This is a genomic window from Aeromonas sp. 96A (assembly GCF_051919165.1).
Taxonomy (GTDB): domain Bacteria; phylum Pseudomonadota; class Gammaproteobacteria; order Enterobacterales; family Aeromonadaceae; genus Aeromonas; species Aeromonas veronii.
This window is the reverse complement of record NZ_JBQBFE010000001.1, coordinates 3,715,001-3,772,671: the sequence shown is the minus strand read 5'-3', so window position 1 is coordinate 3,772,671 and position 57,671 is coordinate 3,715,001. Positions and strand designations below refer to the sequence as shown.

Here is a 57,671-nt window from a genome sequence, read left to right as displayed (position 1 = left end):
CCTTGCCGCCATCCGCCAGATCGGCGGCGTTGACCTGCACGGTCACCTGGATGTTGTCGTTGCCAATCTCATCTTTGGTCAGCACACCATCATCCGGATTGCGGTCATCCACAATGGTCACCACCGGTGCACCGGCCGCCGTGGTGTCACCCACAGTCGCCTGGTCGCTGCCCTTGTCCGAAGTGTTGTTGGCCTTGTCGGTCTGGGCCGCGTCTACCTTCAACTGGGCACCGTCCGCCGGACGGGTTTCGGTCCAGCTGATGATGCCGTTGCTGTAGCCGTACTGCTTGCCGCTCCCGTCGACCAGCTTGCCATCGACCAGCGTCAGTTCGATATCGCTGGTCGTGCTGCCGTTGGTGATGGTCAGGTTCACCTTGCCGCCATCCGCCAGATCGGCGGCATTGACCTGCACGGTCACCTGGATGTTGTCGTTGCCAATCTCATCTTTGGTCAGCACACCATCATCCGGATTGCGGTCATCCACAATGGTCACCACCGGTGCACCGGCCGCCGTGGTGTCACCCACAGTCGCCTGGTCGCTGCCCTTGTCCGAAGTGTTGTTGGCCTTGTCGGTCTGGGTCGCGTCTACCTTCAACTGGGCACCGTCCGCCGGACGGGTTTCGGTCCAGCTGATGATGCCGTTGCTGTAGCCGTACTGCTTGCCGCTTCCGTCGACCAGCTTGCCATCGACCAGCGTCAGTTCGATATCGCTGGTCGTGCTGCCGTTGGTGATGGTCAGGTTCACCTTGCCGCCATCCGCCAGATCGGCGGCATTGACCTGCACGGTCACCTGGATGTTGTCGTTGCCAATCTCATCCTTGGTCAGCACACCATCATCCGGATTGCGGTCATCCACAATGGTCACCACCGGTGCACCGGCCGCCGTGGTGTCACCCACAGTCGCCTGGTCGCTGCCCTTGTCCGAAGTGTTGTTGGCCTTGTCGGTCTGGGTCGCGCCTACCTTCAACTGGGCACCGTCCGCCGGACGGGTTTCGGTCCAGCTGATGATGCCGTTGCTGTAGCCGTACTGCTTGCCGCTCCCGTCGACCAGCTTGCCATCGACCAGCGTCAGTTCGATATCGCTGGTCGTGCTGCCGTTGGTGATGGTCAGGTTCACCTTGCCGCCATCCGCCAGATCGGCGGCGTTGACCTGCACGGTCACCTGGATGTTGTCGTTGCCAATCTCATCCTTGGTCAGCACACCATCATCCGGATTGCGGTCATCCACAATGGTCACCACCGGCGCGCCAGTCGCAGTCACATCAACGCTGCCGTCGTCCGTCGCCTTGCCGGTGTTGCCCGCCTTGTCAGTCACGCTGGCATCCGCTTTATAGCCACCTTCCGCCAGCGGGGTAGTGACATCTACGCGATAGTTGCCATCCTTGTCGACGGTCGTCGTCAGCGTCTGTTCGCCCCCCTTGGCATCGGTCACCAAGATGGTGACGGTGCTGCCTTCTGCCGCATCCGTCTTGCCGCTGATGGTCGGGGTAGTGTCATTGGTATTGTCCGGTGCATCCACCGTGATCTCCGGCGCCATGGTGTCAACGCTGCCGTCATCGGTCGCAGAGCCTGTATTGCCAGCCGGATCGGTGACTCTGGCCGTCACCTGATAGCTGCCTTCCGCCAGCGGGGTTGTGACATCCACGCTGTAGTTACCACCCGGTTGCACCGTGGCGGTCAAGGTTTGCTGGTTGCCATTGGCATCGGTCACCACCAGAGTGACCGTGCTGCCTGGAACCGCATTGGTAGTACCAGTGATTGTCGGGGTCGTGTCTCGGGTGTTATCAGGCGCATCGACGGTGATCACTGGAGCGGTTACATCCACACTCCCTGAATCAGTCGCACTGCCGGTATTACCCGCAGGATCGGTCACTGTGGCTGTAACGGTATAAGAGCCTTCGGCCAAGGGGGTAACCACATCCACGGTGAAGGTGCCAGCGGGTGTGACGATAGCAGTCAGGGTTTGTTGATTACCGTTTGCATCGGTGACCAGCAGGGTCACGGTGCTGCCAACGGGAGCATCTGTGGTTCCGGTCAGGGTTGGGGTGCTGTCTTTTGTGTTATCTGGCGCAACCACGGAAATGGTGGGCGGAGTCAGGTCGAATACTTCATCTTCGCCAGCAACACCCAGCGGTGGCTCGCCATTGGCGTTGTAGGTGGTATCGAAAGTGGCTTCGGCAATGGTTGCATCACCGGTACGATCGATGGTGACAAAACCGCCGTTACCACTGGAACCGGCGACACCACCGATACCGCCACCACCGGCGGCAGGCGCGCCGCCTGCTGCTGAGGCTTCAAAGGCCTGGGTCGGGTCAGCTCCACCCAAGATCGCCTGTTGCAAGGCATTGATATCATCAGGAGTACCTGCAGCGCCGTTTTGCGCCAGCTGGGGAGCATCCCCCTCTTCAGCGGGCTCACTCTGCTCGCTGGCTGGTTGCACATTGAACGACTGTCCGCCGCCCATGAAACTGGCGCCATCCGGCGACATGATCACCGCCCCTTTCGGCAGTACATCCCCTTCAGCCAACAGCTTCCGGCTGCCATCAGCGGCAACCAGATAAATTTGTCCTTTGAGTTGGGTTACGGTTACGCCCTGTTCCAAGGTAACGGCATTGGTAATCATGTTCTCTCCTGAATCCTGATTTGAATGCAATAAGCCACAGCCTACTTTGCAGACTGAGGGGAAAAATAACCAGCTCGAAAATTCGAAAGGATAGACCGATTTGAGGCTGAACTGTTCAACCAGACAGAAGTGTGTAAAACGAGGTTGTTAGAATGGCAAAAACCAAAATTATCAATAAATTACAGAATGATGACAGGAGCATGGCAAGGCATGCTCCCGTCAGGATGAACCCTAGGCTCCCGCCCAGAGGATGATAGCCAGCAGCTGTGGCGAGATGATCCGCAGGAACATCACCAGCGGGTAGACAGTGGCGTATGAGAGCGCACTGGCGCCACTGGTCGGGTGCATGGCGTTGGCAAAGGCCAGCGCGGGAGGGTCTGTCATGGAGCCGGCCAGCAAGCCGCACAGGGTCAGATAGTTCATCTTGCCGTAGAGGCGCGCCAGCACACCGACCACCAGCAGAGGGATCAGGGTGATCGCCATGCCGTAGAGCATCCAGGCCGGGCCATCACCGTTGATCAGGGTATCGACGAAACCGGCACCGGACTTGAATCCGACCACCGCCAGAAACAGTACGATACCGATCTCCCGCAGCGCCAGGTTGGCACTGGGGGGCATGAACCAGTAGAGCTTCCCGATGCTGCCAATCCGCGACAGGATCAGCGCCACCACCAGCGGCCCGCCCGCCAGACCCAGCTTGAGGGCGGCCGGGAAACCGGGCAGATAGAAGGGGATGGAGCCGAGCAATACGCCGAGGCCAATCCCGATAAATACCGGCAACATCTGCACCTGCTGCAGCTTTTGCTGCACGTTGCCGACCACATTGGTCACGGCCTCGATGGCGTCGAGACGGCCAACCAGGTTGAGGATGTCACCAAACTGCAGGCTGGTCTGACTGGTCGGCACCAGTTCGATGCCAGCCCGGTTGAGACGGGAGATCACCACGTCATAGCGCTGTTTGATGTCCAGATCGCGGATCTTCTTGCCAAGAACCTGCTCGTTGGTCACCACTACTCGCTCGACGCGCAGATCGGTGCCCCGGGTCGAGAGCGAGGTCTCCACCTCCTCCCCCAACACCAACAACACCTTGTGCAGCGCGTGACGCTCACCCACCAGATGCAGCAAGTCACCCAGTTCGATACGGGATTCCGGCCGTGGCACCATCAGCTCGTCGCCCCGTTTGAGCCGTGAACAGATGACATCAGACTCGTCGAGACTCGGGATCTCGCTCAGCATCAGGCCGTGCATATTGGGGTTGCGCACCGCGATGTTGATGGTCTGCAAGCTCTCCTTGGTTTTACCGGTTTGCAGCTCGAACTGGGCGGCTTCATCGTCGATCTTGATGCGAAAGAAGACCCTAACCAGCCACATGGTGAGCAAAATGCCACAGATACCAAACGGATAGGCAACCGCATATCCCATCCCCATCAGGCCGGTAGAACCGGGCGCGGCGCCCAGCTCGGCCAGGATCTGCTGGCCCGCACCGAGGGATGGCGTATTGGTGACGGCACCGGAGAAGACCCCCAGAATGACCGGCAACGGCACATCGAAAAATTGATGCAAGCCAGCAGCCACCACGCAGCCAAGGATGACCAGCAAGGCGGCAAAGGCGTTGAGTTTGAGACCCGAACTGCGCAATGACGAGAAGAAACCCGGCCCAACCTGGATGCCGATGGTATAGACAAACAGGATCAGGCCAAATTCTTGAATAAAGTGAAGCGTTTGTGCATCCAGCGCGAGATCGGAGGCGCCTGCAAAGTGACCCACTATGATGCCGCCGAACAGCACCCCCCCTATTCCCAAGCCAACGCCATAGACTCGCCAGTTTCCCAGCCAGAGTCCTAGCACTGCCACCAGCGACAACATGCTGATGGAAAGCGCGATTTCACTCATTTCGTGCATCCTTTGCGAATTGAACTGGCCCTAGCTTGTCAGCAAACGCTGATGCCAACTGTGTGATACCGCACGAATTTATCCTTTTACGCGCCAAAAATACCAATTAAGGGCTAGTTGCAAGACGTTAGGCGACGTAGCCGTAAATGGCCATAAAGTGACAAACGCTGCCACCCAGCACAAAGAGATGCCAGATGGCATGGTTATAGGGGATCTGCTTGGCCACATAGAAGATGACCCCGAGGCTGTAGATAAGGCCACCAAGCCCGAGCAGCAACAGCCCCTCACCGGCCAGATGGATGTAGAGCTGGTAGATGACCACCAGCGACAGCCAGCCCAACATCAGGTAGGTAAAGAGCGACAACTTCTTGAAGCGGTTGATAAACACCAGCTTGAACACCACACCAGCCAGCGCCAGGGCCCAGATCACCACCATCAAGCCCTTCGCCAGCGGCATGTCGAGCGCCACCAGCAGGAAGGGGGTATAGGTGCCGGCAATCAGCAGATAGATGGCGCAGTGATCAAACACCTTGCACCAACGTCTGGCCCGCCCTTCCGCCATGCTGTGATAGAGGGTCGAGGCGAGATAGAGCAGCACCAGACTGCCGCCATAAAGGCTGTAACTCACCAGCGCCTGCGTACCCTGTCCCCATCCCTTGATGAGCAACAGCACCAGCCCGACAATCCCCAGCAACAATCCCGCACCGTGACTCAGCCGGTTTGCCAGCTCCTCCCGGGGGGAGTAATCCATCACACCACTCATAACATCAACTCCACAATAACTGTGGCTCACTCTACCCAGCACCATTTCGAAGTACAAGTGTTCGCTTAAAAAATGGGGTGGCTGTCACCCGCCCCCCTTTGGTGTATGCTCTGCCGCCGATGCCCGAGACAAGCGGCATAGACACCAACACCGGTGACCTGGTCTGGAGAACCTGATGAAGTTGACTGAGCTGTTTGCACAAGCGGATCCCGCCTTTGGCGAGGCGATGAACACCTTGCTGGAGAGCTTCCACCACTCCGACGACAGTCAGGCTCCCTACCAACGCGACCTGTTCACCCATCAGCTCGACCAGTCCCGCATGCCCGCCAGGGGCTGCACGACCGAGGCCTATCTCGCCCGGCTGGCTACCCTGGTACCCGGCGCCTCTCACCTCACCTCGCCACGCTACATGGGTCATATGACGGCACCATTGCCGGCCTTCACTGCCGAGCTCTCCCGTCTGGTGGTGATGCTCAACCAGAATCCGATGAAGATGGAGTCCTCCCGCCTGCTCAGCTTTCTGGAGCGGGAGGTGCTGGCCAAGCTGCACCGCCTCATCTATGGCAAGGACGATGCCTTCTACGGCGAGCAGATGCATGCCAAGGATGCCGCCCTCGGCGTCATGACCAGCGGCGGCACCATCGCCAACGTCACGGCACTGTGGCTGGCCCGCAACCGCGCCTGTGGCGACAACCTGTTCGCCCTCTATGAGCAGGGCTATCGCGGCGCCGTTATTCTGGGCTCCCGGCTGATGCACTACTCCTTCGACAAGGGGATGGATCTGCTGGGGCTGGGCGCCCGCAGCGTCTGGCGCCTCGAGACCGACGAGCAGAACCGGCTCAGTCTGGCTGCGTTGGAGCAGGCGCTGATCCAGTGCAGAGAGCAGAAATTGAAAGTACTGGCGCTGGTCGGCGTGGCAGGCAGTACCGACTTTGGCTCCATCGACCCCCTGCCTGAGCTGGCCGCCATCGCCGAGCGCGAGCAGATCCACTTCCACGTGGATGCCGCCTGGGGCGGCCCGACCCTCTTCTCCCCCCGCTATCAAGGCCTGCTGACCGGCATTGAGCAGGCCGACACCGTCACACTGGATGGCCACAAACAGCTGCTGGTGCCACTCGGTACCGGCATGCTGCTCTGCCGCCAGCCCGACCTGATGATGGCGGTCAAGCGAGAGGCGCCCTACGCCATTCGTGCCACCTCGTTCGATCAGGGCCGCTTTACGCTGGAGGGCACCCGCCCGGCCAATGCCCTCTATCTGGATGCCGCTTTCCAACTCTTCGGCCAGCAAGGCTACGCCGAGCTTATCGAAGCCAACTACGACCGCGCCCGGCTGATGGCAGATCTCATCGAAAGTGACCCCGCCTTCGAGCTGATGTCGGCACCGGTGATGAACCTGCTCTCCTACCGCTGCATTCCACCCCACCTGCAGGGCAAGGTGCTGGATGAAGCGGCCAATGCACAGATCAACGACTTCAACGTGGCACTGCAAAAAGCCCAGCGGGCCGAGGGGCACAGCTTTGTCTCCCGCACCCAGCGGGCGGTGGTACGCTACGGTGCCCAACCGCTCACCCTGCTGCGCGCCGTGCTGCTCAACCCGCTTATCGAAGAGCGCCATATCCGCGACCTGCTGGCCGATCAGCAGCGACTGGGGATCTCGATTGCACGCCAACTGTTTGGCGACAGCGCGGAACCGGCGTAAAAATGAGCGGTCTTATTCATTTGCCGTTGTCCACCGTGCAGGTAGACTGGGCGAAATTTGCAGGCCATTCTTGAGGACTAGGCGCCAACAATGAAGCAATTTATTGAATTTATTCCACTTATCGTTTTCTTTGCGGTCTACAAGTTCTACGACATCTACATGGCCACTGGCGCCCTGGTGGTGGTCACCGGTCTGCAGCTCGCCTATAGCTGGATCCGCTATCGCAAAGTCGAGAAGATGCAGCTGTTCACCTTCCTGCTGGTCGGCTTCTTTGGCGGTCTCACGGTTTTCTTCCACGATGACACCTTCATCAAGTGGAAAGTGACTGTCATCAACGTGCTGTTTGCACTGGGCCTGCTCATCAGCCGTTACGGCTTTGGCAAGAACCTTATCAAACAGATGCTGGCCAAAGAGCTGCAAGCACCCGATAAGGTCTGGGACACAGTCAATCTCGGCTGGGTCGGCTTCTTTACCGTCTGTGGCCTGCTCAACCTCTACGTAGCGTTTAACCTGCCGCAGGAGATGTGGGTCAACTTCAAGGTGTTCGGCCTGCTGGGGATGACGCTGGTCTTTACCCTGCTGAGCGGCGTCTATCTCTATCGCCACATCCCTGCCGAGCAGTTGTCCCAGCAAAAAGACGAACCCAAAAAGTAACCCTCATCAGAAAAGGATTGTCTCATGTGGTATCTCATCTACTCCGAAGATGTCCCCGATAGCCTGCCACTGCGCAAGCAAGTTCGCCCTGCCCATCTGGCTCGCCTGCAAGCCCTGCAGGATGAAGGTCGGCTGCTGACCGCAGGTCCCAACCCGGCTATCGATGCCGAGGATCCGGCTGATGCTGGCTTTACCGGCAGCACCGTCATCGCCGAGTTTGCCTCGCTGGCTGACGCCAAAGCCTGGGCTGATGCCGACCCTTATGTGACCGCCGGTGTTTACGCCAAGGTCACCATCAAGCCGTTCAAAAAGGTCTTCTGACCGCAAAGCGAATAGCGAAATAAAAAAGGCCGGACTGGAAGTTCATTCCAGTCCGGCCTTTTTGCATCCCGATATCTCGCTTATGCCTTGGCGACAAACCAAGGGTTAAGTATGTCGGGCTTGTTGTAGACAAGGGACGAGCCATCGAGTTGGGTGACGCTGCCACCCGCCCCCTCCAGCACAGCCTGCGCCGCACCAGTGTCCCACTCGCAGGTCGGTGCGAGGCGCGGATAGAGCTCGGCGCCCCCTTCGGCGATGATGCAGAACTTCAGCGAACTGCCCATGGAGACCAGCTCGAGCTCGCCAAAAGGAGCCAAGAAATCGAGGGTCTCCTGCGACAGGTGGTTGCGACTGCCCACCACTCGCCACGCCTCGCCTTCACGATGAGGCCGGGTCTGGATAGGCTCGCGCTTGCCATCGGCGATGCGCCAGGCACCGAGCCCCTTTCCGCCATACCAGAGCTTGTCCAGCACTGGGGCATAGACCAGCCCCCAGCGCGGCGCCCCCTCTTCAATCAGCGCGATATTGACGGTGAACTCGCCGTTGCGGGAGACAAACTCCTTGGTGCCGTCGAGGGGATCCACCAGCCAGTAGCGGGACCAGCCGTGGCGCGCCGCCATCACCTCGGGCCCCGACTCCTCCGACAATACGGAAATATCCGGAGTCAGCCGTGCCAACCCCTGAACGATCACCTCATGCGCCCCCTTGTCGGCTGCGGTCAGCGGACTCTCGTCGCTCTTGTACTCCACCGCGAAAGGCTGGCTGTAGATGGCCATGATGGCCGCACCCGCCGCGCGGGCGACAGGTTCAAGTTCGGTGATATCGGGGTGGTACAAGGGATGATCCATAACATTCTCGTCCAGCTCACAGGGTCAACCAGTGTAACCCTTTTGACATCAACTGCTTATAGCCGATTGTACTGAGTTATTACAGCTCGGTGGCCGCCAACCCATTGCCCTCACTTGAACAACGCCTGAAATAACAAGGGACGCCGTGGCGTCCCTTGTTATTTCTAGCGGCCGGTCTCAGGCCGCGGGCCTATTTTGCAACTCAGATCCCCTGACGGGCTTCCTGCATCAGCAGGCGCATATCGCTCACGGCCTTGGCCAGACCATCGAAGGCGGCACGGCCAATGATGGCGTGGCCGATGTTGAGCTCATAGAGCTCGGGGATGGCGGCGATGGCCTTGACGTTGTGGTAGTGCAGGCCGTGGCCGGCATTGACCTTCAAGCCCTTGCCTGCGGCATAGGAGGCACCGGCGGCGATACGCTTGAACTCGGCGTTGCGCTCGGCATCTGTGGTGGCATCGGCGTAACGACCGGTATGGATCTCGATAAAGGGGGCGCCACTCTCGGCAGCCGCATCAATCTGGATGGGATCAGCATCGATAAAGAGCGAAACCTGCGCCCCCACCGCGGAGAGGCGGGCAACGGCGTCAGTCACCTTGTCCAGCTGACCGGCCACATACAGACCGCCCTCAGTGGTCACTTCGGTGCGCTTCTCCGGCACCAGACAGACGAAGTGGGGCTTGATGCGGCAGGCGATGCCGATCATCTCTTCGGTCACCGCCATTTCCAGATTCATTCTGGTCTGGATAGTCTGACGCAGGATCTCCACATCGCGGTCGGTGATGTGGCGGCGATCTTCTCGCAGATGCACGGTAATGCCATCGGCCCCGGCCTGTTCGGCCACAAAGGCGGCCTGTACCGGATCCGGATACTGGGTGCCACGGGCGTTGCGCAGAGTCGCGATATGGTCGATGTTCACACCCAGATAGATTTCACTCATTGAGAACTCCTTGAAAGGCTTCATCTGTTGACTGCGCGGTCAGCGAATCACCCCGCGCCAATATCCGTATGTCTGTAATCTGTGTCAGCCTTGGATGCTGGCTTTGCGTTTTAAAAACAGCTCCCGGCTCTTTAACTGGCGTTTGCCCAGATAGGGTTGCAGTGCCAATCGGCTGAAACGTTTGGCCGCCTGCAGCAAGGGAGGGGTATCGAAACGTCCCTCGGCAAAGGCGAGCAGGTGGGCACCGAGAAACAGGGTACGGGGATCCGGCGCCCGCTCGCAAGCAACAAAGCCCAATTCACGCTCGAAGCCATAGAGCAGGGTCGGCTCGATAGGCGACTCGTCGTCCGCCGTGTATTCGAAATCCACCGCATAGCCGAGCGCCTGCAACAGCAGGAACTCGAAGCGGCGCAGCGGCAGCTCCGGCGTCTCGCCATCGGCCAGCGCCATGATGGCACGAGCATAGGCGTCGAATACTTCGGGGAACGGGGTGTGCGCTTCCAGCAGGTAGTAGACCAACTCGTTGAGATAGAGGCCGTAGAAGAGGCGATCGCCGCCGAGACGCAGGGAGTGATCCGGGCATTCGACCTGGGTGAAGTTCTTGAGATCGCCCTTGCCGCGCCAGGCGATGGTGAGCAGGGTAAAGGGTTGCAGCAGCCCCTTGAGAGGGGAGCGTGGCCCGCGAGAACCGCGAGCCACCAGAGTAAATCGGCCACTATCCTGGGTGAAGACCTCGACCAGCTGGCTGGTCTCCCGATAGGGCCGACTATGGATGACGAAAGCCGGGGTCAGCAATCAGTCGTCGCCATACCCGAGGCTGCGCAGGGCGCGCTCATCATCAGCCCAGCCCGACTTGACCTTGACCCACAGCTCGAGGTGCACCTTGTTCTGGAACAGACGTTCCATGTCGAGGCGCGCTTCGGTGCCGATGGTTTTGATCTTCTCGCCCTTGTTGCCGATGACCATCTTCTTCTGACCATCACGCTCGACCAGGATCAGGCCGTGGATGTGGTAGAGACCGTTCTCTTCCACCTTGAAGCGCTCGATCTCCACCGTCACCGAGTAGGGCAGCTCCTCACCGGTGAAGCGCATCAGCTTCTCGCGGATGATCTCGGAGGCCATAAAGCGGGAAGAGCGATCAGTCACGTAATCTTCCGGGAAGAAGTGGACGTTTTCCGGCAGCAGATCCTTGGCCCACTCGCGGATCTTCTCCACGTTGGTGCCCTTTTCGGCACTGATGGGCAGAATATGGGCGAAGTTCATCTGTTGGCCCAGCCACTCGAGGTGGGGCAGCAGATCTTCTTTCTCTTTGACGTTGTCAATCTTGTTGACCGCCAGCACCACCGGGCACTTGAGATTGCGCAGCTTGCCCAGCACCATCTCGTCGTCTTTGGTCCAGTGGGTACCGTCGACCATGAACACCACCATGGCCACATCACCCAGCGAACTGGTGGCGGCACGGTTCATCAGGCGGTTGATGGCCCGTTTCTCTTCAATGTGCAGACCCGGGGTGTCGACATAGATGGTCTGGTAGTTCTCCTCGGTATCGATCCCCAAAATCCGGTGACGGGTGGTCTGGGGCTTCTTCGAGGTGATGCTGACCTTCTGGCCAAGCAGCTTGTTGAGCAGGGTGGACTTGCCCACATTCGGGCGGCCCACGATGGCGACAAAGCCGCAGTAGGTGGTATCTGTCATGACAGTTTTTCCAATGCTTGCTGCGCCGCGGCCTGTTCGGCCTTGCGACGGCTGGTGCCGACCCCGACGAGGGGACCATCCAGACCTTCCACGTCACACTGGACAGTGAACTCCTGGTTGTGGGCCTCGCCCTTGACGTTGGTCACAGTGTAGGTCGGCAGGGATTTGCGGCTTCCCTGCAAAATTTCTTGCAGACGGGTCTTGGGATCCTTCTGCTCGATGCCCGGCTTGATCTCTTCCAGGCGGCTGGCGTACCAGCTTAGCAGCAGTGTCCGCACCGTCTCAAGATTGGTATCCAGATAGACGGCACCGATCACCGCCTCGACCGTGTCGGCCAGAATGGATTCGCGGCGAAAACCGCCGCTCTTGAGTTCGCCGGGGCCCAGGATCAGGTGATCCCCAAGGTCAAACTCCCGGCCCAGTTCGGCCAGGGTCTTCTCGCGCACCAGGGTGGCGCGCATCCGGCTGAGATCCCCTTCCGCCGCTTGCGGGAAGCGGTGGAACAGATCGTCGGCAATCACCAGACTCAAAATCGAGTCACCCAGAAATTCCAGTCGCTCATTGTGACGGGAACCGGCGCTGCGGTGAGTCAGCGCGCGGGTCAGCAGTTCCAGATCCGCAAAGACATGCCCGAGACGGGACTGCAGTCTGTTCATCTTGATATTCATTTACTTGATTCCGCCAATGCGGTTGAAGCGCACACCTGTCGGTACCCAACTTGGCAGCAGGGAGCCTTCTTCGCGCTCGAATTCAAAACTTATCCAGATAGCGACCGCCTTGCCGACCAGATTCTGTTCGGGCACAAAGCCCCAGAAGCGGCTGTCGGTGCTGTTGTCGCGGTTGTCGCCCATCACGAAATACTGGCCTTCCGGTACGACCCACTCGTCGGGGTAGGTGCCGGGCTGGCGATAGTAACGGCCAACCATGTCGGGCATCAGCGGATTGCGCAGGGTCTCGTGGGAGACATCACCCAACTGCTCGGTATAGCGGTCAAGGGGGATCCCCATCTGGGTAAATTCGCCTCTTTGTTCAAACTTGACGTCGAGCTTCTTGAAGCCCGGGCACGTTTTCCCTTCCTGCTCTTCGCACTTGGGCCGGATCATCAGCTCCTTGTTGCGATAGATGACCCGATCACCCGGCATGCCGACCACCCGCTTGATGTAGTCAACGCGCGGTTCAAGGGGATACTTGAACACCACCACGTCGCCACGCTTGGGCTCGCCAGTCTCGAGGAACTTGGTGTTGGTCACCGGATCCCGCAGACCATAGGCAAATTTTTCCACCAGGATGAAGTCGCCCACCAGCAGGGTGGGCATCATGGAACCTGACGGGATCTGGAACGGTTCAAAAATGAACGAACGCAGGATCAGCACAAAGGTGATGACCGGGAAGACCCCGGCGGTCTGTTCAATCCAGACCGGCACAGGGGCCACCTTGGCCAGGGTCTTCTCATCCAGGTGGGCACCGCCATGGGCACGAGCCACGGCAATCTTGGCGGCGCGCTGCTTGGACCAAATCATCTTGTCCAGACACCAGATAACACCGGTGATCGCGCAGACCACCACCAGGATCAGGGAAAACGTGCTTGCCATCTATTAATCCTTTCCGACGTGGAGAATCGCGAGGAAGGCTTCCTGCGGCACGTCGACACGGCCGAGAGACTTCATCCGCTTCTTACCTTCTTTCTGCTTGTTCAGCAGCTTCTTCTTACGACTCACGTCACCACCGTAACACTTGGCAGTTACGTCTTTACGCAACGCCTTGACGGTGCTGCGAGCGATGATCTGGTTGCCGATGGCCGCCTGAATGGCGATATCGAACATCTGGCGCGGGATCAGCTCACGCATCTTCTCCACCACCTGACGACCGCGATACTGGGCGTTGTCCTTGTGGGTGATTATGGCCAGGGCATCGACGCGCTCACCGTTGATCATGATATCCAGACGGACCATGTCGGAAGTTTCGAAACGCTTGAAACCGTAGTCCAGCGAGGCGTAACCGCGACTGGTGGATTTCAGGCGGTCGAAGAAGTCGAGCACCACTTCCGCCATCGGGATTTCATAGGTCAGTGCCACCTGCTTGCCGTGGTAGACCATGTTGGTCTGCACGCCACGCTTCTCGATACAGAGGGTGATCACGTTGCCCATGTACTCCTGCGGCAGCAGGATATGACACTCGGCGATCGGCTCGCGCATCTCCTTGATGCTGGTGATGGCGGGCATCTGGGCCGGGCTGTCGATATGGATGGTGGAGCCGTCGGTCAGCTCGATCTCGTACACTACGGTCGGCGCCGTGGTGATCAGATCCAGATCGTATTCACGCTCCAGACGCTCCTGAATGATCTCCATGTGCAGCATGCCGAGGAAGCCGCAACGGAAGCCGAAGCCCAGTGCAGTGGAGCTCTCCGGTTCGAAGAACAGGGAGGCATCATTCAGGGAGAGCTTGTCGAGGGCGTCACGGAACGACTCGTAGTCATCGCTGGAGATGGGGAACAGACCTGCATAAACCTGCGGCTTCACCTTCTTGAAGCCAGCCAGCGCCTTGTCGGCACCATTCTTGGCCTGAGTCAGGGTATCGCCCACCGGCGCGCCGTGGATGTCCTTGATACCGCAGACAACCCAACCTACCTCGCCGCAACCCAGACCCTGGGTATCCACCTGCTTTGGCGTGAAGATACCGATACGATCGACACCCCACACCTGACCGGTGCTCATCACCTTGATCTTGTCGTTCTTCTTCAGGGAACCGTTCTTGATCCGCACCAGAGAGACAACGCCCAGATAGGAGTCGAACCAGGAGTCGATGATCAGCGCCTGCAGCGGGGCATCCGGGTCACCTTCCGGTGCCGGGATCTTGGCGACGATCTCTTCCAGCACCAGATCAACACCCAGGCCGGTCTTGGCGGAGCAGCGCACCGCATCGACCGCATCGATACCGACGATGTCTTCGATCTCCTCGGCAACCCGCTCGGGCTCTGCGGCTGGCAGGTCAATCTTGTTCAGCACCGGCACCACTTCCAAATCCATTTCCATGGCGGTATAGCAGTTGGCCAGAGTCTGTGCCTCAACCCCCTGGCCGGCATCCACCACCAGCAGCGCCCCTTCACAGGCCGCCAAAGAGCGGGAGACCTCGTAGGAGAAATCCACGTGGCCCGGGGTGTCGATAAAGTTCAGCTGGTAGGTGTTACCGTCTTGTGCCTGGTAGTTCAGGGTCACACTCTGTGCTTTGATGGTAATGCCGCGCTCGCGCTCCAGATCCATGGAGTCAAGCACCTGAGCCTGCATCTCGCGGTCGGACAAGCCACCGCAAGTCTGGATCAGACGGTCCGACAGGGTCGATTTACCGTGGTCGATGTGCGCAATAATCGAAAAGTTACGAATGTGTTTCATCGAGCAAGAGTCACTCAAAATTAGTTAAGGTCAGTTATGGAGGCGCGATTTTACTGGATAACCCGGCTGACGGCCATTCTTTAGTCGCCGGCGCCAGTGAAATAGCGCCTGTTCAGTCAGGGGAGGATGCGGACAGGGACGACCACGCCGAGCATCTGCGGGCCGTAGCGCCCCTGATCCAGGCGGTTGGAAAAGTAACGAACCAGTAAAAAGCCCAGCACGCCCCCCAGCAGGCAGCAGAGAATGGTAATCCCCTCCCCGCCCGAGAGCAGCGGCGCCAGCCAGAGCTGCCCCAGCAAGGCGCCGGCCAACAGACAGAAAAGCGGCAGCACATAGACCAGCGCCGCCCCGCGCAGCAGACTCTCTTGCGGGATACCGAGCCTCACTTGCTGGCCAACCCGCACCTCGGCGGTCAGCCTGACTCGCAAGCGGGGAGCTTTCAGGGGAAACGCCTTGGCCACGGTGCCGGTACCGCAGTTGGATTGCTGCTGACAACCACTGCAGGCGGAACGACGCTCACACTCCACCCAGGCATGGTCACCCTCAATGGCCACCACGGTCGCCAGCTCTTCACTCATCTCATTCACGGCAACACCTCGGGTTGACACAATCAGGGGATCTGACCACGACTCGCCACGCTCGGCAAGCGGGGAAGAACCCCGCATCCCCCGTTACTGCACCGCTTCGTTGCGGGCCAGCGGCTGGACCGACTCGGCGATGCGCTTGGCGGTTTCGGCAGGCACCTCACCGACCACGGTGATCTCGACCCCCACCTCGTTGACATAGCTCACCAGCGAGGTCGCCCCCTGGCGGATCAGCTGCTGGCGCACCGCCTGCTTGGGATCCACCCGGGAGACGTAGACCGAGAGATCCACCAGCCCGTCGGAGAGCATCATGTAGTCCACCGGCATACTGGTGGTCACCAGCTGGTGCCGGTCTTGCGACAGCACCTTGAAGCCATCGGGCAGCCAGGTGATCTGCCAGTTCAACTGCTGTTGTGGTGCCGGATAGGCATCCTCCAGCGCCAGCGCCGGAGGCTGCTTGCTGTTGGCCAGCTTCACCAGCCAGGGGGCCGGTTTGCTCTGCAGATCCAGCTCGACACCGAGCACCTGCTCCACCAGATTGCCTTCCCGCTCGACCATGTCGATCCGCAGCAGCAAGTGGCTCTGCTCATCAATCCAGAGCACGAAACCATATTTATCAGCCTCTTTAGGCACCAGCCTTACCACCTGTGCCACCACACCGGCGACCCGGCTGCGGCCGGCCAGCACAGGATCATAGCTCTCCAGCACCTGTGCCAGCGGCATCTTCACCAACGTCGACCAGATGCCGGGGAAGCGGGCATCCTTCAGGGTGTAGGGATCGTGGCTGTTTTCAAAGAAGGTGTATTCGTTCTGGCGCTGGAGATACTCGATCGCCTTGCCGTCGAGGTAACTGAGGTGGGCCACTTCCTTGCCGTTGATCACGGCATGGCTGATCCGGATCGGTTCAAGACGCCCCTGACGGGCCTTGACCATGGACAACTCGAAATTCTGTTGCTGCACGGCACTCTGCATCTGCTGCAACAAGGCCTCGGCCGACTTATCGTCGGCCGAGGCCTTGGCACTAATCAGCAGGAGAGAGGCCAGCAAAATACGGCTGGACTGGCGCACGTTTGTATCCCTGACAATTCGTTATTGTTGGATCTGTCTGTCTTGCAACAGGCGCTGCTGCAACTGGTGGTCACGCAGGAAGGCGTTGATCCGCTCCCGCTGCTCCTGCATCTGCTGTTCGGTCAGCCCCTGCTGACGGGCACGGGCGCCATCCTGTTGCGGATAGTGAACACTCACCGGCGCCGCACTGCCACCGATTGGAATGGTATTGAGCACCGGATTGGCCGGAACGCCATCCTGCCCCTGATACTGCTGCACCCCGAAGATAACGGCAGCGGCCACGGATGCCGCAATGGCATATTGACCCAGTTGCTGACCGACACGGCGGAACAACGGAACCACATTGGAATCAGTCTTAACCGGCGCAACGGCAGGTTGCTGCACGGGAGCCGTCTCGACCGGCTTGGGTGCCAGTATGGTGGGCTCATCTTCCAGCGCGGCCATGATGCTGTCACTGAGATCCAGTTGCAGATTGACCGGCAGGTCACCCCGCATGGCATCGCCGATCAGGTGGTAACGACCCCAGGTATCTTGCAAGTCGGAGTCCATCTCCAGCTCGTTCAGTACCTCTGCGTCACTCAGGTCACCATCCATCAGGGCAGAGATTTGCTCTTTATTTGCCATAAGTTAACCCGTCTTTCCCCAGTTAATTCTCGATCAGAGGTTGCAGCTTTTTATCGATTGCTTCCCTCGCCCGGAAGATACGGGATCTGACCGTACCCACTGGGCAATCCATGATTTCGGCAATCTCTTCGTAGCTCAGCCCTTCCAGTTCGCGAAGGGTGATAGCTGTCCTCAGGTCTTCCGGCAATGCCTCAATGGCTGAAAACACGGTGCGTTTGATCTCGTCAGTCAGCGCCAGGTTTTCGGGGGTTGAGACCTCTTGCAAGGCTTCACCACCACCATAAGACTCCGCTTCGTCAGCCTCCACATCACTGCTGGGCGGCCTGCGCCCCTGGGAGGTGAGATAATTCTTCGCCGTGTTCACGGCAATTCGGTACAACCAGGTGTAAAAAGCACTTTCGCCACGGAATGTCGGCAATGCACGGTAGGCTTTTATAAAGGCCTCTTGCGCCACATCGGGCACATCACCGGGATTGTTGACATACCTGGCAACCAGGTTGACCACCTTATGCTGGTATTTTTTTACCAACAGGTTGAAAGCTGCTTTATCGCCGCGCTGGACCCGTTCAACCAGCTGTTCGTCCAGTAGATTCTGGTCGCTCATCAGAGCCGTAAAACCCCCATCAGGTTATCGTTTTTCTTTTCCGGCCCTTCCTAAGCGCACAAGTTCAGACAGGGAGAATCAGAGAAAGTTCGCTTCAATTGAAAAAAATGTGATGCAGGCTGCATCCTCGCCCTCGCTTGGGCTACCATGGTGCCAGTTCTTAATCCAGGCCAATGATACTTATGAAAGCAAGTGTTGAATACCTTTGCGATGTACTGATCATTGGCAGCGGTGCCGCTGGTTTGTCCCTCGCGTTGCGATTGGCAGACCACGCCAAAGTCCTGGTTCTGAGCAAGGGGCCCATCAGTGAAGGGGCCACTTTCTATGCGCAAGGAGGCATCGCTGCCGTTTTCGACGAAACCGACAGCATCGAATCCCACGTGAGCGACACGCTCAACGCGGGCGCCGGGTTGTGTGACCCGGCAGTGGTCGAGTTCACCGCTCGCCACGCCCGCGAGTCCATCCAGTGGCTCATTCAGCAAGGGGTCCCCTTCGATCAGGAGGAGAACGCCGACGGTGAATCCCAGTACCACCTCACCCGCGAAGGGGGCCACAGCCATCGCCGCATCTTCCACGCGGCGGATGCCACCGGCAAGGCGGTGCAACTAACCCTGATCGATCAGGTGCGCGCCCACCCCAATATCCAGCTGATGGAGCGCTTCAACGCGGTCGACCTCATCACCACCCGCAAGCTCAACCTGCCGGGCAACAAGGTACTGGGGGCCTACGTCTGGAACCGCAACGCCGAGCAGGTCGAGGTGATCCGCGCCCGTTTCGTGGCACTGGCCACCGGCGGCGCCTCCAAGGTCTACCAGTACACCTCCAACCCGGATGTGAGCTCTGGCGATGGCATCGCGATGGCATGGCGGGCCGGCTGCCGGGTGGCGAACCTGGAGTTCAACCAGTTCCACCCCACCAGCCTGTTCCACCCGGACGATCCCAACTTCCTGCTGACCGAAGCACTGCGTGGCGAGGGGGCCTATCTGCGCCGCCCGGACGGCAGCCGCTTTATGCCGGAGTTTGACGAGCGGGCCGAGCTGGCGCCACGGGATATCGTCGCCCGCGCCATCGACCACGAGATGAAGCGGCTCGGGGCAGATTGCATGTATCTGGACATCAGCCACAAACCGGCCGACTTCATCATCAAGCACTTTCCGACCATTTATGAGCGCTGCCTCGCGGTCGGCATCGACATCACCAAGGAGCCGATGCCCATAGTGCCGGCCGCCCACTACACCTGTGGCGGCGTGATGATCGACAACAACGGCCAGACCGATATCCCCGGCCTCTACGCCATCGGCGAAGTGACCTACACCGGTCTGCACGGTGCCAACCGCATGGCCTCCAACTCCCTGCTGGAATGCGTAGTCTATGCCCATCAGGCGGGGGCCGATATTCTGGCCAAGCTGCCGATGAGCGTGGAGCCGCCGCGCCTGCCGGTGTGGGACGAGAGCAAGGTGGAAGACTCCGACGAACTGGTGGTGATCCAGCACAACTGGCACGAGCTGCGGTTGATGATGTGGGACTACGTGGGGATAGTGCGTACCAACAAACGCTTGGCCCGCGCCAAGCGCCGCATCGACCTGCTCAAGCAGGAGGTGCAGGAGTACTACGCCAACTTCCGCGTCTCCAATAACCTGCTGGAGCTGCGCAACCTGCTGCAGGTGGCCGAGCTTATCGTCAACTGCGCCCTGCAGCGCAAGGAGTCCCGCGGCCTGCACTACAACCTGGATCATCCGGATATGCTGCCGGACTCCAAGCCGACCGTACTGACCCCGGAGCGGGATTAATCCCCTTCCCGTAAAGCGTTGCAGCAACAAGTGACCCCGCCCCGGCGGGGTCACTTGTTTTCAACCGCTTTTCAACCACAAAAAGAGTGCCGCCAGCCACATGGCAGCAGCTTATCGCGATAAATCAGTGCATGGTCATCACGGAAAGCAGGTGTCAGCGTCGAGACGGCAGAAAGTGGATGGCTCGCGCCAGCAGGCGATAATGTTCGGGGGGAAGGGCGTCGGAGAAGATCCACAGTTGTCGTGGTGACACGGCGCCACTCTCTTGCTGCTCGGGACAAAGCACCAGCCTGAGCACGCCGGGCAGAATGCGGCTTTTCTTGTCAAGCTGATAGCGACGACCTTGCCACTGCAACCACTGACCATCCCAGACAAGCTCGAACGGGGGCTCGGCAAGCGCACGCCAGCTCAGCCAGAGCGCCGCCAGCCAGACGGGCAGCAACAGCGCCCACTGCCAACCGGCAATCAGGCCAGCCACCGGCCAAAGCAGCAACAGAAAGAGGGCCACCAGCAAATATTGCTGATGGCGGGAGGGGTGAACCTTCATGATCACCCGCTCCACGGTATTACCCCTGGCGGTCGTGGCGCGCCTGATTGCGCTCCAGGATCATCGGGATCATGGCGGCAAATGCGGGATCGGCAGGGACACCATGACCCATGCACCATTTGAACAGATCCGGATCGTCGCTCGCCAGCAGGCGGATAAAGGTCTGCTGATCGGCTTCGCTCAGGGAGTCGAACTCGTGTTCGAAAAAGGGCATAAAGATCACATCCAGCTCGAGCATACCGCGACGGCAGGCCCACTTCAGGCGGGATTTTTCAACTGGGCTCAACATGGCACTCTCCTTACAAAGACCGGGGGATGGTACCAGCTGGATTTTCCGGCTGACAAACATTAGTTACGTCTTTACCATGCAGCTCACATACTTTCTCTCTGGAATACCATCGTGAGCCTGCAACCACCTGTTTTTCCTGCCGAGCCGACCCGCTTCCCCCTGACCAAGCTGGCCATCACCCGTATCAGCGGCCAGGATCGCGCCAAATATCTGCAAGGTCAGGTCACCTGTGATGTCAACGCCCTGCAACCGGGGCAACAGACCCCGGGCGGCCACTGCGATCCCAAGGGCAAGCTGTGGAGCAATTTCCGCCTGCTCTGCCTCGACGACAGCGTGCTGCTGCTGACCAGCCCTTCAGTGCTGGAACGTCAGTTGCCGGAGCTGAAGAAATTTGCCGTCTTCTCCAAGGTCGAGATCGCCGCAGACGAACGCCACGCCACCGGGATCGCCGGTACGGGCAGCGATGGCTGGATCGCCGCGCAGTTCGGCCTTCTGCAGAGCGGTCTGATCGACGGCGGCATGGCGGTGAAGATTGAACAGGATCGCTGGCTGCTGGTGAGCAATCAGCAAGCCGACGCCCTGCCGCAAGGTGACGAGTCACTCTGGTGGGGGCTCGAGATCAAGGCGGGCCTGCCACACATGGAAGCTGTGCATCAGGGGGAGTTCATCCCGCAGATGCTCAACCTGCAGGCACTGGACGGCATCAGCTTCAACAAGGGCTGCTACATGGGGCAGGAGACGGTGGCCCGCGCCAAGTATCGCGGCGCCAACAACCGCGCCCTGTTCCTGCTGGCGGGCACTACCGGCGAGCCGGTTGCCAGCGGCGATACTCTGGAGCTGCAACTGGGTGACAACTGGCGCCGCAGCGGCATGGTGCTCAACGCCTGGCAACAGGCCGGGCAGGTGTGGCTCACTGCCGTACTGCCGAAAGATACCGAGGCTGACGCCCAATTCCGCCTCAAGCAGGACGAAGGCTCCCGCCTCACCCTGCAACCCCTGCCTTACGCCCTGACCGAGTAAGGTCGGCTAGCGAGGCACCCGCGCCAGCAGGGCCTCCTTCAGCCAGCGCCCCGCCTGCCCCAGCGGGCGGGCGCGATGCCACTGCAACTCCAGCGCCAGCGCGTGGCTAGCGATAAAGTCGGGCTCCAGCACCACCACTTCGCCCCGCTTCAGCGGCTGATGCAGCAGAAATTCCGGGATGGCGGACCAGCCAAGGCCCCGCTTGACCAGCTCCAGTACCCCGAGATCCCCCTCGACCCACCACACCTGAGCCGAGATGCGAAAACGCTGACGCTCGCTCCCTTCCCGTCTACCAGTCACCATCAGCTGGCGCGCCCCCTGCAGATCGACCTCCCGTAGCGGCTGCTTGCGGGCCAGCGGATGATCCGGTGACACCACCAGCGGCATGGTCACCTCCCCCAGCGAACGGGCGACAATCTCCCGCTGGGGATGCACCTTCTGGTAGCTGATGCCAAGCTGGGCCCGCCCAGTCACCAGCATCTCGGTCACATCCTCCATCAACGGGAAGAGCAGCTCCAGCTCCACGGTCGGGTAACGAGTGGCGAACTCCTCCAGCAGGGTGCCGAGCCAGGGGAGGTGGGAGTCATCGTCGATGGCCAGAGTGAGCCGCGTCTCCACCCCGGCCGCCAGCTCCCCGGCAATGGACTGCAACCGTTCACTCTGCGCCAGCAGGATCCCCGCCTCCTGCACCATGCGGGCCCCCGCCTCCGTCAGCTGCGGATAGCGGCCGCTGCGGTCAAACAGGGTGAGCGCCAGATCGATCTCCAGATTGGCGATGGCGCTGCTCACCACCGACTGCGCCTTGCCCAGCTTGCGGGCGGCAGCGGAAAACGAGCCGGTTTCGGCGGCCGCCAGTAAGATCCTCAGTTGTTCCAGTGATGGCGTCATCTTATGGCCCTCCGGCAAGCTCCCTCATCCATCTATTTTAGCGATGGATACCAACATGAATCTATCGCTAAAGTTCTATAGATTAACCAGCAATCCGTGAATAAATCTGATTGAGAGAGTGACTTATGCGTACCCGTAACGATCGCCTGCGCCATGCCATTGGCTTTGAATTTATTGGCCTGCTGATTGCCGCCCCGCTGGCCAGCTGGGTTACTGGGGTCGGGCTTAACCATATGGGCCCGCTGGCACTGTTCTTCTCGGTGCTGGCCACCGTCTGGAACTACATCTACAACATCGGGGTCGACAAGCTGCTGCTCAAATATCAGGGCCATACCCACAAAACCCTGTGGCAACGGGTGCTGCATACCTTCGGCTTTGAGGGCGGTCTGCTGATCGTCGCGCTGCCGGTCATGTCCTGGTGGCTGAGCGTCAGCCTGCTGGAGGCGCTGGTGCTGGATCTGGGCTTCGTCGTCTTCTACCTGATCTATGCCTTCGTCTACAACTGGGGCTATGACAAGGTGTTCCCCATCCCCCGCGAAGTGCCGCACGGCATGCCACAAGAGGCGCGCTAAGGCACGAATCCGTTGGATTGAAACCGAGAAATGAAGGGCAACAAGGAAAGACTACAGAAGAAACGACACGGCCCCATCATGGCAGACATGATGAGGCCGCAACAGGGATCAGCATGCTGGAGGCGCTGGTGCTGGATCTGGGCTTCGTCGTCTTCTATCTGATCTATGCCTTCGTCTACAACTGGGGCTATGACAAGGTGTTCCCCATCCCCCGCGAAGTGCCGCACGGCATGCCCCAAGAGGCGCGCTAAGGCACGAATCAGTTGGATTGAAACCGAGACGTGAAGGTCAACAAGGGAAGGCAACAGAAGAAACGAAACGACACGGCCCCACCATGGCAGACATGATGGGGCCGCAACAGGGATCAGCGCTGGCAGGCCGGCTGATTCAGAAGTAAGGATTCAGGCCTGCCCGTCGCTCAAGCCTGGGCCTTGAGCTCTTCGCCGCTCTCGTCGGCAGCGGCAGCCTCTTCAGGCTGGGCCTGAGCGGCCTGCAGCGCTTCCAGCTCGCTCTGATAATCGCTCAGGATCTGCTGGGCAACCGCCATATCTCCCTTGTGTTTGCGCTCGAACAGATGGTGCTGCACCACGCCGTTGAGATACTCCACCGTGATGGGCTGCTCCAGGGTGGCCATCAGCTCCTCTTTCTCCAGCTCGGCATTGATTTCATCGGCGGTCGTGCGCAGCAGCCCGGCCAATTGAACCAACATGCGGCGCTCACCTTCGCGCAGCAGGCTCAACATGCGGTTTCTCTGCTGCTCATTCTGTTGGGTCATACATTTCCTTACGTCAATTGGGAACAAGCTCGCTCATTCTGCCCTGTCCCCATGACAGCGTCTATCTCATGCCCCCCACAAATTTTTGGCGCTGGCTCACAAATGGCTACAGATGCTATTTGAAGCGGCTCTGGGGTATAGTAGCCGCTGATTTTCAGGCGCTTTTTTCACCTTCATCCGCAGAAAAGGATGACACGGCAAGGGCGCCTGCCCGGTTTACCCCAACGAGGTGAAGATCCGCTTTATGACCGACGCCATTGTGGTGCTCTGCACCTGCCCAGATCAAACCAGTGCCGACCTTCTCTGCGAACAGCTGCTGAACCAGCGGCTGGCCGCCTGCATTAATCAACTGCCGGGCATTACCTCCGTCTATCGTTGGCAAGGCAAAGTAGAGCGCGCCACCGAGATCCAGCTCATCATCAAATCCCGCCAGTCGCGCTTTGCCGAGCTGCAGGCATGTATTCAAGCCAATCACCCTTATGAGGTGCCCGAGCTGCTGGCCCTGCCGGTAAGTGCCGGACTACCCGCCTATCTCGACTGGCTCAATGGGGAGACCTCATGACATTCACTCGCTTGCTCTCTCCCCTGTTGCTGCTCTGTGCTCTGTTGACGACAGCGGCGGGCAGCGCCCCTGCCCACGCCAGCGGCGCCGATCTGCTCAGCTCGCTGGGCATTGAGGCCAATGCCAAACCCAAATTTTTGCAGGTCGATGAGGCCTTTCAGATCGAGAGCGAACAGCGCGGCGATCAGCTGCTGCTGACCCTCCACATCGCCGACGATTACTACCTCTATCGCCACAGCCTGCGCTTCAAGGGGAACAGTCTCACCTTCAGCGAGCCGACCCTGCCAGAAGGCACCGAGCACGAGGATGACTTCTTCGGCAAGACCCGGGTCTACTACCAGCAGGTGAGCATCGCGGTGCCGCTAAAGGAGGTAGGCGACGGCGCCACCCTGCGGGTGCGCTATCAGGGCTGTACCGACGGCCTCTGCTACCCGCCGACCGACAAGCTGATCGATGTGGCCCCGCTGGTCACGGCAACCACAGCGTCCACTGCTGATACGGCACAAAGCGTCGCACCGGTTAGCCAGCAAGATCAGCTGGCCGCAGCCCTCGGCAATCAGGGTTTCTGGCTCAGCATCGTCGCCTTCTTCGCGCTGGGGCTGGGGCTCGCCTTCACTCCCTGCGTCTTCCCCATGTACCCAATCCTGACCGGCATCATCGCCGGTGCTGGCCATCGCCTCTCTACCGGTCGCGCCTTCCTGCTCTCCTTTGTCTATGTGCAGGGGATGGCGGTCACCTACACCCTGCTGGGGCTGGTAGTGGCCTCGGCGGGCCTGAAATTCCAGGCGGCGCTGCAACACCCCTATGTGCTGATCGGCCTCTCGGTGATGTTCGTGCTGCTGGCCCTCTCCATGTTCGGGCTCTATACACTGCAACTGCCGAGCAGTTTGCAAACCCGTCTCTCCGGTCTCTCCAACCGCCAGCAGGGCGGCTCGGTAGTCGGGGTCGCCATCATGGGGATGATCTCCGGGCTGGTCTGCTCCCCCTGCACCACGGCACCGCTCTCGGGGGCGCTGATCTATGTGGCCCAGAGCGGCGATCTCTGGCTCGGCGGGGCGGCGCTCTATGCCCTCTCGCTCGGGATGGGGCTACCGCTGCTGCTGCTTGGCACCTCGGGTGGCAAGCTGCTGCCCAAAGCAGGCGCCTGGATGGATGTGATCAAGCAGCTGTTTGGTTTTGCCCTGCTGGCGGTGCCCATCCTGCTGCTGTCACGGCTCTGGAGCGATCAGATTGCCACTCTCGCCTGGCTTGGCTGGGGGCTGCTGCTGTGCGGCTATCTCTATCACCACAACCAGCACCAGCCCCACTCGGTGGCCAAAAGCGTGCGCGGCTTCGTGCTGTTGTTGGCGATGATTAGCGCCGTGGTGGTGGGCAAGGATCTGCTGCAACCGGCCAACCCTGCTGCCATCACGGCGGATGCCAATCAAACGGCGCCGCGGTTTATCCGCGTCAAGACGCTGGATGATCTCAAGGTGCAGCTTGCGCCGCCCGCGGCAAGCCGGTGCTGCTTGACCTCTACGCCGACTGGTGCGTCGCCTGCAAGGAGTTCGAGCACAAGACCTTCAGCGACCCGACGGTGAGGGCGCGCTTTGGCCAGATGGTGCTGCTGCAGGCGGATGTCACCGCCAACGACGATGCCGATATCGAGCTGCTCAACAGCCTCAACGTGCTGGGATTGCCGACCCTCATCTTCTTCGACCGCGAGGGCAAGGAGCTGACAGGGCAGCGGGTCACCGGTTTTATGGGGCCTATCCCCTTTGCCAAACATCTCGAGATGGTAAGTGATGCACACTGAGTTGCGTCGGCTGCAGACAAGCGATGCACCTGCCTTGCAGCGGCTGTTCGAGCAGGCCCCCTCCTATCAGGCGGCGGTGAGCAATAACCCTCTCTCTGCACAGGCAGGAGAAGAGGAACTGGTCGCCTGCCCACCCGGCCTGCCTCTCTCCGACAAACATCTCATCGGCCGCTGGGAGCAGGGAGTCACCGCTGTCATTGATCTGCTGCGCGGCTACCCCAATCCAGACACCGCCTATCTGGGTCTGTTACTGGTGGGGGAACCCTGGCAAGGGAGTGGCCGTGGTCAGTCGCTCTATCTTCACGCCTGCACGCTGGCAAGCTCATGGGGGGCTACCCGGCTTCGCCTGTCAGTGATTGCCAGCAATGAGAGTGCTCTATCCTTCTGGCTGCGCAGAGGCTTCACCGAGTGCTATCGCCGCGAGCTGGCTGGTTATCGGGCCGAGGCCATCGTGCTGGAACGTTCACTGGAACCGTGAGCCGAGGTTTGCCGCCGCGCATTCGCGTGGCACAATCGCCCCTCTCGTTTTGCACTTGTCCGGAGTTTTGATGAAAAAGTGGTTCATCCCCCTGCTAGCCCTCTGGCTTTATGGCTGCAGTGCAGGGCCCGGTGAAGAGGATATCCGCCAGCAGGTCACCGCCAAGCTGCTGGCCGAGACAGACGCCAACCTGTTCGATATCAGCGACTTCACCATCCTCGGCAAGGAGGAGCGGATGGAGGGGGTCTATCTGGTCAAGGTGAGTTACCAGCTCCACTTCAAGCAGGGGCTCGATCAGTTGCAGGTGTTGCACGACGAGGACCTGGTCTACGACCGGGTGGGCCCCTTCCAGCAGGAGATGGGGCTGATGGAGCTCGAGCGCAAATATGGCGAGTTCGAGGCGGGCCAGGTGCTGCCACAAGAGGCCGAGGTGTGGATGATGAAGGACGAACAGGGCTGGCGGCTGGCGGAACCGGCCCAATAAAGGGCTGCCCGCCCCTTACGCACTGCAACGACTGGACTGCTGTTGCCAACCAGCTCAAACCTGGGTATCGACCCGATACCCTTTTCGCTCGGCAGGTTCGCTCGGCAACTTGCTGGCCAACCCTGACAGCACCTCCTTGAGGGTGACCCCGCTCTCTACCGCACCACTGCTCTCCAGCAGCTTGGTCAGCTGGTTCTGCAAGGGGTTCACCGCTTCACTTTCGGCCCCTTGCTCGCTCTCTTTTCCCTGTCCGCCCTGCTGATCCAGCGTCTCCAGCAGGCGCTCCAGATCCCGCTTGAGCGGGTTTTCGCTGCTGTCGGCGATGGCGAGTTTGCGCTGTTCCTGCTCTTGCCGCTGTTGTTGCTGCAACGCCAGCTGTTGCTCCTGCTGCTGTTGCAAGGAGCCCATCATGGTGTTGATGAACGCTTCCAGCGAATCCCTGATTGAAGCACTGCTCCCGCCGCCATCCGCCCCTTTCGACGACAGCCCCAGCTCATCCAGCACGGCGCCAAGATCGCGCACCATCCGGCTGTCGCTGCCTGTCGATGACGAAGGCGTTGCCCTCTCCGGTGCCTGCACAGCGGAAGAACCCTGCCGTTGCGCCAGCGGGGTGAGCCCGCCTGACGCGACCACATTTATCTCCATCTTGGCCCTCCTCTCCCCGTCCTCGGCCCTTTCTCGGCAAATATTCCGGCAATCTGACAACCCCTTGCCCCTTGGCAGATAACCGCTCTCACACCTAAAAGATAGCGCCAATCGGACGAGATTGGCGCGAATGCATCTTTTGGTCTATCGGGCGGAACGATAGTGCTAACCCGCTATAAACAAGGGCTGGCAAGGGGGCTTAGTTCAGCCATCACTGCACAGGCTGACAATAGGGGTCAGAAGATATCCTTCATCCGGTGCCACAGCATACCCAGTGCCAACAGCGGGGAGCGCAGCGCCGGGCCGCCGGGGAAGGTGATATGGGGCACGCTGGCAAAGAGATCGAAACCCCGGCTTTTGCCGCGGATCGCCTCGGCCACCAGCTTGCCCGCCATATGGGTGGCGTTGAGGCCGTGGCCCGAGTAGGCCTGGGCGTAGAGCACGTTTGGGTATTCCTTCAAGCGGCCAATCTGCGGCAGCCGGTTGGCACCGATCCCGATCATGCCCCCCCACTGAAACTCGATGGCAGTGCCAGCCAGCTCGGGGAAGACTCGCAGCAGCTTGGGCAACATAAAGGCCTTGATATCGCGGGGATCCCGGCCGGAGTAGTTGCAGGCCCCGCCAAACAGCAGACGGCCATCGGCAGAGAGGCGGTAGTAGTCGAGGGCCACGTTCTGATCGCATACCGCCATGTTTTGCGGCAGCAGGCGCTGGCGCAAGCGGCGATCGAGCACCTCGGTGGCGAGAATGTAGGAACCGGCCGGCAGCACCCGCCCTCCCAGCTCCGGATTGAGGTCATTGAGATAGGCGTTGCAGCCGATCACCAGATAATCGGCGGTGACCCGGCCGTGGGCGGTGGTCACCTCCAGCTGCTTGCCATAGTCGATATGGGTCACTCGGGAGTGTTCAAACAGAGAGACCCCGAGGCTGGCGGCGGCGCGCGCCTCGCCTAGCGCCAGATTGAGGGGATGGAGATGGCCGGAGCCCATGTCGATAAGACCGCCGATATAGCGATCCGACCCCACCACTGTATGGATATCTTCCCGCGGTACCAGCTTCAACTCGTGCTCGTACCCCAGACTCGCCAGATGGTCGAGCTCCTCTTCGAAACCAGCCAGATGGCGCTGACGGGTGGCCAGATCGCAGTAGCCCCAGGTGAGGTCGCACTCGATATTGAAACGCTCGACCCGCTCGCGCACCAGCTGCACCGCCTCCAGCCCCATCAGATCCAGCTCGCGGACCCCATCCTCACCAATCCAGCGGGCGAACTGGCTGGTATCGTGGCCGATACCGCGAATAAGCTGACCGCCGTTGCGCCCAGAGGCGCCCCAGCCGATGCGGTTGGCCTCCAGCAAGGCCACCTTGTACCCGGCATCCGCCAGATTGATGGCGGTATTGAGACCGGTAAAACCGCCGCCGATGATGCAGACGTCAGCCTTGTGCTCCCCCTCCAGCTCGGGCCACTGTTGCGAGTCGTTGCGGGTGGCCGCGTAGTAGGAGGCGACGTGCTCCTGATATCCGTTGTGCTTTCCTGCCTGCATACTCAGCATCCTGCCTTGGTTGCAAATTGTTTAATAAAATAAGCAAAGTTATTTCGATAATACCCAGTTCCTCCTCCACTCACCAACCGGTGCGGATCACAGAAATGCAAAAGGCGCCCCGAAGGGCGCCTTTTCATGCAATCAAGGTGCTGTAACGAATTACAGTACGTCGATGGCGTTCAGGTCGGAGAATGCTTTCTCCAGACGAGCGATCATGGAAGTCTGACCTTCACGCAGCCATACGCGCGGATCGTAGTACTTCTTGTTCGGCTTGTCGGCGCCTTCCGGGTTGCCCAGCTGGCCTTGCAGGTAAGCTTCGTTCTTCTTGTAGAAGTTCAGCAGACCTTCCCAGGTTGCCCACTGGGTGTCGGTGTCGATGTTCATCTTCACTACGCCGTAGGAGATGGACTCGCGGATCTCTTCCAGAGTGGAACCTGAACCACCGTGGAATACGAAGTCCAGAGACTTGGCTGGAACGCCAAACTTCTCGGAAACGTACTTCTGGGAAGCGTCCAGGATGGACGGGGTCAGCTTGACGTTACCCGGCTTGTATACACCGTGTACGTTGCCGAAGGAGGCAGCGATGGTGAAACGCGGACTGATCTTGGACAGACGCTCGTAAGCGTAAGCAACATCTTCCGGCTGGGTGTACAGAGCGGACTGATCCATGTGGCTGTTGTCGACGCCGTCTTCTTCGCCACCGGTGCAACCCAGTTCCAGCTCCAGAGTCATGTTCATCTTGGCCATGCGGGTCAGGTACTCGCAGCAGATGTCGATGTTCTCTTCCAGAGACTCTTCGGACAGATCCAGCATGTGGGAGGAGAACAGCGGCTTGCCGGTTTCAGCAAAGTGCTTCTCGCCCGCTTCCAGCAGACCGTCGATCCACGGCAGCAGCTTCTTGGCAGCGTGGTCGGTGTGCAGGATTACCGGCACGCCGTAGGCTTCGGCAACAGCGTGAACGTGCTTGGCACCAGAGATGGCACCCAGGATGGCAGCTTTCTGACCTTCCAGCTTCAGACCCTTACCGGCGGTGAACACGGCACCACCGTTGGAGAACTGAACGATAACCGGCGCTTTAACCTTGGCGGCAGCTTCCAGTACGGCGTTCACGGAGTCGGTACCAACGCAGTTTACGGCCGGCAGAGCAAAGCCGTTCTCTTTAGCGATGGCGAACACTTTCTGAACGTCATCACCAGTGATCACGCCGGGTTTTACGAAGTCGAAAATTTTCTTAGACATGTTTAATCGTCCTGTCTCGTATGCCGTTAATAAAAAATGGGGGGTTCATCATGAACCGGCACAGCGGGCACATGATAAACGAAACGGGAGGCTTTTGCCCCCCGTTCCGGGTCAATTAGGCTTTGGCGCGCTGTTCCAGAATCGCAACAGCCGGCAGTACCTTGCCTTCTACGAACTCCAGGAAGGCGCCGCCGCCAGTGGAGATGTAGGAGACTTTGTCAGCGATGCCGAACTTGTCGATAGCAGCCAGGGTGTCGCCACCGCCAGCGATGGAGAAGGCCGGAGAAGCAGCGATGGCTTCAGCGATAACCTTGGTGCCTTCAGCAAACTGGTCGAACTCGAACACACCGACCGGACCGTTCCACAGGATGGTCTTGGCGTTCATGATGATGTCAGCCAGGGCCTTGGCAGAATCCGGGCCGATGTCGAAGATCATGTCGCCGTCGGTCACGTCAGAGACGGACTTGATGGTCGCCGGAGTGGACTCGGAGAACTCGGCACCTACAACCACGTCGGTGGTCACAGGAATGTTGGTCTCGGCAGCCAGTTTCTTGGCGGTGTCGATCAGGTCGTGCTCGCACAGGGACTTGCCGACGTTGTGACCGGCAGCAGCGATGAAGGTGTTGGCGATGCCACCACCGACAACCAGCTGGTCAGCGATCTTGGAGAGGGATTCCAGAACGGTCAGCTTGGTGGAGACCTTGGAGCCGCCAACGATGGCAACCATCGGGCGCTCGGGCTTCAGCATGGCTTTGCCCAGCGCTTCCAGTTCACCCGCCAGCAGCGGACCGGCACACGCGACCGGAGCGAACTGGGCAACACCGTAGGTGGAACCTTCGGCGCGGTGAGCAGTACCGAACGCATCCATTACAAAGACGTCACACAGGGCGGCGTATTTTTTGGCCAGCTCTTCGGTGTTCTTCTTCTCGCCTTTGTTGAAGCGGCAGTTTTCCAGCACAACCAGCTCACCGGCAGCGACTTCTACGCCATCCAGGTAATCCTTGGCCAGGCGAACCGGGCAGGACAGAGCGTCTTTCAGATAGTTGACAACCGGAGCCAGGGAGAATTCTTCGTTGTATTCACCCTCGGTCGGACGACCCAGGTGGGAGGTGATCATCAGCTTGGCGCCCTTTTCCAGAGCCAGCTTGATGGTCGGCAGAGTCGCAACGATACGTGCATCGGAGGTGACCTTGCCGTCTTTTACCGGTACGTTCAGGTCAGCACGGATCAGAACGCGTTTACCCGCCAGATCCAGGTCAGTCATCTTGATAACAGACATATTCAGTCCTCTATATTTTCCAGGTAATGTTAAAAACAGTAACCTTTCGCCCGGGGCAGGCTCAGCCTGCGGCCATCATGGCCCGGGTGGTATCCAGCATCCGGTTCGCGAAGCCCCATTCGTTATCGCACCACATCAACATCTTGACGAGGTTGGCATCGCTCACCCGGGTCTGGGTACCATCAATGATGCAGGAGTGTGCATCATGATTGAAGTCTACGGAGACCAGCGGTTCTTCCGTGTAATCCAGAATACCGTGTAATGTACCTCTGGATGCCCGTTGCAGGGCTTGATTTACGTCAGTAACTGTCACTTTTTTACGAACAGTAATACTGAGATCCATCGCTGTTACATTGATGGTCGGCACCCGCACCGCGATCGCCTCGAACTTGCCGGCGAAGTGGGGCAGGATACGCTCCAGCCCCTTTGCCAGCTTGGTGTCCACCGGAATGATGGACTGACTGGCAGCACGGGTTCGGCGCAAGTCACTGTGGTAGGCATCGATGACTTGCTGATCATGCATGGCCGAATGAATTGTCGTAATAGTACCACAATTTATCTCGAATTCTCGATGCAATGTTTCAATCACCGGCACCACGCAGTTGGTAGTACAGGAGGCGTTGGAGACGATCCGCTCCGCTCCGGTGAGGGTATGATGGTTGACCCCGTAGACCACGGTGGCATCCACATCCGCATCCGCCGGGTGGGAGAAGAGTACCTTGCCCGCCCCCGCCGCCAGATGCAGCTCGGCATCGGCCCGCGAGCCAAACACCCCGGTGCAATCGAGCACCACATCCACCCCCAGCGCCCGCCACGGCAGCTTTGACGGATCCCGCTCGGCAAACAGGGAGATGAGATCCTCCCCCACCAGCATGCTGTTGCCCGCCAGTTGCACCGGATGGTGGAAGCGACCGTGACTGGTATCGTAACGGGTCAGGTGCACCATGGCCTCGGGGGCCGCCAGCTCGTTGATGGCGACGATCTTGATGGTCTTGTCGCGCCCGCTTTCATAGAGGGCTCGCAACACGTTGCGACCGATCCGCCCGTAACCATTGATGGCAATCTTGATCATCGAGAATCCGTTTCCTTGAACCAGCAACAGGGCGGCACACCGGCCGCCCGGGAGCCCCGGCTACGACAGCAGGGCCTCCTTGAATTCACCGCGGGCCAGCAGTGCGGCCCCGAATACCCCGGCACTGTCACCAAGGGCAGGAGCAATAATGGGGGCTCTGAAGCGGGGATTAAAGAGGAAGGGCAAAATTGTCTGCCGTCCGGCGCTGTAAAGGCTCTGCACATTGCCCACCCCGCCACCGATGACAATAACATCCGGGTCGAGAATATTGACCACATTGGCCAGCGCCTGACCAAACAGCAGATGCAGCCGATCGATGGTGAGCTTGGCGATGTGATCGTGGGCGGTGGCAGCCGCGATTTGGGCAAGCGAGAGGCGGCGCTTGGCCTTGGCCTCGTACCAGGCCTCCAGCGCCGGACCGCTGATCAGGGTCTCGACGCAGCCACGCTTGCCGCAGTAGCACTCGGGGCCATCAGGGGAAAGCACATTGTGGCCCCACTCACCGGCGATGCCGTGGTGGCCGTTGAGGATCTGGCCGTTGATGACGATGCCGGAGCCGACCCCGGTGCCCATGATGATGCCGAACACCACTTTCGCATCGGGATGGTGCTGGCGCACTGCACCGAGATGGGTTTCTGCCAGCGCGAAGCAGTTGGCGTCGTTGGCGATCAGCACCGGCACGCCCAGCTTGCGCTCCAGATCCTCCTTGAACGGCTTGCCGTTGAGCTCGGTGGTGTTGCAGTTCTTCATCAGGCCGGTCTGCGGATCCCGCGCCCCCGGGGTGCCCATGCCGATGATGGCCGGGCGCTGGCCAATCTTCTCGGCGCACTCTGCCACCAGCTTGGCGATCTGGCCGATCATATGGTCATAACCGCCAGCCCGCTCGGTGGAGATGCGGTGGCGCAGCAGCACCTCGTCGCCCTCCAGCACCACGCATTCACACTTGGTACCGCCAAGATCGATACCCCAATCCAGTGACTTGCTGCTCATCTTGCCTCCTGCACGGGCGCCACGCTCTCGTGTCGCAGCGCCATTCTTTAATGTAAAACGGGGCCTTGCGGCCCCGGATTTCAAACAAACTATTCTTTTCTCGCCCCAGCCTTAGCGACCGTGGTACTGGGCGGAGAGCTCGTGTACCGCGTTGACGAACACACCGGCATGTTCCGGGTTCACATCCTGATGGATGCCGTGACCGAGGTTGAATACGTGACCATTGCCGTGACCGAAACCGGCCAGAATGGAGGCGACCTCTTCACGAATGCGAGCGGGAGTGGCGTAGAGCATGGAGGGATCCATGTTGCCCTGCAGCGCCACCTTGTCGCCGACCCGACGCTTGGCATCGGCAATGTCGGTGGTCCAGTCCAGACCCAGCGCATCGCAACCGGTGGCGGCGATCTGCTCCAGCCACTGGCCACCGTTCTTGGTGAACAGGGTGACCGGCACGCGGCGACCGTCGTGCTCGCGGATCAGGCCATCGACAATCTTGTGCATGTACTGCAGGGAGAAATCGCGGTAATCGCGCGGGGTGAGCACGCCGCCCCAGGTGTCGAACACCATGACCGCCTGTGCACCCGCCTTGATCTGGGCGTTGAGGTAGGCAATCACGCTGTCGGCCAGCTTGTCGAGCAGCAGGTGCAGGGTTTGCGGCTCTGCGTACATCATCTGCTTGATCTTGGTGAATGCCTTGGAGCTGCCCCCCTCCACCATGTAGGTGGCCAGGGTCCATGGGCTGCCGGAGAAACCGATGAGCGGCACTTCGCCCTTCAGCTCGCGGCGGATGGTGCGCACCGCGTTCATCACGTAGCCCAGCTCATCTTCCGGATCCGGAATGGGCAGCGCCTGCACATCGGCCATGGAGGTGATCGGGCGCTCGAAGCGCGGGCCTTCACCCTGCTCGAAGTAGAGACCCAGCCCCATGGCATCGGGCACGGTCAGGATGTCGGAGAAGAGGATGGCGGCATCGAGCGGGTAGCGGCGCAGCGGCTGCAGGGTGACTTCACAGGCCAGCTCGGCATTGCGGCACAGGGACATGAAATCCCCCGCCTGGGCGCGAGTCGCCTTGTATTCCGGCAGATAGCGCCCTGCCTGGCGCATCATCCATACCGGGGTCATGTCTACATCCTGACGCAGCAGGGCGCGCAGGTATCGATCGTTCTTCAGCTCTTTCATCCCAGTTCCTGAGTTCGTATCACGCATAAAATGGCGACCATAATACCACTTTGCCCACCGGAGCGGACTGCCCAAAACGTGGCAAATGGGCGCGCGGTTGCAAAGATGTGAAGGGGCGCAAACCAGAGCGCCCCGTTTTTAAAATGAAGTGCAAAAAGGTTGGCGAAAAGATAAGCGCCGTTACCCCTCGCCAGCCAGTGACAACTCGATCAGCCGCCGGGCAATGGTGCCGTGGGGTGGCAAACGCGGCAGCTGGTCGGCGGCAAAGAAAGCGGCAGCGACCAGTTCGTCATCCTGCACCTTGATTTCGCCGCTCTCGTAGTCGGCGGTAAAGCCCATCATCAGGCTGTGAGGGAAGGGCCAGGGCTGGCTCGCCACATAGCGCACATTGCGCACCCGGATGCCGCTCTCCTCGAACACCTCCCGCGCTACGCACTGCTCAAGGTTCTCTCCCGCCTCCACAAACCCGGCCAGCACGGTATACATGGGATCATCCGCCTGATAGTGACGGCGATGGGCCGCCAAGAGGATCTCCGGCCCCTTGCGCACCGCCACGATAATGCAGGGGGAGATGCGCGGATAGGCCGTGTGGCCGTGGTGGCACACCTGCTCCCACTCCCCCGCCTTCGGGGTCATGGGGGCGCCGCACTCGCCGCAGAAACGGTGGGTGCGGCGGAAGGTAACGAGCTGCCAGGCACGGCCCGCGAGACGAAAGCCCTCTTCGTCCCCCGCCACCATCAACTGGCGCAGGGGGGCCATCATAGTCGTGTCGGCCTCAGCCCCCAGATCGAGCAGATAGCAGGGTAGCCCCTGCCACTCGTCGAAACGCTCGAAATGGGCACCGGCCAGCGCTGCGGGCAGGCACGCTTTACTACCCTGTGGCACCTCTCCCTGCTGATCGAGCAGTACCAGATGATCGCCCCCCAGCACGAACCAGCGGGCTTGTTCGGTTAATGACATCAGATAAACACTCTCGTTAAAACAAAACCCTGGCTACGGCGGGCCCGCCAAGGGGCAAACGCCACGCGAATGGCTCCCATCTTACGACCAGCACGGGTCGCTGACGACCCCGCCGTGGCCGATTGTCCCATTCGTAAAAAACGGATGGTGCAAATAAAGAGGCCGCCCGAAGGCGGCCCGTTGTTATCCGGTATCCCGTATCCGGCCTCTATCGACGCGGATCAGGCATCGCCCATCGCCAGCAGGGAGGCGTTGCCGCCCACCGCCGTGGTGTTGATGGTACGGGTCTTCTCGGTAACAAACCGCCCGAGATAGTGAGGGCCACCCGCCTTGGGGCCGGTGCCGGAGAGCCCCTGGCCGCCGAACGGCTGCACCCCGACCATGGCGCCGATCTGGTTGCGGTTGATGTAGACGTTGCCGACGTTGATGCGGCTCGCCAGCTCCTCCGCGTGGGATTCGTTGCGGCTGTGGATCCCCAGCGTCAGGCCATAGCCGGTGCCGTTGATGTCGCCGATCACCTTGTCCAGATCCCGGGTGGCGTAGCGCACCACGTGCAGGATGGGGCCGAACTGCTCCTTGGCCAGCTCGCGGATGGAGCCGATCTCCAGCGCAGTCGGCTGAACGAAGTGTCCCTCCATGGTCGCGGCGGGCATCGGCGCCTGGGCAATCAGGCGAGCACGCGGGATCATGTAGGCGAGGTGAGCATCGAGACCGGATTTGGCATCGGCATCGATCACCGGGCCTACGTCGGTGTTGTGCTCAGCCGGGTTGCCCACTTTCAGCTCCTGCATGGCGCCGGTGAGGATCTCCAGCACCCGCTCGGCAATCTCCTCCTGCAGATAGAGCACCCGCAGGGCCGAGCAGCGCTGACCAGCGCTCTGGAAGGCTGCGCTCACCACGTCGCGCACCACCTGCTCCGGCAGCGCGGTGGAGTCGACAATCATGGCGTTCTGGCCGCCGGTTTCGGCGATGAGCGGCAGGATGGCGCCATCGCGCTGGGCCAGGGTCATGTTGATGAGCTTGGCGGTCTCGGTGGAGCCGGTGAAGCAGACGCCGCCGATACGCGGATCCGCTGTCAGCTTGGCACCCACGGTGGCGCCGTCACCGGGCAGCAGCTGTAGCACGTCGCCTGGAATACCGGCCTGATGGGCCAGCGTCACCGCCAGATGGGCGATAAGGCCGGTCTGCTCCGCCGGTTTGGCGATGACGGTATTGCCGGTGGCCAGCGCAGCGGCGATTTGGCCGAGGAAGATCGCCAGCGGGAAGTTCCACGGGCTGATGCAGACAAACACCCCGCGTCCCTGCAGGAACAGCTCATTCTGCTCGCCGGTGTAACCGGGCAGCAGGGTCGCCTGCCCCATCAGACTGCGGGCCTGCACCGCGTAGTAGCGGCAGAAATCGACCGCTTCACGCACCTCGTCGATGCCATCTTGCAGCAGTTTGCCCGCCTCGCGGGTACAGAGGGAGACGAACTGCTCGCGGTTCGCTTCCAGCAGATCCGCCAGCTTCTCCAGCGCGGCGGCCCGCTCGCTCACCGGGGTTTCGCGCCAGCGCGGGAAGGCAGCGTGGGCAGATGCCAAGGCCTGCTCCACCGCCTGCTCGTCGGCCCAGTGGATCTTGCCGACGGTGAGGCTCACATCCTGCGGGCTCAGCACGGTGCGTGCCTCGCTGCGCTTGAGGGTCTCGCCATCGACGATGGGGCCCGCCAGCCACTGCTTGCTCTCCAGCTCTTTCAAGCGGGCGAAGAAGGGGCGCTGGATGGAGAGGATGTTCATGTTGACGCCGCTGGAGTTCTTGCGGTCGCTGAACAGGTTCACCGGCTGCGGAATGCGGTCGTTGGCAAAGCCGGAGTAGCGCTTGAGGGTGCGCAGCGGATGCTCGGCCAGTGAATCCACCGGGGTGTTGGGGTCCACCAGCTTGTGAACGAAGGAGGTGTTGGCCCCGTTCTCCAACAGGCGGCGCACCAGATAGGGCAGCAGATCCTTGTGGGCGCCGACCGGCGCATAGATGCGACAGTGCAGGCCGGGATTGTCGTTCAGCACCGCGTTGTGCAGCTCCTCCCCCATGCCGTGCAGGCGCTGGAATTCAAACTGGCGATCACCGGCCATCTCCAGAATGCTGACCACGGTATTCGCGTTGTGGGTGGCGAACTGGGGGGCGATAAAGCCGCGAGTCGGCTCGCTCAGCAGGTAGCGGGCGCAGGCGAGGTAGGAGATATCGGTGCCCGCCTTGCGGGTAAAGAGCGGGTAGCCGGGCAGGCCCGCCTGCTGGGCATATTTCAGTTCGCTGTCCCAGTAGGCGCCTTTTACCAGTCGCACCGGAATGAGGTCACCCTGCTCGCGAGCCAGGGCGGTGAGCCAGCAGAGTACCGGCAGCGCACGCTTGGAGTAGGCCTGCACCACCATGCCGAGCTTGCCCCAGCCGCGGTTGGCGTCGGAGCGGTAGAGCTGTTCGAACAAGTCCAGCGACAGCTCGAGGCGGTCCATCTCCTCGGCATCGATGCTGATGGCCACATCCTTGTCGCGGGCCAGACGCACCAGCCCCACCAGCCGCTCGCACATCTCGCCGAGCACCCGCTCGCGGTTGGCCACGTCATAGCGCGGATGGAGCGCCGAGAGCTTGATGGAGATGGAGGGGGCCGGGCCGCCGTCGCTGATCCGCTCGTTGCCCACCGCCTCGATGGCGTTGCGGTAATCGGTCAGATACTTGTCGGCATCCTGCATGGTCAGCGCCGATTCACCCAGCATGTCGTAGGTGTGGGTGTAGCCCAGCTCGCGGGATTTGCGGCTCGCCTTGAGTGCCTCCTTCATGTCGCGCCCCAGCACGAACTGCTTGCCCATGATCTTCATGGCGGCGTACATGGCGGAGCGCACCACCGGCTCCCCCAGCTTGTTGACCATGCGCCCCAGCAGGTTGGCCGGGTTGCCGTCGAGCTTCTTGTCGAGCTTGATGATCTTGCCGGTCAGCATCAGCCCCCAGGTGGAGGCGTTGACCAGAGTAGAGTCGCTCTTGCGGAAATGAGATGACCAGTTGGCGCCGGAGAGCTTGTCCTTGATCAGGGCATCGGCGGTCTCGGCATCGGGAATGCGCAGCAGCGCCTCGGCCAGACACATCAGGATGATCCCCTCCTGGGTATCGAGACTGTACTCCTGCAGGAAGGCGTCGATACCGTCACCGGAGCCGCTCTCCTTGCGCACCTTGGTCACCAGAGTACGGGCACGCTGGGTCACCTGCTCCAGCGAGGCGCCATCCCCCGGCAACATGGCCGACAGTTCGGCCAGATAGGCATTTTCATCCACCACATAGTTCTGGGTGATGGCTTCGCGCAGGGCGGCCAGATCGGAGGGGATATAGTCAGCGGCAAGCACTTGAGTAGCTTTGAACATATGGGGTCTTCCTGTACGCCCTAGGGCTGATATCGACAAAGGCGGACGCGCCGCCGAAACGCCGATAATGTATACAATGTTGCACCCTATATGAAATGAATTTGTTGCCACTCTTTAACAAAGATCGCTCATTCACCCCATGAACTCCCTTTTGAAGCCAATACGCCAGCAAGCGTGAGGGTCATCTGACTTCATTTTGTATACGATCTGCCGCCGCCCGCCCTGTCGCAAAGCAACCACGCATTCCGCCCAATACCGGATGTCCCCAATGCGCCCAAAAAAAGAAGGGCCGCCACGGCGACCCTTCTCAGCAATTCATTCAGCCAGATGCTGTCAGTTCATCCAGCGATCGCCGCGGCTGCGACGACGGGGCAGCATCGGCAACAGGATGCCAAGCAGGATCCCCGCCCCCACCATGGCGCCACCACGGATAAACCAGTCCATCTGCATGTCGTGCTCCTGGTTGTCGTAGCTCTGGGTCAGGGCATCATTCTGCTCTTTGAGATTGCTCATCTCCTCACCCTGACTGACCAGCTGGGCCTTGAGGGCGGCGATCTCCTTGCTCTGGGCAGCGATCTGGCCATCCTTCTCGGTGAAGCGTTTCTCGTTGTCACCGTTGAGGTTCTGCAGGCGATCTTTAAGCTCATCGCGCTCTTTTTCCACCTGGGGCAGACGCTCGCGCAGGCTGATCTGGCTCTGCAGTTCGCTGTTCTTGATCCACCCCTCGCGGCCACGACCGTCCACCACCTGGGTGAAACCGGCCTCGCTGTTCACCGCCTTTACCTCCAGCGGTTCACCAGCCTTGACGCTGCCAAGGATCCGGTACTGGGTACCCGGGCCATTGTGGATATAGGTAAAGATGTTGTCTGAAACATAACGGGTATCGGCCAGTGCCTGTTGGGCACACAAGCAGATCAAAATCCCGAGAAGGGCGCGCATGGTCGATCGGTTCTCTTTTTCAGGTTTGGACAAGAGGTTGAATGTTAAGCCGCCAGCAGGTTAAAGGACAAGCAAAGAAAAAGCACCTCCCCCGGATTAAAGAGCGCAGAGTTGCGAGTCACCTCGCAACTTGCCCGTCTGCGGTCTCACTTGTTTTTCAGCTCCTGCACCTCGCTGCGCAGGGCACGGATCTCCCGCAGCAGCTCCTCTTGCTGGTTGTTGTAGTGATGACGCCACTTGTCGGTCTCGCCATCCCCCTTGTTGGGCTGCAAAAACAGGCTGGCCATAAAACCGCTGATGGCACCGAACAGACCCACTCCGAACAGGATCAGCAGGCTGGCGACAAACCGCCCCTCCTCGGTCTTGGGCACCAGATCCCCGTAACCGACTGTCGAGAGGGTCACCAGCGTCCACCAGAACGCGTCGTAAGGTGTCTCAATCTGGCTGCCGGGCTGGCCTGACTCAATCCAGTACATGACGCCGGAGCCCACCCCCAGCAGCAGGAAGAAGAGGAACAAGATGCCGGAGAGGGTGGTCTCGTTGCGCTCGCGACGGAACATGGCCCAGAGATCCGGGTGCTCCTTGAACAGCTGATAGACCCGCCACAACTGGATCAACCGCGCCCAGCGCAGTTGCTCCGCCATCGGCAGGCTACCCGGCAGATAGATCCAGTTGGCCTTGAAATAGGCCTTGCGATCAGAGGCCCGGATCCAACCATAAGCAAAGTGCGCGAGGAAGAAGTAGCAGATCAGACTGTCGAGGTCATAGAAGAGCTGCAGGGTCTGTGGTGTCAGGCTCTCATGGCCCCACCAGCGGGCCGTCACCAGCACAACCGAGATAATCGACAGAAATGCCATCAGCAGATCCATCGCCCGCAGATGAGTTAAGTGATGTCGCATACATTTTCCAACTTTAAGCACAGTGCAAATTAATAAAAGAGAAGATAATGCCGATAGTCCTGAGGGCAAAGGAAAAAACGGCTTTTAAAAGGAGAATGACAATGCAGCTGAACCTGCTGGAGAAAAGAATGAGCAACATCCGGTTGGTACCCAAAGTGGTGCTGCTGATGGTGTTCAGTACCCTCCTGCTACTGACAAAACTCTGGTTTGACGCCAACAATCTGGAAGCGACCCTGCTCAGCGAAGGGCTCGATCCCGCCAAGGCGGATGCGATCTCCAATCGCCTGCTCTGGACCGGTCTGATGGAGACCGCCATCATGGGGCTGCTGTTCGTGATCCTGCTGCTCACCGGCTCCCGCCTGATGGTCAAGCAGGTGCACTATCTGGTAGGCCTTCTGGAACGCTTCGCCAAGCGGGACCTCAGCCACAAGGTACTGCTCAAGTCACGTGACGAATTCGGCGACATCGCCAAGGCGGTCTCACACTCGCAGGAGAACCTCAAAGAGGTGTTTGGCAACCAGCGCGCCGCCTGCAAGGAGCTCAACGACATCGCCTCCCAGGTGACCCTTTGCATGGAAGAGGCCAACGAAGCGATCAACGAAGAGTTCACCCAGATCGAACAGCTGGCCAGCGCCATGAGCCAGATGGTCGGCGCCATTCGCGAAGTGGCCGCCCATGCGGATCAGGCCTCTCACGCCACCGCCGAAACCAGCCAGCTGGCGGAAGAGGGGAGCCGCTGCGTCGCCGACACCGTCAGCACCATCGATACCCTCTCCGGCAACATCCAGCGCTCCGCCACCGTGGTCAACGAGGTGGAGCAGGGGGTCGAGCGCATTGGCTCGGTAGTCGACACCATTCGCGGCATCTCGGAACAGACCAACCTGCTGGCACTGAACGCGGCCATCGAAGCGGCTCGCGCCGGTGAAGCGGGTCGTGGCTTTGCCGTGGTGGCCTCCGAAGTGCGCGAGCTGGCCAACCGGGCTCAGGCCGCCACCGTCGAGATCCAGAAGATGATCGAACAGCTGCAGGGCAATGCCCATCAGGCCGGCGAGCTGATGGCCCAAAGCGTACAGCAGGCCGACAAGGGGGTGGAACAGGTGACCCAGGCCGGTACCCAGCTCGCCACCATAGTGCAGCGGGTACAGGGTGTCGCCGACATGAACCGCCACATCGCCGCCGCCTCCGAGCAACAGAGCTCGGTCGCCGAAGAGATGCGCGGTAATCTGGAGCAGGTCAAGCAGATCGCCGAAGGCTCCGTCGTGGTGCTGCGTGAACTGCAAGAGGCCTCCGAGCTGGTCGAGCAGCACAGCAAGGAGCTCGACAGCCAGATCCAGTCCTTCAAACTCGTCTGACTGTTTTCATGCCCCAATCCGGTTAGACTGGAAGGCCCCTTGAGGGGGCCTTTCTCATTTCCAGCGCACGGCAAGGAGCCAATATGCAGCAAAATGCAACGCACCCACCACTCGAGCTCAGTGACGACAAGGGGCGGCTCGATGTGCCGCTGATCCACCGTTTTCTCTCCGAAGAGGCTTACTGGTGCCGTGGTATTCCCCACAGCACTGTGGTGCGGGCTATCAACCACTCCCTCTGCGTTGGCGGCTATGTCGATGGTCAGCAGGTTGCCTTCGCCCGGGTCATCACCGACAAGGCCACCTTTGGCTATCTGGCCGATGTCTTCGTGCTGCCTGAGTACCGCGGCCGGGGTTACAGCAAGGCACTGGTGGCAACCATTGTCGACCATCCCGAGTTGCAGGGATTACGTCGTCTCGCTCTCGCCACCTCTGATGCTCACGGCCTCTATGCCGGTTTTGGCTTTGCGCCCCCAGCAAGTCCAGACAGCCTGATGGAGATCTACAACCCTGCCATCTACCAGCGCACCTGATTGACTGGCGGCCAATAATTCCCACCGGATCATGCTTCTCGCCCCTGCGCTGTGACGCGGGGGCCTGACAGTGCTAGATTGGCAGCCACCATTTTGAACCGGCAGCGTTGTTAACCCCGTGTCGTTAACCCGCTGTCGTGAACCACAAGGACGGCAACCGTGGCCCAGCACTCTCCCTCTTTCTCCGCCCTCTCCCCCCTGCTGCAAGAACAGGCCGAGCGCCAGTGGCAGCGACTGGTCGAGCTGGCCCCCGACTATGGCAACCAGCCCGAGCCGGTACGCCAGACCCTACTGACCCTGCTGGGCCTCTCCGATTTTGTCGCCGACTCTCTCTTCAAACAGCCGGAGTTGCTGACCGAACTGCTCGCCTCCGGGGATCTGGATCAGGCCGAACGCTGGCCCGCCTACCAGAGCGATCTGACCGCCCTGCTCGCCGAGGTAAGCGATGAAGAGGCGCTCAAGCGTATCCTGCGCCAGTTCCGCCGCAGCCGCATGCTGGTGATCGCCTGGCGCGAGCTGCTGAGCCATGCAGCGGTGGAAGAGAGCTTTATCCACCTCACCAAGCTGGCGGATGCCCTGATCTGCTCCGCCCGCGACTGGCTCTACGCCAAACAGTGTGGCGAGCTGGGCACCCCGATGGATGGCAATGGCAACCCGCAGCCGCTGCTCATTCTCGGTATGGGCAAGCTGGGTGGTGGCGAGCTCAACTTCTCCTCGGATATCGACCTTATCTTCACCTTCCCCGAGAACGGCTACACGGTCGGCGGGCGGCGCGAGCTCGCCAACCAGCAGTTCTTTATCAAGCTGGGCCAGCGCATCATCAACGCCCTCCACCAGCCCACCCAGGATGGTCAGGTGTTCCGGGTCGATATGCGCTTACGCCCCTTTGGCGATGCGGGGCCGCTCGCCATCTCCTTCGCCGCCATGGAGGATTACTACCAGCACCACGGCCGCAACTGGGAGCGCTACGCCATGGTCAAAGCGCGGGTACTGGGGCCCCAGTGCGAACACGCAGTGGAGCTGGCCGAGATGCTGCGTCCCTTCGTGTTTCGCCGCTATATCGACTTTGGCGTTATCGACGGCCTGCGCCAGATGAAGGCGATGATCGCCGCCGAGGTGCGCCGCAAGGGGCTGGAGGGCAACATCAAGCTGGGGGCTGGCGGCATTCGCGAGGTGGAGTTTATCGCCCAGGCGCTGCAGCTTATTCGCGGCGGTCGTGAACCTGCACTGCGGGTGCGTCACCTGCCCGAAGCGCTGGCCGCCATCGCCCAATGTGGCGCCCTCGAATCTGCCCATTGCGATCGCTTGCTGGCGGCCTATCGCTTCTTGCGCCGGGTCGAGAACATATTGCAGGAGATCGGCGATCAACAGACCCAGACCCTGCCCACCGAGGAGCGGGATCGCCAGCGGCTGATCGCCGCCCTCGGCTTTGCCGACTGGGGCACCTTTATGGCTTATCTGGATGAGGAGATGGCCGCCGTCCATCAGGAGTTCGCCGCCGTGGTGGGGGAAGAGAAAGAGGCACCCGCCCATCTGGAGCAGCTCTGGCTCGATCTCTGGCGCACCGAGCTCGACGCCGCCGAGCTGGAAAAATTGCTGACTGCTCAAGGGGTCGTCGAGCCCGCTCCGCTCTGTGCCGCGCTGCTGCGTTTCAAGGAGGAGTACAAGCGCCGTCAGGTAGGGCCGCAGGGGCGCATCGCGCTGGACTGGCTGATGCCGGAGCTGCTGCGGCTGGTTGTCGCCAGCGAGCAACCAGCCCGCCTGTTCGAACGGGTCTGTGAGCTGCTGACCCGCATCTTCACCCGCAGCGCCTATTTGCAACTGCTGGCGGAGAACCCGGGAGCCCTGCGCCAGCTGGTGCGGCTGTGCGACGCCAGCCATCTGGTGAGCGAGCAACTGGCCCGCTACCCGATTTTGCTGGACGAGCTGCTCGATCCCCAGCACCTCTACCACCCCACCCCGCTCGACCAGTACAAGCCCCAGCTGCGCCAGTTCCTGCTGCGCATCCCCGAAGAGGACGTGGAGCAGCAGATGGAGGCGCTGCGCCAGTTCAAACAGGTGCAGTTGCTGCGCATCGTGGCGGCCGACATCGCCGGCGCCCTGCCGCTGATGAAGGTGAGCGACCACCTCACCTGGCTGGCGGAGGCGATCACCGAGGAGGTGGTCAATCAGGCGTGGGCCCAGATGAGCGAACGCTACGGGGTGCCGCCCGAGGTGGCAACCAGCGGCCAGCGCGGCTTTGCGGTGGTGGCCTATGGCAAGCTGGGCGGTATCGAGCTCGGTTACGGCTCGGATCTCGATCTGGTGTTCCTGCATGGCGGTGACCCCAACAGCTACACCGACGGGCGCAAGCCCATCGACAGCCGCCAGTTCTACCTGCGCCTCGCCCAGCGGATCCTGCACCTGTTCAGCACCCGTACCCCGTCCGGGATCCTCTACGAGATCGATATGCGGCTGCGCCCCTCCGGCGACTCAGGCCTGCTGGTCTCGTCGCTGTCGGCCTACGAGCAGTACCAGCAAAACGAGGCATGGACCTGGGAACATCAGGCGCTGGTGCGGGCTCGCCCCATCTATGGCGATGACGCCATCGTTGCCGAATTTGCCCGTATCCGCCGCGATGTGCTGGCCAAGGAGCGGGAGCTGCCGACCCTGGCCCGCGAGGTGCGCGAGATGCACCACAAGATGCGGGATCACCTGCTGAAAGCGGGGGCTGGCGAGTTCGACCTCAAGCAGTCCCCCGGCGGCATGGTGGATATCGAGTTTATCGCCCAGTATCTGGTGCTGGCCCACGCCTGCGGCGAGCCCGATGCCCTCACCCGCTGGTCCGATAACGTGCGCATCTTCGATGAGTGCGTGATGGCGGGGGTACTGACCCTGGAGCAGGCGGAGGGGCTGAAGCAGGCCTATCTGGAGATCCGCAACCTCGGCCATCGTCTCAACCTCTCGGAGATCTCCCGCAAGGTGAGCGACGATCAGCTGCAGAGTGAACGCAGCCATGTGCTCGCCGTCTGGCAAACCCTGCTGGGGGAGTGAGATAAACCACTGCTGGTTCAACGAGAAAGGGGCGCTTTGGCCCCCCTTTCTAATATAAACATCAGCTACAAGCTCATATTTTCTTCATATGAAACTCAATAGCGGTGAGCTGGATCCTGTTTCAGGCATACCAACCTTGGAATCGTATGGCACTTTGCCGAATATACGCAGAGATAAGCCGTGTCTATGACTTCACCTGATTTTGGCCAGATATGACGGGTGAATATCAACTAAACAATTCCAGTCCCAGCGCAGAGAGGAAACAATGGATTTTTCAGAGCAGCTACAGAGTCTCGCCAAAAAGATTGCTCAACAGTCATCGATGATCACCACTGAAGAAGCAACCAAAAACGCATTTGTCATGCCATTTCTCAATCGTGTGCTTGGTTATGATGTGTTTGATCCTACGGAGGTGATTCCGGAATTCACCGCAGATACAGGCATCAAAAAAGGGGAAAAGGTTGACTACGCCATTCTCAAAGATGGCCAAGTGCAAATTCTGGTTGAGTGCAAAAAATACAGTGAAAAACTCTCGGCCAAGCACTCTGGTCAACTCTTTCGCTATTTTTCAGTTACCAATGCTCGAATCGGCATTCTGACCAATGGGGCACAATATGAGTTCTACACAGATCTTGATGCGCCAAACAAAATGGACGAAAAACCATTTTTGACGCTCGATCTGGAAGACATTGATGAACACATAGTGCCTGAGGTATTGAAACTAACCAAAACCTCTTTCGATGTTGATTCTGTGGTCGATGCAGCTGGTGAACTGAAGTACCTCAGCCAGATCAAAAAGTTGCTAGCCGAACAATTTGCCTCACCGGAAGAAGACTTTGTTAAGTTCTTTGCATCCAGAATCTATGACGGTGTACTGACTGCAAAGGTCAAACAGTCCTTTACCGACATCACCAAGAAGGCACTTAGCCAATTTCTGAATGACAGCATCAATGCCAGATTGAAGTCTGCGATTGGTGGCAGTGTCAGCTCCTCAACGATCCAACCGGCATTTGATAGTAATCCATCAAGTGACAACAATAATACCGAAGGCAGTAGCGAGGAAAAATCAAAGGTCGATACAACGATTGAAGAGATGGAAGGCTTTAATGTCGTCAAGGCAATTCTGAGACAGCGATTTGATGTAACAAGAATCGCGGCACGAGATACCCAAAGCTATTTTGGTATTCTCCTCGACGATAATAATCGCAAGCCGTTATGCCGGTTGCATTTCAATGCAAAGCAGAAATATATCGGTTTATTTGATGCTGACAAGAAAGAGACCCGACATCCTATCTCCTCGATAGATGAGATTTTCACCTTTGCAGATCAGCTACTGACAGCCAATTCAGTCTACGAGTAAGGCTGGTTAAAGGGGGGCGAAATCACTCCGCCCCCATTCCCTTCTGTAAGCAGCAAACTAACCGAGACCTGTTTCAACGCCCCCCATCTGGTTGCGAAACAAACTGCAACTGCCTGCCATCGGGCAACAGCGCCAACACGCTTTGAGCGGCCAGTTTGATCCCCGCCAGCTCGGTGGCCGGGCCGAAGTTGGCTATCAGTCGAGTACTATCGGCAAACTCGCTCTGCTGCACCACACCTCTTTTATCGAGCCAGCGAAAACCGGTGAGCGGCTGGTTGTAGAGCCTCTCATGCAGCGGACGGAAGAAGGCATCGAGCCCCTTGAGGTAGGGAATGCGCACGTTGGCGCTATCCAGACTGAGATTGAGCAGGGGCGGCACGTTGTAGAGCTGCTGCAACAGTTCGGTGACCTGACGGCTCTCCCTGAACTTCAGGCTGTCTATCGTCCAGTGGTGGGTGGTCACTATGCTGTCGTGAAAGACGCTCTGGAACAGCGGCAGCCGCAGCGCCGGATCGAAGTAGAGCCCCTGATACTCAGGTTTTAGGTGGCTCTGGCGAAAGAAAAATGCAGGCTGATAGTCGGGATACCAGGCCCCCAGATAGTAGGGAGAGCGCTTGTTGCGGCGCATATCGGGATCCTGCCAGCCAAAACCGCTGGTCTGGGGGCCGTGGGCAAAGGCCGCGGTGCGGTTGGCTACCGCCCCGCCCTCCTCGGAGCCCACCAGCACACCCTGACTCTTGGCAATCCACGCCATCCCCGCCATCCGGTTGTCCGCATCCTGCGCCTGAGTGGTTGGCTTGGCCGGGTCGAAGTCGTCAAACACCATGCCGGTCGCCGCCACATCGAGGAACCAGCTGTTGTAGTGGCTCGCCTGCTGCAATTTTGGCACTCGCTGCTCCATCACCGGGCGCACGCAGGCCTGATTGGTGTAGACGCCGCTGTTTTGAAAGCCGCTCTTGCGCCGTCCGTTCTCCAGCATGATGCCGCAGCGCAGGTAGATATCCTGCCCCATCTGGGCGGTGAGCCAGCTCTGCTGGCGATTCCCCTCCGGCAGCGCGGTATCGTAAGAGTCGTAAGGAGCGATGAGATAGCCCGCCGCTTTGGCAAGTTCAATCCCCTCTGGCGCAGCAAAAGCGGCGGTCCACTGGGGCAGACCCAGCCAGAGTTTGGGTAGTCCAGCCTGCTTGAGAGCAGCGATCATCTTGGCGGAGCTGCCATCACCCCAACTCTGCGGCTCGTTGAGCGCAGCCCCCAGTTGCGTGGCAGCCAGCGTGCGCCGGGCAGCGAAATCAGCAGGTTGCTGACCCGGATGGCGCAGCGCAAGCGCCTGCTCAACTCCGGTCAGCACAAGATTTTGCAGGTAGCGGTTGCGCTCAAGATCGGGTGCTTGCAGCGCCGTTTTACTCTCCCCCTTGAGCCAGTCAACAGGGATCAGGCGGCGCAACGCAGGCCAACTCTTCACATCCTGTGGCACCAGCAGTCGCTCGCCCCAGAGATAGAGGTGAGAGGCGCCGATCAGCCGCTTGCCATCCGGTACTGCCGCCAGCTTGCTCTCGAGCGAGACCAGCTCGCCCCGCTCCTGCAGCCAGTTGCGATAGGCCTTGCCCGCCGCCAGCCAGTCGTTGCCCGGTTGCAGCGACACCGCCACCTCATAGGGGACAGCAAGATTGAGGCGATTGACGCGATGGGTCGCCGTCAGGGCAATACCATCTTTCCTGGGCGCAAAGGTGAGCCGGTTGTTGAAGGGGTTGGCAAAGAAGATCGCCAGCTGCTGATCGCTGTGATCCAGCCCGACCAGCGGCAGGGTGAGATCCTCGGTGGTGTTGATCCCCTGATACTCCTGCGCCAATGCCTTGCGCCACTCGGGATGATCAACCGGGATGCGAAAGCCCTCGTGGATCGGCAGCATCAGCGCCTGCGCCCCTGCCGGCACCCGTGGCCACACTAGCTCGCCAGCACTCGCACGACTCAAGCTGAGGATCAGACGGTTGCCTTCAAGGCGGGCCGAGGCCCGCACCTCGCCATCGGCACGGGTCAGCCAGCTGGCGCGCTCCCCCTCCTGCTGCAGAGCGGTGACCGGCTGACGCGGGCCGGGAGAAGAGATGAGAAGGTGCTTGCCCGATGGCAGCACAGCCTCGGCCGCCAGGGTGGCGGGATCCAGCTCGATGCGCCACTGATCGTTGGCAAGGGTCAGCGCCTCGGCAGGCAGGGAGAACAGCGGCGCCAACAGCAGCAGCGGGCGGATCCGGCTCGTTAGCACGGGAAGAAGAGTCATGGTCGGTGATTCCTGATAACACACGGGAATCGCCATTTCAGCAGATTGGCCGCCTGCGATTGTCAGGCCAATGTCAGGATTGCGTGCAACTGACCATCACGACGACCATTACTCAACCGGCCCCGCCTGACTGTGGCTTAGCTGCAACACCAGCTGGCCGCGCTGGCTGGTCTGCACCAGCGAAAGGGTACGCCAGCTGTCGGGCGTAGCGGTTGGCCAGTTCACCGGCTCATCGGGCGCAATCCGGTGCCACCAGAGCAGGGAGTATTGCGGGCGAGCCAGCACCGCCTGATCGAGCCAGAGCGGCGTGCAGGCCGCAGGATTGACGGGGAGATTGGCTACCGCCTGCGGCGAGCGGGAGAGCCAGTCCAGATCCTGCACCGCAGGCAGCGGCAACGCCACCTGCCAACGCAGGCCCGCCACCGTCAGCCGCAGCTGATAGAGCCCGGCTGGCAAAGGCGTCGGCAGATCGGCCCCCACGACCCTGACTCCGGAGTTCTCTTCCGCCTCCCACTGGGCACCTGCCAGTCGGTCACGGCCAGCGGAATCGATAAGTTCCGCGGTGGTGATGGGCCCCTCCCCGGTCAACTGCACCCGATAGTCCCGCAGCAGCGGCGCATCGCGCTGGATCAGCTCAAGGCGCAGCTCGCTCACCCCATCAGGCAGAGTGAGCGGGAAATCCTTGCCGCAGTGCTGGGCACTGAGCGCAGCCAGCATCCCCTGCCAGCTACGGCGCTCGGCATCACTTGTGAGGGCGGGCCATGCCTGCTGCAAAGATTGCCAGGCGTGCCGGTTATCCCCCTGCAACAGCGCCAACGTAGCCGGTTGCAGCGGGTCGGCGCGATCGGCTTCCAGGAGGCGTTCGGTTGCCATCACGCTGCTTACGTTTAGAAGGCCCAGGTTCAGAAGGCCGACGCTTAGAGCTAACAGCAGAGCAGCCAGCGTTGCGCGCTTCACGCTGTCACCTCCAGCCGGTAGCCGATGCCGCGCACCGTCTCGATGGCCAACCCGGGCAGCTTCTGGCGCAGTTGCAGAATATGGGTATCAACGGTGCGGGTGGAGGGAAACGCCTGATAGCCCCATACCCGGTTGAGGATCTCCTCCCGGCTCAGCACCCGCCCCGCCATCCGCACCAGCAGAGTGAGCAGGGCAAACTCGGTGGGGGTAAAGCTCACCTCCGCATCCTGCCAGCTCGCCTGCATCCGGGCAGGATGAAGCTGCAAGCCGCCCACTGCCTGAGTGCCATCCCCCAGCTGACGCAACTGGGCCCGGATCCGCGCCAGCAGCTCGTCATGGGAGAAGGGTTTGGTCAGGTAGTCGCGCGCCCCCGCATCGAGCCCGGCCACCCGATCGCTCACCTCCACCCTTGCGGTGAGCACGATCACCGGCAGCGCCTTGCGCGCCAGCCACTGGGGTAGCCAGTCGAGGGCATCCCCCTCCGGCATGGTGCGATCCAGCAGCACCAGATCCGCCGCCAGCCACTGCTGCTCCGCCGTAGCCAGGGTGTCGCACCAGAGGCAGCGATACCCCTCGCGGGTCAGATAGCGTTGCAGGTTCTCCGCCAGCAGCGCCTCGTCTTCGACAAGCAGGAGGGTCTTCATGATTCGGTATCGCTCCAGAGTTGGCAGGGCAGCATCAGGGTAAAGGTGGTGGGCGGGCCGGATAGGACGAGGCGCCCGCCAAGGCGGCGCAGCAGATGGCGCACGATGGCAAGCCCCAGCCCCAAACCCTCGGCACGGGCTCCGCGACGCAGCAGGGTGGCGAGCCGGTAACCCGGCAGCTCGCCGCCATCGCTGACCGCGAGGATCAAACGCCCCGCCTGCCAGCTGGCACAGATCCGAACCGGTGCACAGCCATGCTGGCTGGCGTTGCGCAGCAAATTGTCGAGGGCAAGGTCGAGCCAGTAGAAGGGGAGCGCCAGAGTCATCTCCCGCTCAAGGCAGAAGGTGGCGTCATGCCGCTCGCAAGCCTGGGTGAGCCACTCGGCCAGACTGACCGCCACCCGCTCATCTTCGAGAGTCTCTGCCGCCAGATAGTGGCGACTGGCCTGCGCCAGTTGATGCAGACGGGCGACACTGCCCAGCAGCTGCCCCACGCTCTGCTGGGCGGAAGGGGGCAGCCGGTCGAAATCGTGGCGCAGCTCCTCGCTGATGCCAGAGAGCGCCATGATGGGAGTGCGCAGCTCGTGGGTCAGCATCTGCAATGCGACACGCCGCTCCCGCAGCAGGCGCCAGCGCTGCCAGCTGGCCCACCCCAGCAGCAGGATGAAACCAAGAGAGCTGGCCAGCGCCAGCCACTGCCAATGCAGCGTGGGGCGCTCGTTGATGCAGATCCCCCCAACCCGCTCCTGGCAGGAGCCATCGACCCGGCTATCCAGCGTCACGCCAAGCCGCTCGGCCAGCGGCTGCCACTGCCCGGCACCGTAACGACGCCACTGCCCATCGGCAAGCAGCCAGAGCTGACCCGATTGCAGCAACCAGCGCTCCCCCCGCAGCAGGGCATCGAGGTTGTCATTATCGAGCTCGCCGAGCTGCCCCAACTGATCTCGCCGCTCCCGCACATGGAGCAGAGCGTCGAGCCCGGCCACCGGATGACCAGCCTGCCAGCGAGCCACGCTGGAGCCACCCAACGGATAGATGGGGTGAGCGGCAAACCAGCTGGTCGAGGGCTTAGCCCCTTGGCCACAAAGCGCCCTCAGCAGCGGCAGCCACTCGGCGGGCAACTCATTATCTGTCCCGCACTCCTGCTGATAGCGATAGATAGCCTGCAGCTGGCGCAGCGGATAGCGCTGCCAGGCGGGATAGAGGGAGTCGGGAGCAATCAAGCGCCGGTCGAGCCGCTGCATCTCGTCAAGAGGCAGCGCCTGTTCTGGAGTCTGTCTGGCCAGCTCGCCCGCCAGACGATCCGCCAGCGGCCCGGCCAGCACCGGAGAAGCCATGCCGTAGCAGATCAGGGAACAGAGCAGCAGGATCAGGCGCATGGTTTCAACTCGAGATGACTCCGGATGAAGGCGCAACAGATCACTGCGCCATAAAAAATGTCAGCGCCATTTTTCAATGGCGCTGACATCCGGTCAACCGCTAACGGCATTGGCGCGGCTCCCGCCAGCCATGTGAACCGTCACCTATTTGAACAGTCCCTTGAGCAGCTGGTCGGCCACCCCTTTGACGGCATCGTTGTCGGCCTTGTCACCCAGCAGCTTCTTGAGGCCGCGTTCGGCCTCCTTGCGCGCCTTATCCTCCAGCAATTTGTTGTTGCTGAGCAGCGCCTTCACATCGAGGTGATAGCTGGGGGCCTGCCAGTGACCGCCGATCCGCACCGGAATGGTGATCTCCTTCAGCTCGTCCACATCCTTGCCCCCCTGCCCCTTGCTGCTCTCGACGATGGAGGTGAGGAACAGGAAGTCGAGGCTCTCCGGCACCAGCGCAGTCTGCCCATCCCCCTTGACCCGCAAGGCGGGTGCAAAGAGCTGGATGTCGTTGCTGCGGGCGATGCCGTCGGCAATCTGGAAGCTGGCGGTCAGAGCGCTGAAGTCGGTCTTGCGCGCCTCCTTCACCTGCTCGGCCCCCTTGCCGGTGAGGGTGGCCCGCGCCTCGCGGATCATCTCCGGCAGGTTGATGCCATGCAGGGCGCCGTCGCTCAGCTTCAAGGTCACCTTGCCCTGTATTCCGTTGCGCAGTGCCAGCGCAGAGAGACCACGCCCCTGCACCTGCACATCGAGATCGCCCTTGCCCTCCAGCAGATCACTCTGGGCCAGAGTCTGCAACAAGGGACGAATGTTCACTCCGGCCACCTGCTTGTGCACCTTGTAGGTGGCGGGCTGCTGGCGTGCGTCGAGTACCCCGTTCGCGCTTACCTGACCGCCAGCCACGGTCGCGCTGAACTGTTTGAGCGTGAGCAGTCCCTTGGCCATAGCCACCTGCAGATCGACAGCACCGAGATCCAGCCCTTTCAGGCGCAGGCTGCCAAGTTGCAACCGACCATCCAGATCCACCCCTTTGAGCGCGCCCAGATCCGGTTCAACCGCGGAGAGGGCTTCGCTCTTGCCGGTGACCGCTTTATTGTCACTTGCAGCGGTATTGGAAGCACCGGCCGCCGGTTTGTCCTCTTTCGCCTGCGCAGGTGTGGTCGGTACCGATTTGGCGAGCCATTTGTCGAGATCCAGCTTCTCCCCCTTGAGATCGAAGCTGATTGCGGGAATGGCACCAAGCTGCACGGTTCCATCACCACTCAACAGCGCCTCATCGGCACTCATCACCAGCTTGCTCAGGGTAATCAACTGCTTGTCGAGCTCGGCACGGGCAAACCCGGCCAGTTTCAGCTTCATCTGCGGGCGCGGCAGCGCATCACCTTCCAGCGCTGCCGTCAGCAGCACATCGGAGAGCTCGGCCAGCTTCATCTCTTTATCGAGCCGTCCCTTGAGTGTTCCTTCCAGCGAGCCAGCCAGTGAAGCTTGCAGCCCCTCTACCTTGGCCCCTTTGAGCGCCAACGTGAGGTTGCTCCACTCACCCAAGGCCAATCGGTCCCCCTTGATGGAGAAACTGTCGAGTCGCAGGGACGGGTCACTCAGGCTGCCACTGAGGCTCAGATCTTTCAGTTCACTCGCCATCACCTCCTGCGCCAGCTTGATCTGGGTCTGCCCTTTAACGTCGAAAGCGAGCTTGTCGGCACTCCCCTTGACGGCCAGCGTCACGGGTACCCACTGATCGGTGGCCAGCTGCCCCATATCGAGATCGAGGCGATCCAGTCGCAGCGAGGTGCCGCTGCGATCATCCTGTACCAGCGCACTGGCCTGGGAGAGCGCGACACCCTGCAAGCTGATCTGCCAGGGCTTGCTATCAGCGGTTGGCGCAGGAGTTGCGGGGACGACTGGTTCGCTTGCATCAGCAGTGGCATCCTTGATCAGTCCGCTCAGATTGGAGCTGCCATCCGCCTTGGTCTGGATAAAGAGATGGGCGCCACTCAAGGTTACCTTGCCGATCTCCAGGCGATGGGAGAGCAACGGCAACAGGGCCACCGAGGCATCGCCCTGTTCGAAACGAATCAGATCCGGCTCGGCAAAGCCGGCCGGATTGCGCAGAGCAACCTTCTCCAGCGAGAGGCCGAGACTCGGCCAGAAACGCCAGTCAATCTCTCCCGCCATCACCAGTTCCCGGCCTGTGCTCTTGCGCACCTGTTCAGCCAGTTGGGGCTTGAATTGATTGGGGTCGATAAGGCTTATCAGCGTCACTATGGCCAGCAAGGCCGCCACGGCGATGCCGAGCAAGATGAGAACTATCTTCTTCACGATATGCTCCTTGAATCCGGATCCACTGCTGACTATACCACTCACCGTCTGACGAATGGCGTCTGCGGGACAAAAGTGGACAAGGATGAGACAGGGATGGTCGCTGCCAATCCCCATCGTCATCAGCAGGGATCAGGCTTGCAAAGGGGATTGCAGCAACCGCGCCATCGCGGTGCGCGTCGACTCGAAAGCAAAACGGGACAAGGGGATATCGCTGAGTTTCAACCACTGACAGGCGGCCACATCGTCAGCCGGCTGGATGACAGGTTTTTCACTCAGCTTGATGGCAAAGAAGGTGTCACAGGTGTGATAGGTGATGCCATCGTAGGGATAGGTATTGGGGAAGTAACCGAGATAGGTACAAGGATGAGCGCTGACATCGAGTCCCAGCTCCTCCTGCAACTCGCGCACCAGCGCCCCCTCCAGCGACTCGCCGGGATCGACAAATCCGCCCGGCAGATCCAGCAACCCCTTGCCCGGATTGCCTGCTCTCACCGCAACCAGCACCTCGTCCTGCCAGCAAAGCGCCACCATCACCGCCGTCGCCACATTCTGGAAAAAATGAAAACCGCAGCCACAGCGAAACTCTTTGGGGCTGACGCTCTGCAGGGTTTGACCGCCGCATTTTGGACAAAACATGGGCTATCTCCGACCAGATAAAGCACCATTTTACGCTGCCAGGGCCGTTTTTTATGAATAAAACTGATGGGATGATCAGGAATTCAGGGGAAGGAGGGGATAACACTGGCCAATTTTCAGGCGACTTTCTGATTTCTAGGCAATAAAAAACCCCGCTCGATGAGCGGGGTTCTTAAATTGGGTGCCTGGCAGTGTCCTACTCTCGCATGGCGAATGCCACACTACCATCGGCGCTACCGCGTTTCACTTCTGAGTTCGGCATGGGATCAGGTGGTTCCACGGCGCTATGGCCGCCAGGCAAATTCTTAATCTAGAAAGCTGACGTGAATAACGACTTGGTCATTATCACTGAATTAGTAGTTCGCTTAGGTTTGCTACAAGCCTTAGAACACTTCTTGGGTGTTGTATGGTTAAGCCTCACGGGTAATTAGTATGGGTTAGCTCAACACGTCGCCGCGCTTACACACCCCACCTATCAACGTTGTGGTCTCCAACGGCCCTTTAGGACCCTCAAGGGGTCAGGGATGACTCATCTCAGGGCTCGCTTCCCGCTTAGATGCTTTCAGCGGTTATCGATTCCGAACTTAGCTACCGGGCAGTGCCACTGGCGTGACAACCCGAACACCAGAGGTTCGTTCACTCCGGTCCTCTCGTACTAGGAGCAACTCCCTTCAATCATCCAACGCCCACGGCAGATAGGGACCGAACTGTCTCACGACGTTCTGAACCCAGCTCGCGTACCACTTTAAATGGCGAACAGCCATACCCTTGGGACCGACTTCAGCCCCAGGATGTGATGAGCCGACATCGAGGTGCCAAACACCGCCGTCGATATGAACTCTTGGGCGGTATCAGCCTGTTATCCCCGGAGTACCTTTTATCCGTTGAGCGATGGCCCTTCCATTCAGAACCACCGGATCACTATGACCTACTTTCGTACCTGCTCGACCTGTCCGTCTCGCAGTTAAGCTGGCTTATGCCATTGCACTAACCTCCTGATGTCCGACCAGGATTAGCCAACCTTCGTGCTCCTCCGTTACTCTTTGGGAGGAGACCGCCCCAGTCAAACTACCCACCAGGCACTGTCCGCGAGCCCGATTCAGGGCCCTGCGTTAGAACATCAAACATACAAGGGTGGTATTTCAAGGACGGCTCCAGCGCAACTGGCGTCACGCCTTCAAAGCCTCCCACCTATCCTACACATGTAGGTTCAATGTTCAGTGCCAAGCTGTAGTAAAGGTTCACGGGGTCTTTCCGTCTAGCCGCGGGTACACCGCATCTTCACGGCGAATTCGATTTCACTGAGTCTCGGGTGGAGACAGCATGGCCATGGTTACACCATTCGTGCAGGTCGGAACTTACCCGACAAGGAATTTCGCTACCTTAGGACCGTTATAGTTACGGCCGCCGTTTACCGGGGCTTCGATCAAGAGCTTCGCTTGCGCTAACCCCATCAATTAACCTTCCGGCACCGGGCAGGTGTCACACCCTATACGTCCACTTTCGTGTTTGCAGAGTGCTGTGTTTTTGATAAACAGTCCCAGCCATCTGGTCACTGCGACTCCCAACTGCTCCATCCGCAAGGGACTTCACTGTCAGGAGCGAACCTTCTCCCGAAGTTACGGTTCTATTTTGCCTAGTTCCTTCACCCGAGTTCTCTCAAGCGCCTTGGTATTCTCTACCCGACCACCTGTGTCGGTTTGGGGTACGATGACTTGTAATCTGAAGCTTAGAGGCTTTTCCTGGAAGCAGGGCATCAATGGCTTCCACACCGTAGTGTGTTCGTCTCGTGTCTCAGTGTTGTGTCTCCGGATTTGCCTAGAAACACCACCTACGCACTTTCACCAGGACAACCGTCGCCTGGCCCACCTAGCCTTCTCCGTCCCCCCATCGCAATTACAAGTCGTGCAGGAATATTAACCTGCTTCCCATCGACTACGCCTTTCGGCCTCGCCTTAGGGGTCGACTCACCCTGCCCCGATTAACGTTGGACAGGAACCCTTGGTCTTCCGGCGAGGAGGCTTTTCACCCCCTTTATCGTTACTTACGTCAGCATTCGCACTTCTGATATCTCCAGCATACCTCTCGATACACCTTCGCAGACTTACAGAACGCTCCCCTACCACTCACACATAAGTGTGAATCCGCGGCTTCGGTGCCT

Annotated in this window: 48 protein-coding genes, 2 rRNA genes and 2 pseudogenes (2 of these 52 running past the window's edge); 15 read left to right on the top strand and 37 right to left on the bottom strand. The window is 60.3% G+C overall.

Translation table 11 applies throughout. The annotated features are described in order from the left end of the window. From ACTG2W_RS17585 to trhA, 3 genes are all read right to left on the bottom strand, one after another. On the bottom strand, positions 1–2,623 hold the start of the coding sequence (locus tag ACTG2W_RS17585) for an Ig-like domain-containing protein (RefSeq protein WP_440016438.1). Its footprint begins 11,591 nt before the window's first position; the window shows 2,623 of its 14,214 coding nt (coding positions 1–2,623); the start codon lies at positions 2,621–2,623; its stop codon lies beyond the left edge, outside the window. Positions 2,624–2,854: 231 nt separating this feature from the next. Next, positions 2,855–4,516: a putative transporter gene (locus ACTG2W_RS17580; protein ID WP_005335335.1), complete on the bottom strand. Its 1,662-nt coding sequence runs from the start codon at positions 4,514–4,516 to the stop codon at positions 2,855–2,857. A 127-nt stretch (positions 4,517–4,643) separates the two neighbouring features. Next, complete coding sequence (gene trhA / locus ACTG2W_RS17575; RefSeq protein ID WP_429188390.1) at positions 4,644–5,279, bottom strand: PAQR family membrane homeostasis protein TrhA; 636 nt, start codon at positions 5,277–5,279, stop codon at positions 4,644–4,646. Between the two features lie 175 nt (positions 5,280–5,454). Between trhA and ACTG2W_RS17570 the strand changes: the two genes are divergently transcribed. From ACTG2W_RS17570 to ACTG2W_RS17560, 3 genes are all read left to right on the top strand, one after another. Further along, positions 5,455–6,978, top strand: a complete 1,524-nt coding sequence (locus ACTG2W_RS17570) for an aminotransferase class V-fold PLP-dependent enzyme (RefSeq protein WP_429188391.1) — start codon at positions 5,455–5,457, stop codon at positions 6,976–6,978. Between the two features lie 90 nt (positions 6,979–7,068). Then, a complete protein-coding gene (locus ACTG2W_RS17565; protein WP_064335576.1) occupies positions 7,069–7,632 on the top strand; it encodes a septation protein A in 564 nt (187 codons plus the stop codon). A gap of 24 nt (positions 7,633–7,656) precedes the next feature. After that, complete coding sequence (locus tag ACTG2W_RS17560) at positions 7,657–7,953, top strand: YciI family protein (RefSeq protein WP_064341351.1); 297 nt, start codon at positions 7,657–7,659, stop codon at positions 7,951–7,953. Between the two features lie 80 nt (positions 7,954–8,033). On the opposite strand, the gene cysQ is transcribed toward ACTG2W_RS17560, so the two are convergent. The 11 genes from cysQ to rpoE form a co-directional block, all read right to left on the bottom strand. Beyond that, a complete protein-coding gene (gene cysQ / locus ACTG2W_RS17555; protein WP_440016437.1) occupies positions 8,034–8,801 on the bottom strand; it encodes a 3'(2'),5'-bisphosphate nucleotidase CysQ in 768 nt (255 codons plus the stop codon). Positions 8,802–9,003: 202 nt separating this feature from the next. Next, positions 9,004–9,741 (bottom strand): pyridoxine 5'-phosphate synthase, encoded by a 738-nt coding sequence (gene pdxJ, locus ACTG2W_RS17550; protein WP_440016436.1) that lies wholly within the window; start codon positions 9,739–9,741, stop codon positions 9,004–9,006. Between the two features lie 84 nt (positions 9,742–9,825). Further along, a complete protein-coding gene (gene recO, locus ACTG2W_RS17545; protein WP_157161337.1) occupies positions 9,826–10,536 on the bottom strand; it encodes a DNA repair protein RecO in 711 nt (236 codons plus the stop codon). Next, a complete protein-coding gene (gene era, locus ACTG2W_RS17540) occupies positions 10,537–11,436 on the bottom strand; it encodes a GTPase Era (RefSeq protein WP_042053921.1) in 900 nt (299 codons plus the stop codon). It lies immediately after the preceding gene. Further along, entirely contained in the window at positions 11,433–12,104 is a 672-nt protein-coding gene (gene rnc, locus ACTG2W_RS17535) for a ribonuclease III (RefSeq protein WP_005335394.1), read from the bottom strand. Before rnc ends, era begins: the two co-directional genes overlap by 4 nt. Next, positions 12,105–13,028 (bottom strand): signal peptidase I, encoded by a 924-nt coding sequence (gene lepB / locus ACTG2W_RS17530; RefSeq protein WP_005335395.1) that lies wholly within the window; start codon positions 13,026–13,028, stop codon positions 12,105–12,107. A gap of 3 nt (positions 13,029–13,031) precedes the next feature. Continuing rightward, on the bottom strand, positions 13,032–14,825 hold the full coding sequence (lepA, locus tag ACTG2W_RS17525; protein ID WP_005335396.1) for a translation elongation factor 4: 1,794 nt from the start codon (positions 14,823–14,825) through the stop codon (positions 13,032–13,034). A gap of 116 nt (positions 14,826–14,941) precedes the next feature. Continuing rightward, positions 14,942–15,403, bottom strand: coding sequence for a SoxR reducing system RseC family protein (locus tag ACTG2W_RS17520; protein WP_040068038.1), 462 nt, complete (start codon positions 15,401–15,403; stop codon positions 14,942–14,944). 93 nt (positions 15,404–15,496) lie between these two features. Then, entirely contained in the window at positions 15,497–16,477 is a 981-nt protein-coding gene (locus ACTG2W_RS17515) for a MucB/RseB C-terminal domain-containing protein (protein WP_005335407.1), read from the bottom strand. A 21-nt stretch (positions 16,478–16,498) separates the two neighbouring features. Then, the gene (locus ACTG2W_RS17510) at positions 16,499–17,101 is read right to left on the bottom strand and encodes an RseA family anti-sigma factor (protein WP_106844595.1); all 603 of its coding nucleotides are present in this window, start codon (positions 17,099–17,101) and stop codon (positions 16,499–16,501) included. A gap of 22 nt (positions 17,102–17,123) precedes the next feature. Further along, positions 17,124–17,705 carry an RNA polymerase sigma factor RpoE gene (rpoE, locus tag ACTG2W_RS17505; RefSeq protein ID WP_005335411.1) on the bottom strand — a complete coding sequence of 194 codons (582 nt, stop codon included), beginning with the start codon at positions 17,703–17,705 and terminating at the stop codon, positions 17,124–17,126. Between the two features lie 182 nt (positions 17,706–17,887). Between rpoE and nadB the strand changes: the two genes are divergently transcribed. Beyond that, positions 17,888–19,495: an L-aspartate oxidase gene (gene nadB / locus ACTG2W_RS17500; RefSeq protein WP_005335413.1), complete on the top strand. Its 1,608-nt coding sequence runs from the start codon at positions 17,888–17,890 to the stop codon at positions 19,493–19,495. A 154-nt stretch (positions 19,496–19,649) separates the two neighbouring features. Here the strand turns inward: nadB and ACTG2W_RS17495 are convergent, their stop codons facing one another. Together ACTG2W_RS17495 and ACTG2W_RS17490 are read right to left on the bottom strand one after the other, a co-directional pair. Continuing rightward, positions 19,650–20,042 (bottom strand): protein YgfX, encoded by a 393-nt coding sequence (locus ACTG2W_RS17495; RefSeq protein WP_440016435.1) that lies wholly within the window; start codon positions 20,040–20,042, stop codon positions 19,650–19,652. A 19-nt stretch (positions 20,043–20,061) separates the two neighbouring features. Then, on the bottom strand, positions 20,062–20,331 hold the full coding sequence (locus tag ACTG2W_RS17490; RefSeq protein ID WP_005335417.1) for an FAD assembly factor SdhE: 270 nt from the start codon (positions 20,329–20,331) through the stop codon (positions 20,062–20,064). Between the two features lie 111 nt (positions 20,332–20,442). Here ACTG2W_RS17490 and ygfZ point away from each other — a divergent pair, with 111 nt between their 5' ends. Continuing rightward, positions 20,443–21,351, top strand: coding sequence for a tRNA-modifying protein YgfZ (gene ygfZ / locus ACTG2W_RS17485; protein WP_440016434.1), 909 nt, complete (start codon positions 20,443–20,445; stop codon positions 21,349–21,351). A gap of 6 nt (positions 21,352–21,357) precedes the next feature. On the opposite strand, the gene ACTG2W_RS17480 is transcribed toward ygfZ, so the two are convergent. After that, entirely contained in the window at positions 21,358–22,239 is an 882-nt protein-coding gene (locus ACTG2W_RS17480; protein ID WP_042080104.1) for a LysR family transcriptional regulator, read from the bottom strand. 125 nt (positions 22,240–22,364) lie between these two features. Between ACTG2W_RS17480 and ACTG2W_RS17475 the strand changes: the two genes are divergently transcribed. Both ACTG2W_RS17475 and ACTG2W_RS17470 read left to right on the top strand, forming a co-directional pair. After that, positions 22,365–22,811 (top strand): PACE efflux transporter, encoded by a 447-nt coding sequence (locus ACTG2W_RS17475; protein ID WP_047436069.1) that lies wholly within the window; start codon positions 22,365–22,367, stop codon positions 22,809–22,811. A gap of 107 nt (positions 22,812–22,918) precedes the next feature. Then, positions 22,919–23,062 (top strand): annotated as a pseudogene (locus tag ACTG2W_RS17470) (chlorhexidine efflux transporter); the annotation flags it as partial. A 167-nt stretch (positions 23,063–23,229) separates the two neighbouring features. Here the strand turns inward: ACTG2W_RS17470 and ACTG2W_RS17465 are convergent. After that, complete coding sequence (locus tag ACTG2W_RS17465) at positions 23,230–23,586, bottom strand: hypothetical protein (protein ID WP_005362699.1); 357 nt, start codon at positions 23,584–23,586, stop codon at positions 23,230–23,232. Positions 23,587–23,830: 244 nt separating this feature from the next. Between ACTG2W_RS17465 and cutA the strand changes: the two genes are divergently transcribed. The 4 genes and pseudogenes from cutA to ACTG2W_RS17445 all read left to right on the top strand — a co-directional run bounded on the left by cutA (position 23,831) and on the right by ACTG2W_RS17445 (position 26,905). Next, complete coding sequence (cutA, locus tag ACTG2W_RS17460; protein ID WP_058056979.1) at positions 23,831–24,148, top strand: divalent-cation tolerance protein CutA; 318 nt, start codon at positions 23,831–23,833, stop codon at positions 24,146–24,148. Continuing rightward, a pseudogene (locus ACTG2W_RS17455) lies at positions 24,145–25,943 on the top strand (protein-disulfide reductase DsbD). Before cutA ends, ACTG2W_RS17455 begins: the two are co-directional and overlap by 4 nt. After that, complete coding sequence (locus tag ACTG2W_RS17450; RefSeq protein ID WP_440016433.1) at positions 25,933–26,421, top strand: GNAT family N-acetyltransferase; 489 nt, start codon at positions 25,933–25,935, stop codon at positions 26,419–26,421. The pseudogene ACTG2W_RS17455 and the gene ACTG2W_RS17450 overlap by 11 nt, the downstream one beginning before the upstream one ends. A 70-nt stretch (positions 26,422–26,491) precedes the next feature. Continuing rightward, positions 26,492–26,905, top strand: a complete 414-nt coding sequence (locus ACTG2W_RS17445; protein WP_042080037.1) for a hypothetical protein — start codon at positions 26,492–26,494, stop codon at positions 26,903–26,905. Positions 26,906–26,959: 54 nt separating this feature from the next. Here the strand turns inward: ACTG2W_RS17445 and ACTG2W_RS17440 are convergent, their stop codons facing one another. The 11 genes from ACTG2W_RS17440 to ACTG2W_RS17390 all read right to left on the bottom strand — a co-directional run bounded on the left by ACTG2W_RS17440 (position 26,960) and on the right by ACTG2W_RS17390 (position 41,034). Then, positions 26,960–27,550 (bottom strand): hypothetical protein, encoded by a 591-nt coding sequence (locus ACTG2W_RS17440; RefSeq protein WP_274161539.1) that lies wholly within the window; start codon positions 27,548–27,550, stop codon positions 26,960–26,962. A gap of 236 nt (positions 27,551–27,786) precedes the next feature. Next, complete coding sequence (locus ACTG2W_RS17435; protein ID WP_440016432.1) at positions 27,787–29,091, bottom strand: NAD(P)/FAD-dependent oxidoreductase; 1,305 nt, start codon at positions 29,089–29,091, stop codon at positions 27,787–27,789. Between the two features lie 159 nt (positions 29,092–29,250). Beyond that, positions 29,251–30,330, bottom strand: a complete 1,080-nt coding sequence (fbaA, locus tag ACTG2W_RS17430; protein ID WP_005340963.1) for a class II fructose-bisphosphate aldolase — start codon at positions 30,328–30,330, stop codon at positions 29,251–29,253. 115 nt (positions 30,331–30,445) lie between these two features. Further along, on the bottom strand, positions 30,446–31,609 hold the full coding sequence (locus ACTG2W_RS17425; RefSeq protein ID WP_005335436.1) for a phosphoglycerate kinase: 1,164 nt from the start codon (positions 31,607–31,609) through the stop codon (positions 30,446–30,448). Positions 31,610–31,670: 61 nt separating this feature from the next. Next, positions 31,671–32,681 carry an erythrose-4-phosphate dehydrogenase gene (gene epd, locus ACTG2W_RS17420; RefSeq protein WP_005335438.1) on the bottom strand — a complete coding sequence of 337 codons (1,011 nt, stop codon included), beginning with the start codon at positions 32,679–32,681 and terminating at the stop codon, positions 31,671–31,673. A gap of 60 nt (positions 32,682–32,741) precedes the next feature. Next, a complete protein-coding gene (locus ACTG2W_RS17415) occupies positions 32,742–33,671 on the bottom strand; it encodes an ROK family protein (RefSeq protein WP_274161537.1) in 930 nt (309 codons plus the stop codon). Between the two features lie 111 nt (positions 33,672–33,782). Further along, positions 33,783–34,850 (bottom strand): uroporphyrinogen decarboxylase, encoded by a 1,068-nt coding sequence (hemE, locus tag ACTG2W_RS17410; RefSeq protein WP_005335440.1) that lies wholly within the window; start codon positions 34,848–34,850, stop codon positions 33,783–33,785. Between the two features lie 180 nt (positions 34,851–35,030). After that, on the bottom strand, positions 35,031–35,810 hold the full coding sequence (nudC, locus tag ACTG2W_RS17405) for an NAD(+) diphosphatase (protein ID WP_274161536.1): 780 nt from the start codon (positions 35,808–35,810) through the stop codon (positions 35,031–35,033). Between the two features lie 221 nt (positions 35,811–36,031). Then, positions 36,032–39,196: a bifunctional proline dehydrogenase/L-glutamate gamma-semialdehyde dehydrogenase PutA gene (gene putA / locus ACTG2W_RS17400; RefSeq protein ID WP_440016431.1), complete on the bottom strand. Its 3,165-nt coding sequence runs from the start codon at positions 39,194–39,196 to the stop codon at positions 36,032–36,034. Positions 39,197–39,529: 333 nt separating this feature from the next. Beyond that, a complete protein-coding gene (locus ACTG2W_RS17395; RefSeq protein ID WP_005335443.1) occupies positions 39,530–40,135 on the bottom strand; it encodes a TIGR04211 family SH3 domain-containing protein in 606 nt (201 codons plus the stop codon). A gap of 146 nt (positions 40,136–40,281) precedes the next feature. Next, positions 40,282–41,034 carry a potassium channel family protein gene (locus ACTG2W_RS17390; RefSeq protein WP_005354446.1) on the bottom strand — a complete coding sequence of 251 codons (753 nt, stop codon included), beginning with the start codon at positions 41,032–41,034 and terminating at the stop codon, positions 40,282–40,284. A gap of 101 nt (positions 41,035–41,135) precedes the next feature. Between ACTG2W_RS17390 and ACTG2W_RS17385 the strand changes: the two genes are divergently transcribed. From ACTG2W_RS17385 to ACTG2W_RS17370, 4 genes are all read left to right on the top strand, one after another. Then, positions 41,136–42,386: a methyl-accepting chemotaxis protein gene (locus tag ACTG2W_RS17385; RefSeq protein ID WP_005335445.1), complete on the top strand. Its 1,251-nt coding sequence runs from the start codon at positions 41,136–41,138 to the stop codon at positions 42,384–42,386. 83 nt (positions 42,387–42,469) lie between these two features. Beyond that, positions 42,470–42,916: a GNAT family N-acetyltransferase gene (locus tag ACTG2W_RS17380; RefSeq protein ID WP_064339507.1), complete on the top strand. Its 447-nt coding sequence runs from the start codon at positions 42,470–42,472 to the stop codon at positions 42,914–42,916. A 159-nt stretch (positions 42,917–43,075) separates the two neighbouring features. After that, positions 43,076–45,949 carry a bifunctional [glutamate--ammonia ligase]-adenylyl-L-tyrosine phosphorylase/[glutamate--ammonia-ligase] adenylyltransferase gene (gene glnE, locus ACTG2W_RS17375; protein WP_440016430.1) on the top strand — a complete coding sequence of 958 codons (2,874 nt, stop codon included), beginning with the start codon at positions 43,076–43,078 and terminating at the stop codon, positions 45,947–45,949. 265 nt (positions 45,950–46,214) lie between these two features. Beyond that, positions 46,215–47,309, top strand: a complete 1,095-nt coding sequence (locus ACTG2W_RS17370) for a type I restriction endonuclease (RefSeq protein WP_042657270.1) — start codon at positions 46,215–46,217, stop codon at positions 47,307–47,309. 73 nt (positions 47,310–47,382) lie between these two features. Here ACTG2W_RS17370 and ACTG2W_RS17365 read toward each other — a convergent pair whose 3' ends face one another. The 8 genes from ACTG2W_RS17365 to ACTG2W_RS17330 all read right to left on the bottom strand — a co-directional run. Next, entirely contained in the window at positions 47,383–49,584 is a 2,202-nt protein-coding gene (locus ACTG2W_RS17365; RefSeq protein ID WP_440016429.1) for a glycoside hydrolase, read from the bottom strand. Positions 49,585–49,692: 108 nt separating this feature from the next. After that, on the bottom strand, positions 49,693–50,457 hold the full coding sequence (locus tag ACTG2W_RS17360; protein ID WP_368195986.1) for a DUF2861 family protein: 765 nt from the start codon (positions 50,455–50,457) through the stop codon (positions 49,693–49,695). An 80-nt stretch (positions 50,458–50,537) separates the two neighbouring features. Next, complete coding sequence (locus ACTG2W_RS17355) at positions 50,538–51,185, bottom strand: response regulator transcription factor (RefSeq protein WP_128834984.1); 648 nt, start codon at positions 51,183–51,185, stop codon at positions 50,538–50,540. Next, the gene (locus ACTG2W_RS17350; RefSeq protein ID WP_368195987.1) at positions 51,182–52,564 is read right to left on the bottom strand and encodes an ATP-binding protein; all 1,383 of its coding nucleotides are present in this window, start codon (positions 52,562–52,564) and stop codon (positions 51,182–51,184) included. The genes ACTG2W_RS17355 and ACTG2W_RS17350 overlap by 4 nt, the downstream gene beginning before the upstream one ends. Before the next feature lie 144 nt (positions 52,565–52,708). Further along, positions 52,709–54,871 carry an AsmA family protein gene (locus tag ACTG2W_RS17345; RefSeq protein ID WP_368195988.1) on the bottom strand — a complete coding sequence of 721 codons (2,163 nt, stop codon included), beginning with the start codon at positions 54,869–54,871 and terminating at the stop codon, positions 52,709–52,711. A gap of 132 nt (positions 54,872–55,003) precedes the next feature. Then, positions 55,004–55,510: an NUDIX domain-containing protein gene (locus ACTG2W_RS17340; RefSeq protein ID WP_440016428.1), complete on the bottom strand. Its 507-nt coding sequence runs from the start codon at positions 55,508–55,510 to the stop codon at positions 55,004–55,006. Positions 55,511–55,693: 183 nt separating this feature from the next. After that, positions 55,694–55,808, bottom strand: a 5S ribosomal RNA gene (gene rrf, locus ACTG2W_RS17335). Between the two features lie 108 nt (positions 55,809–55,916). Then, positions 55,917–57,671 (bottom strand): 23S ribosomal RNA (locus tag ACTG2W_RS17330) (it continues 1,135 nt past the right edge of the window).

Bases quoted from the DNA above. Each gene is read 5' to 3' on its own strand.
- ACTG2W_RS17580 (WP_005335335.1), bottom strand. From the start codon at position 4,516: ATGAGTGAAATCGCGCTTTCCATCAGCATGTTGTCGCTGGTGGCAGTG.
- trhA (WP_429188390.1), bottom strand. From the start codon at position 5,279: ATGAGTGGTGTGATGGATTACTCCCCCCGGGAGGAGCTGGCAAACCGG.
- ACTG2W_RS17570 (WP_429188391.1), top strand. From the start codon at position 5,455: ATGAAGTTGACTGAGCTGTTTGCACAAGCGGATCCCGCCTTTGGCGAG.
- ACTG2W_RS17565 (WP_064335576.1), top strand. From the start codon at position 7,069: ATGAAGCAATTTATTGAATTTATTCCACTTATCGTTTTCTTTGCGGTC.
- ACTG2W_RS17560 (WP_064341351.1), top strand. From the start codon at position 7,657: ATGTGGTATCTCATCTACTCCGAAGATGTCCCCGATAGCCTGCCACTG.
- cysQ (WP_440016437.1), bottom strand. From the start codon at position 8,801: ATGGATCATCCCTTGTACCACCCCGATATCACCGAACTTGAACCTGTC.
- pdxJ (WP_440016436.1), bottom strand. From the start codon at position 9,741: ATGAGTGAAATCTATCTGGGTGTGAACATCGACCATATCGCGACTCTG.
- era (WP_042053921.1), bottom strand. From the start codon at position 11,436: ATGACAGATACCACCTACTGCGGCTTTGTCGCCATCGTGGGCCGCCCG.
- rnc (WP_005335394.1), bottom strand. From the start codon at position 12,104: ATGAATATCAAGATGAACAGACTGCAGTCCCGTCTCGGGCATGTCTTT.
- lepB (WP_005335395.1), bottom strand. From the start codon at position 13,028: ATGGCAAGCACGTTTTCCCTGATCCTGGTGGTGGTCTGCGCGATCACC.
- lepA (WP_005335396.1), bottom strand. From the start codon at position 14,825: ATGAAACACATTCGTAACTTTTCGATTATTGCGCACATCGACCACGGT.
- ACTG2W_RS17520 (WP_040068038.1), bottom strand. From the start codon at position 15,403: ATGAGTGAAGAGCTGGCGACCGTGGTGGCCATTGAGGGTGACCATGCC.
- ACTG2W_RS17510 (WP_106844595.1), bottom strand. From the start codon at position 17,101: ATGGCAAATAAAGAGCAAATCTCTGCCCTGATGGATGGTGACCTGAGT.
- rpoE (WP_005335411.1), bottom strand. From the start codon at position 17,705: ATGAGCGACCAGAATCTACTGGACGAACAGCTGGTTGAACGGGTCCAG.
- nadB (WP_005335413.1), top strand. From the start codon at position 17,888: ATGAAAGCAAGTGTTGAATACCTTTGCGATGTACTGATCATTGGCAGC.
- ACTG2W_RS17495 (WP_440016435.1), bottom strand. From the start codon at position 20,042: ATGAAGGTTCACCCCTCCCGCCATCAGCAATATTTGCTGGTGGCCCTC.
- ACTG2W_RS17490 (WP_005335417.1), bottom strand. From the start codon at position 20,331: ATGTTGAGCCCAGTTGAAAAATCCCGCCTGAAGTGGGCCTGCCGTCGC.
- ACTG2W_RS17480 (WP_042080104.1), bottom strand. From the start codon at position 22,239: ATGACGCCATCACTGGAACAACTGAGGATCTTACTGGCGGCCGCCGAA.
- ACTG2W_RS17475 (WP_047436069.1), top strand. From the start codon at position 22,365: ATGCGTACCCGTAACGATCGCCTGCGCCATGCCATTGGCTTTGAATTT.
- ACTG2W_RS17465 (WP_005362699.1), bottom strand. From the start codon at position 23,586: ATGACCCAACAGAATGAGCAGCAGAGAAACCGCATGTTGAGCCTGCTG.
- cutA (WP_058056979.1), top strand. From the start codon at position 23,831: ATGACCGACGCCATTGTGGTGCTCTGCACCTGCCCAGATCAAACCAGT.
- ACTG2W_RS17450 (WP_440016433.1), top strand. From the start codon at position 25,933: ATGCACACTGAGTTGCGTCGGCTGCAGACAAGCGATGCACCTGCCTTG.
- ACTG2W_RS17445 (WP_042080037.1), top strand. From the start codon at position 26,492: ATGAAAAAGTGGTTCATCCCCCTGCTAGCCCTCTGGCTTTATGGCTGC.
- ACTG2W_RS17440 (WP_274161539.1), bottom strand. From the start codon at position 27,550: ATGGAGATAAATGTGGTCGCGTCAGGCGGGCTCACCCCGCTGGCGCAA.
- ACTG2W_RS17435 (WP_440016432.1), bottom strand. From the start codon at position 29,091: ATGCAGGCAGGAAAGCACAACGGATATCAGGAGCACGTCGCCTCCTAC.
- fbaA (WP_005340963.1), bottom strand. From the start codon at position 30,330: ATGTCTAAGAAAATTTTCGACTTCGTAAAACCCGGCGTGATCACTGGT.
- ACTG2W_RS17425 (WP_005335436.1), bottom strand. From the start codon at position 31,609: ATGTCTGTTATCAAGATGACTGACCTGGATCTGGCGGGTAAACGCGTT.
- epd (WP_005335438.1), bottom strand. From the start codon at position 32,681: ATGATCAAGATTGCCATCAATGGTTACGGGCGGATCGGTCGCAACGTG.
- ACTG2W_RS17415 (WP_274161537.1), bottom strand. From the start codon at position 33,671: ATGAGCAGCAAGTCACTGGATTGGGGTATCGATCTTGGCGGTACCAAG.
- hemE (WP_005335440.1), bottom strand. From the start codon at position 34,850: ATGAAAGAGCTGAAGAACGATCGATACCTGCGCGCCCTGCTGCGTCAG.
- nudC (WP_274161536.1), bottom strand. From the start codon at position 35,810: ATGTCATTAACCGAACAAGCCCGCTGGTTCGTGCTGGGGGGCGATCAT.
- putA (WP_440016431.1), bottom strand. From the start codon at position 39,196: ATGTTCAAAGCTACTCAAGTGCTTGCCGCTGACTATATCCCCTCCGAT.
- ACTG2W_RS17395 (WP_005335443.1), bottom strand. From the start codon at position 40,135: ATGCGCGCCCTTCTCGGGATTTTGATCTGCTTGTGTGCCCAACAGGCA.
- ACTG2W_RS17390 (WP_005354446.1), bottom strand. From the start codon at position 41,034: ATGCGACATCACTTAACTCATCTGCGGGCGATGGATCTGCTGATGGCA.
- ACTG2W_RS17385 (WP_005335445.1), top strand. From the start codon at position 41,136: ATGCAGCTGAACCTGCTGGAGAAAAGAATGAGCAACATCCGGTTGGTA.
- ACTG2W_RS17380 (WP_064339507.1), top strand. From the start codon at position 42,470: ATGCAGCAAAATGCAACGCACCCACCACTCGAGCTCAGTGACGACAAG.
- ACTG2W_RS17370 (WP_042657270.1), top strand. From the start codon at position 46,215: ATGGATTTTTCAGAGCAGCTACAGAGTCTCGCCAAAAAGATTGCTCAA.
- ACTG2W_RS17365 (WP_440016429.1), bottom strand. From the start codon at position 49,584: ATGACTCTTCTTCCCGTGCTAACGAGCCGGATCCGCCCGCTGCTGCTG.
- ACTG2W_RS17360 (WP_368195986.1), bottom strand. From the start codon at position 50,457: ATGGCAACCGAACGCCTCCTGGAAGCCGATCGCGCCGACCCGCTGCAA.
- ACTG2W_RS17355 (WP_128834984.1), bottom strand. From the start codon at position 51,185: ATGAAGACCCTCCTGCTTGTCGAAGACGAGGCGCTGCTGGCGGAGAAC.
- ACTG2W_RS17350 (WP_368195987.1), bottom strand. From the start codon at position 52,564: ATGCGCCTGATCCTGCTGCTCTGTTCCCTGATCTGCTACGGCATGGCT.
- ACTG2W_RS17340 (WP_440016428.1), bottom strand. From the start codon at position 55,510: ATGTTTTGTCCAAAATGCGGCGGTCAAACCCTGCAGAGCGTCAGCCCC.